Raw genomic sequence first — 55,945 nt, forward strand, 5'->3', positions numbered from 1 at the left:
TGCACACTTTTCCGGGGCATGCTTGAGGCCTCGCGCAGTGAGAACGCCCACCAAGGCGGCCCTGCTACATAAACAGAACAATGAGAGCGATGGCGATAGGAGACAGGCAGAGCGCCGCGATGCTAGCTCGATAAAGCAGGTTGCTCATGGTGATCCGCTTACTTTGGCGGTTGCGGACCCGGAAAGGTCAGCCACGTGTGGATGTGAGAGGCGGCTTCGAACTGGCGGAGCTTGCGCTCCAGCACGTCGCGCTCTCGACCGGGTTGGAGGTTTTCAAATGCCACTTCGACGCGGGTCTTCTCCGCGTCCAGATTCTCATCAAACGTGTGGGGCTCTGAGCGTCGTCTCATGGCGCTCTCCTTCCCTGCTAGAGTGGGCGGGAGCGCAATGAGGCGTTCTCATCACCGATAGTTGCCGGTTATTTGCGGTGATCGTATTCAACATGCTTGAGCATGTCTGGTTCCTGACGCAATTCAATCGCAATCAGAAAACCACGGAAGTTATCCCGCCCCAAATGGAAGGCACAAGAACCCGGCGCGTGAGGGAGCATGCACGCCGGGAAAGGGTCACTAGTTCCTCAACGAGGTGCAACGAATTCCAGACGGCACAACGTTGCTATTTCCTGGGGCTTGTACCCGTAGTCGACTGGTTGCTGTCCTTATTCGGCTGGCCGGGAGGATGGGCAGCAGCACCCGGCTTTTCCTGATCCGCCACAAGTCCGGACTCGCCGGAGTTGCGGGTCTTGATTCCTTTATCGGCCTCCTGCCGCACCTTTTGATCAGGCTGCATTTGCTGGCTCGGCGCCGTGGATTGCTGCGCCTGCACCGGCACGGCGGTTGTGGCTCCGAACGCTACCGCGATGACGAGAATTGAGCTTCGCATGGGATATTCCTTTTTTGTCACCACCGCACAAACGCACGAAGCACGGAAGGTTTCCTGTCGATCCGGTCATGCTAGTCCGGCACGTTGTTCACTCGCGGCAAGATGAGGGGCGGGCAGCGAGCGCAAACAATTGCGCGGGGTTCTCGGGATCAGCGTTCTCCGGGCCACCACACCGAAGGCGGGTTGGCGGCAGATATCTTGTTGGTGCGCATCGCGACGAGATGACTACGTCTGAAGGGAAAGCCGCTGGCGCGAGTGCAATCGTTGCAGCGCATGTAGCGCTCGAGCTTGTGGATCGGCGTCATTTCGGCCGGCATACGATATCCAGCTCCACCGTCTGATGAGTCTCACAGACAGGGCATTTCACTTCGAGGTACCGGTGGTGAGGGCGGTCACGGGATGGAGCAAAGCCAGTCCCGTGCCTGCTCGCGAGAACGGAGCGGGCACACGAGTTTCAGAAATGGCACGGTTTGGGAGTTTCAGAATTCGGTCGAGATTTGGTGCGAGAATGGTTGCCTAAGTGCTTGAGGCTCTATATTGATCCGCCCTCGTTGGGGCCACGTGGCGGAGTGGTGACGCAACGGTCTGCAAAACCGTGTACACCGGTTCAATTCCGGTCGTGGCCTCCACTCATCCCATCAATGACTTGCGCGCGGAACGTGAGAAGCCGTCTCAGGAGGCGGCGTACCAGCCTTCCGGGAACGGAATCAGCGGCCAAGGCGCGGGATTGTCATTGGCAGCGCGGGGCAGCGGCTGGGTACGAGGCGAGGGCTGGGCCAAGAAATCCTCCTCGGAAATGGGCGCGACTGCCGTTCGCACGGCGTCCAATAGAATGTCGAAATCGACTTCGCTCATCGCGCTCTCCACGTTCGAGAGCCACGGTCGCAAAACTGTCTTGGATCAGGATTGAGCGAATTGTTCGAATTTTAGCAAAAGGACACTCGCACCCGCTCTTGGTTAATTAATTACTGCCTCGAAGCTTAGGTTCGGCGCACCGGACCATGTGTGAGAGAAATCACATTCTGCAAAAATCAGCTCGCGCAATTCCCGACCAAGCCGCATCCGGCAGGCGGTACAGCAATTTTATGGAGACGCAAACATGATGGCAAGCATCGTCTGATTGTCCGTGATCGCATGCTGCGCCCGCCGGGCGAGCACTTTTGGGCTACTCCTACCACTGTTTCTCCCGTCAAATCACCGTCGCCAGGCTGCGCGGCAGCATCGACTTGAACAGCGCGAGCGCGCGCCGCGCCTGGTTCGGCGGCACCGTGATGGCGTGACGCACGGCGGCGCCGATCAGCGTCATCGTTAGGTCCGCGAACGTGCCGAGGGCGGCAGCGGGCGCGATCCGCCGGACGGCGTCGGACAACAGGCCTGACAGGATTATCATGTCCTCTGCATCAAGGGTCCGGAGCGCGCGGTCGGCCTGCTTTGCCTGCCAGATGTCGCGCATGAACATCTCGTAGTAGCTGTCGACGATGCGGCAAAGGGCAGGGTGCAGGTCGCTGCTTGCCGGCCTGTATTTCGCGTTCTCGACGTTCATCACGACCTCGCTCGGCCGCATCGAGCAGGCGGCCGGCATCTCCGCGATGAACGCGATCAATGTCGACATCCTGCGCTCGCTGTTCATGCCGTTCTTTCTTGGTACGACGCTGGCTTGTGCGGTCCGCTCCGTGCTCGGTTGCCTGCGATGGCAGGAGCCGGGCGCAATCGTGATGGTCTGCGGCGGCCTCTTTTATGTCGTCGGCTTGTTCGCCGTCCGCTCCGGTCAAAGTTGCGCGTCGGCCGCCATTTGGTTCTTTGCAAGCCGGGAAGGCTTTGTTATACGCTGGCGGCTCGCGAACGGATGTTTCGCCTATTCCTCGGTAGCTCAGCGGTAGAGCATTCGACTGTTAATCGAATGGTCGCTGGTTCGAATCCAGCCCGGGGAGCCAGTTTCGACTCCATCACGACATTCCCGACTGCCCGATCCGAAGCCTGTGCCGGCTGCCGCCAAAACGACTCAATCGCTTCGGAAACTTCACGCCGCCGGTTTTTGTCGAGGGGTGATTGCTCATGTCTCGTGTTCAGACCGATGCGTCGGCCACGGAGCCGACCCTTGTTCCTAGCGATATTCCGACCATGAGCGACGACGAGTGCCTGCGCCGTCTGGCGAAGGCCGTCGAGGCTCACGATTCAGAACATCTCGACGAGGTCGCGTTGCTGATCGGGCGCCTGGCGGTCACCATCGAATAAACGTTACGCTCGGGCGACCGGCATTCTGGCCTCGCGTAAGATGGCAACGTGGCGCAGCCGCGATCGGCATGTTGCGTTTTGGTGGAGCTTGTTCCAAAAGGTGGCCCGTTCCAGTCCTTTGCCGCGGCGACACCGCGCTACTTCAGGGTTCCGCCATGTACGGTTTTTCGACCGCGCGCCAGAATATGGTCGATAATCAGGTGCGTCCGAGTGACGTCACCGATACGCGAATCCTCGATGCGATGCTGGCGGTTCCCCGCGAGGCTTTCGTGCCGGCAGCCAAGCAAGCCTTGGCCTACCTCGACCTCGACCTGGACGTTGCGGAACCTGGCTCGGTCAAGCGATACCTGATCAAGCCGGCGGTGCTTGCCAAGATGCTGCAGGCGGCCGAGATCGGGGCGACCGACCGCGTGCTGGTCGTAGGGTGCGCCACGGGCTACGCCGCGGCTGTGGTCGCACGATTCGCCGCGCAAGTCTTCGCGACGGAAAGCGATTCGGCGCTCGCGGCCAAAGCGGGTGCGACACTGGCGGAACTCGGCGTGCAGAATGCGAGTGTGACAGTTGCAGCAGCGGCCGATGGCGATGCCGCGAATGCGCCGTTCGACGTCATTCTGCTCGATGGCGCCACCGGGATATTGCCGACCGGCCTCTATGCTCAGCTCAAGGAGGGGGGCCGGCTGGTCGGCGTGTTCGCAGTGACCCAGCCGCCGCGCGCCAGTCTGGTGACCCATTCCCACGGGGATTTCGGGCACCGCGAACTGTTCGACGCCGCGGCCCCGGTTCTGCCCGGATTGGAACGCCGTCCTGCCTTCGTCTTCTAGCTATTAACCTTCTGGATACTCCCGCACCTCGGCGGCCTGATAAAATCCCGTTCTGAATCAGAAGTGTGGCCCGTTTGCGCCACGTGAAGAGTTTCCGTCGCGTACCGTTGCGGGGTGGTTCCGTTAAGCCCGCCTGCAGACTAAAGTGAGGTGGGACTCACTTCGTCTGAGGCAACGCCGGCGCGTGTTCCTTATGCCCGGCGAATACAAAGGATGGATTGTTGGGGATGCGAGGGGTGAAGGGAATCGCCGCAGCAGCAGCTGCGGGCCTTCTGTTGGCTGAGCTGGGCCCGATGCCTGCCCTGGCCGATACGATCGAGGCCGCATTGGTGCGAGCCTACCAAAACAATCCCCAGCTCAACGCCCAGCGCGCGTTTGTCCGATCCACCGACGAAAACGTGCCGCAGGCGCTGTCAGGCTACCGTCCGAGGGTCGCGCTGACGGCGAGCGCTGGTTATCAATATATCGACACCGACATTGCGGCCGGCGGGCACGGCACCACCGTGCCACGGGCCGCCGGTCTCACCGTCAACCAGTCATTGTTCAACGCGCAGACCCCGAACCGGGTGCGCGCAGCCGAAAGCCAAGTATCCTCGGCGCGGGAAGGATTGCGAATACTCGACCAGGGCGTGCTGCTGTCGGCCGCCACGATCTACATGGACTATCTGCGGGACGCGGCGATCGTCGAGGTTCAGCGCAGCAACACGCGCGTGCTCGAGCAGACCCTGAAGCAGACCCGTGACCGTTTTAATGTCGGCGAGGTGACGCGCACCGACGTCGCGCAATCCGAGGCGCAGCTCGCGGCCGGCAAGACCCAGCAGCTCACCGCGGAATCCAACCTCAACACCACGCGGTCGAATTTCCGTCGCATCATCGGCAACGAGCCGGAAAATCTTGCGCCCGGCTCGCCGGTCGATCGGTTTCTGCCGGCGACACTCGCCGCCGCCGTGGAACTCAGCCTGATCGAGAATCCGAACGTCACCGCCGCGATGTTTGGTGTCGACGTCAACTTCCTGCAGGTCAAGGTCAACGAAGGCGCGCTGTTCCCGTCGGTCAATCTACAGGCGAGTGTGAACCAGTCCTACGAGCAGACGTTGCAAATATCCCGTTCATTCAACGCGGGAGCAGCCGTTCAGCTGTCGGTGCCGATCTATCAGGCCGGCGCGGACTACTCGCTGATCCGGCAGTCGAAGGAAACGCTCGCGCAGCAGCGTCTCGTTCTGGAACAGACGCGAGACCAGGCCCGCGCCAACGTCGTCACTGCCTGGGGTCAGTTGGTGGCCGGCAAGGCACAGGTGTCGTCCGCACAGGCCCAGGTGACGGCTTCCGAGATCGCGCTGAACGGCGTGCGCGAGGAGGCCAAGGCTGGCCAGCGCACCACGCTCGACGTGCTCAACGCGCAGCAGGCACTCGTCAACGCACGCAACGCGCTGGTGATCGCGCAGCACGACCGCGTCGTCGCTTCCTATTCCGTGCTGAATTCGATCGGCCGGCTGTCGCCGCAAGTGCTCAACCTGCGGACCGCGACCTATGATCCGAGCGTGCATTACCATCAGATCCGCGACAGCTGGATTGGTGTCCGCACACCCGATGGCCGCTAAGCCGCGATGAACTCGGGATCAACCTGTGTATGCTCTGTCCGGAAAGGCGCGACACGCCTTTCCGGATCCTGCTCTAACCGCCACACCCCCGTCGTTCGGCTCGACAATAGCATTTTCGGTTCTGATTGAATCGGAGCCGATGCTCTAGATTCTTGTTTCACGCGGTTTCGTTACGGGACCAGCATCCACTTCCCTCGAAAGCGCTATTGTCTGTGATTCGGAGCCGTTCAGGATCACCGACAAGGCGCGTTTGCTTGCAAGGGATAGTTGCTCTGACATACCGTTACCTCTGGCAACAAAGCGATTCGCGACGAGTCCGATGGCTTGGCGCGGCGCCTTGTATCATGGGGCGACAGGAGCCTGCGCGATGCTTCGCGCGGGCCTGATCTGGGGACAAGTCGGGTGCGAGCGATGAAAATCGCGGCCTGCATTTTCGGAACCAGCAAATCCCGTGATGCTTGGTGTAAAACGGTTTCGATGTGGAGTCGGCGATGACGCAACCTGCGAAGGTCCAAGAGCCCTCGATGGAGGAGATTCTGGCGTCGATCCGTCGCATCATAGCCGACGACGAGGCGAAGCCGGCCGCCGGGGAGAAGCCTCCGGCGATTGCGGAGAAGCCTCCGGCCGCGGCGGCGCCACCACCACCACCGAAGGTCGAGCCGTCACCCGCCAAGTCCGCCGCGAAGGACGCGCCGCCGCCAGCAAAGGCGGCAGCGGCGCCCGCGCCGAAGCCTGCTGCCCCGCCGGCGACCATACCAGCTCCGAGCAACAGCCAGGACGACATTGATTCCCTGCTCGCCAGTCTGGATGAAGCTACGCCCGCGGCCGAAGTCAGGCCTCCGCAGCCCGACGGCGACGTGTTCGAGCTTACCGATGACATGGCCCTGCCGGATCCGGCGCTTGAGCAAGCGGACGCAGCGCCAGCGTCGCCGTTCCAGAGGGTCGAACCGGACGACGACGTCGAGTTTGCGGAATCGACGGCTACCAAGACGTTCAACCGGCAGCCGGCCTATGAGCCCCCGCCGATCGAGCCCGCGCCAGCCCAGCCGATCATTTCCGGGACAACCATGCGGGCGGTGGAGTCCGCGTTCAATTCACTGGCCAGCACGGTCCTCAGCAACAACGCGCGGACGCTGGAGGATTTGGTCAGGGAGATGCTGCGTCCGATGCTGAAAACCTGGCTCGACGACAATCTGCCGGGGTTGGTGGAACGCATCGTGAAGGCCGAGATCGAGCGGGTTTCCCGCGGGCGATAGCCGGCGACGGACCCGGAGCCCTCATTCAGCCACCCAAAGATGCCCGAATCGCCGTCACGGTGCGCCGGTCCGGTTGACTTGGTGCGCCGGGGCGGCTTTCTACCCGTTTCCATGTCCCATGTTGCAGCGCCATGATCGAGAAAAACTACCAGTTCACCGATATCGAGGGCCGGATGTCTCGCATCTGGGAGGAGAGCGGTGCGTTCAAGGCCGGCCGGCCGGAGCGGAAGGACGCCGCGCCGTTCAGCATCGTGATTCCGCCGCCGAATGTGACGGGCTCGCTGCATATGGGCCACGCCCTGAACAACACGCTACAGGACATCCTGTGCCGCTTCGAGCGGATGCGCGGCCGCGACGTGCTGTGGCAGCCCGGCACCGATCACGCAGGCATCGCCACCCAGATGGTGGTCGAGCGGCAGTTGATGGAGCGGCAGGAGCCGAGCCGCCGCGACATGGGCCGCGCCAAATTCCTCGAACGCGTCTGGCAGTGGAAATCCGAGAGCGGCGGCACGATCGTCAACCAGTTGAAGCGCCTCGGCGCGTCCTGCGACTGGTCGCGCGAGCGCTTCACAATGGACGAGGGCCTGTCGCGCGCTGTCGTAAAAGTGTTCGTCGAACTGCATCGCCAGGGGCTGATCTACAAGGACAAGCGGCTGGTCAATTGGGACCCGAAGCTGCTCACTGCGATCTCCGACCTCGAAGTGCAGCAAGTCGAGGTCAAGGGCAGCCTGTGGTACCTGCGCTATCCGATCGAGGGCAAGACGTTCAGCCCCGATGATCCGAAGTCGTTCATCGTGGTCGCGACGACGCGGCCCGAGACCATGCTCGGCGACACCGCGGTCGCCGTGCATCCTGACGATGAGCGCTACGCCGACCTGGTCGGCAAGCATGTCATCCTGCCACTGGTCGGCCGCAAGATTCAGATCGTCGCCGACGACTATTCCGATCCCGAGAAGGGATCCGGCGCGGTCAAGGTGACGCCGGCGCATGACTTCAACGACTTCGAAATCGGCAAGCGTCACGGCCTGGCGCAGATCAACGTGTTCGACCAGGAGGGCTGCTTGAACCTGGTCGGCAACGAGGACTATCTGCGCGGCCTGCCAGAGGGCGCGTCGGAGTTCGCCGAGGAGTTCCATCACGTCGAACGCTTCGCCGCGCGCAAGCGGATCGTGACGCGGCTCGAGGAATTTGGTTTCCTCGAGAGGATCGAGCCGAACACCCACGTGGTGCCGCATGGCGACCGTTCCGGCGTCGTCATCGAGCCCTATCTGACCGACCAGTGGTATGTCGACGCCAAGACGCTCGCGCAACCGGCGATATCGGCCGTGCGCTCTGGCGAAACCACCTTCGTGCCGAAGAACTGGGAAAAGACCTATTACGAATGGATGGAAAACATCCAGCCCTGGTGCATCTCGCGCCAGCTCTGGTGGGGTCACCAGATTCCGGCATGGTACGGCCCTGACGGCAAGGCGTTCGTCGCCGAGACCGAGGAAGAGGCGGTCGGCAATGCGCTCGGCTATTACGTCGAGCAGGAGGTCATCACAGAAGAGCAGGGCCGAGAGATGGCGGAGGATCCCGCCAAGCGCGAGGGCTTCATCACCCGCGACGAGGATGTGCTCGACACCTGGTTCTCATCAGCGCTGTGGCCGTTCTCCACGCTTGGTTGGCCGGATGACGCGCCGGAGGTGGAGCGTTACTACCCGACCAACACGCTGGTCACCGGTTTCGACATCATCTTCTTCTGGGTCGCACGGATGATGATGATGGGGCTTCACGTCATGAAGGAGGCGCCGTTCTCGACAGTCTACATCCACGCCCTCGTTCGTGACGAGAAGGGCGCCAAGATGTCGAAGTCGAAGGGCAATGTCATCGATCCCCTGCACCTGATCGACAAATACGGTGCCGACGCGCTGCGCTTCACGCTATCGGCGATGGCCGCGCAAGGCCGCGACATCAAGCTCGCCGAGAGCCGGGTCGAAGGCTATCGCAGCTTCGCGACCAAGCTGTGGAACGCTTGCCGCTTCGCCGAGATGAACGGTGCCGCGCTGGCTGGCGGTTTCGAGCCCGAGAAGGCAAAGGAAACGCTGAACCGCTGGATCCTGCACGAGACGGCCCTGGCGTCACGCGAGGTCACCGAGGCGATCGAGGCGTACCGTTTCAACGACGCGGCGAATGCGATCTACCGCTTCGTCTGGAATGTCTATTGCGACTGGTACGTCGAACTCACAAAGCCGCTGCTGATGGGTGAGGACGGGCCCGCGAAGACCGAGACGCGCGCCATGATCGCATGGGTGCGAGACGAAATCCTCAAGCTCCTGCATCCGTTCATGCCCTTTGTCACCGAGGAGTTGTGGGCGGTGACCGCGAAGCGAGACCGGTTGCTCGCGCTCACCGACTGGCCGCGGAAGGCCACCCTGACGCCCGAGCAGCTCGCGATGTCGATGGCGACCCCGAATGATGCGCTGATCCCGCCGGTCCTGTTCGTGCCGGATGCAGTCGAGTTCAGCGATCCCGCGGCGGAAGCCGAGATCGGCTGGTTGGTCGACCTCGTCACGGCGGTGCGGTCGGTGAAGGCGGAGATGAACATCCCGCCATCCACACTGACGCCGCTGACAATCGTCGGCGCTTCGGCCGAAACGAAGGACCGCGCTCCACGCTGGAGCGATGTGATCAAGCGGATGGCGCGACTCTCGGAAATCTCCTTCGCCGACGTGCCACCGGAGGGTGCGGTGCAACTCCTCGTGCGCGGCGAAGTGGTCGCGCTGCCTCTGAAGGGAGTGATCGATCTCGCGGCGGAACGCGCTCGGCTGGAGAAAGAAGCGGCCAAGGCCGATGCCGACATCAAACGCGTCGACGCAAAGCTCTCCAACGAAAAATTCGTCGCCAACGCGCCGGAAGAGATCGTCGAGGAAGAGAAGGAAAAGCGCGAGGCGGCGGTCGCCCGCAAGGCCAAGATCGCCGAGGCGCTCGTACGGTTGAAGCAGGCATCATAACGGGCGGTTGCGGCGATGCTGGATCATGTTTCCATCACTGTCTCCGACATCGCCGCCGCCGAACGTTTCTACGACGCGATCATGAAAACGCTCGATGTGGTCAAGGTCGGGCGTCGCGACGATTGGCTTGGCTATGGCGAACGCGCGCGGGCGGCATATCCGGACCGCGTTTATCTCACGATCCGCAAGGGCCCGAAGCCGGAGGAGGCGCTTGGCCGTCACTGGTGCTTCAAGGCGAAGTGGCGCACCCAGGTTGATGCATTCTGGGATGCCGGGATCGCCGCCGGCGGCGCCGATGACGGCGCGCCGGGCCTGCGGGGCCACCACGCCTCCTACTATTCAGCATTCCTGCGAGACCCCGACGGCAACCGGATCGAAGCTGTCTGCCACCACGCTGTTTAATCCGCAAAGCGCTTGCTGAGGAATTTCGACCCCTTCACGCCATAGCGCCAGGGCAGGTCGACGGCCTTGGTGATGCCGATCCGCACGCCGATGGAGATGTCGGGCGCCTCGGTTCGCGCGTAGAGCGCGATCGGCGGGCGGTCGAGCGGCAGCTCGCTGTGTGCCATGCTGATGCCGAGCGCCTCGCAGAGCTTGCCCGGACCGGAACATAACGCGTGCACGTCATCCAGCTCGCGCCGCCGGCGCATCGCTGCGATCCCATGTGTCGGTTCCAAGGCGCGCAGCAGCACAGCGCTGGCCGAGCCCGCCTCCTCGCACACGAAGTTGACGCACCAGTGGATGCCGTAGGAGCGGTACACGTAACTGAATCCCGGGGGGCCAAACATGATCTGGTTGCGCGGGGTCGGTCCGCGAAATGAATGAGCGGCCGGATCGGTGTGATGATAGGCCTCGACCTCGACGATGATGCCGCCGACGCCATCGACCAGAAACGTGGCACCGATCAGGTCGGGCGCGACCTCGTGCACGCTGCGGTCAAAGAATGAGCGTTTCAGCGGCTTGCCGAGTCGCGGCGTCGCAGCGGCAGTCGATCTGGAGTTTTGAGCCATTTTGGGTGAGAATCAGAGCGGAAGTGGCGGGTAGGGTGCCCATATCTTGCACAGTCTGCTAGGGTCACGGGAGCCCGGGTTGCAGGCTTCGCCAACACGGATTAGCTAAGCTCTCTCGCGACCTTCCAGGCGGTCCATGGTCACCATCGTCGACACCATCTCAAACACGCCAGTTCGCCCGCGTCACCCCGAAAAGGTGAACCGGCCGGACGCCGTGTCGCCGCCGAAGCCGGACTGGATCCGCGTCCGTGCTCCGAACACGCGCGGCTATGCCGATACTCGCAAGATCGTGAAGGAAAACGGCCTTGTCACTGTGTGCGAGGAAGCGGGCTGTCCGAATATCGGCGAGTGCTGGGACAAGAAGCACGCGACCTTCATGATCATGGGGGACACCTGTACGCGCGCTTGCGCGTTCTGCAACGTCAAGACCGGCATGCCCGGTGCGCTCGAGGCCAGCGAGCCGGACTATGTCGCCGAAGCGACTTTCAAGCTCGGGCTGACCCATATCGTCGTCACGTCCGTCGACCGCGATGATCTCGCCGACGGAGGAGCCGAGCATTTTGCGCAAACGATCCGCGCCATTCGCGCCCGCTGCCCGACCACCACGATCGAGATCCTGACGCCGGACTTCCTGCGCAAGGATGGTGCGCTGGAGCGGGTGGTTGCGGCCAAGCCCGACGTGTTCAACCACAATCTGGAAACCGTTCCGTCGCGCTATCTAACGGTTCGACCGGGCGCGCGATACTTCCATTCGGTCCGGCTGCTGCAACGGGTCAAGGAGATGGACCCGACCATATTCACCAAGTCCGGCATCATGGTCGGCCTTGGCGAGGAGCGGCACGAGGTGCTGCAGGTGATGGACGATCTGCGCTCGGCCGACGTCGACTTCCTCACCATCGGTCAATATCTGCAGCCGACGCGCAAGCATCATGCCGTGATGCGCTATGTGACACCGGATGAATTTGCGGGCTACGAGCGCGTCGCCTACACCAAGGGTTTTTTGATGGTATCGGCGAGCCCTCTGACCCGCTCGTCGCACCACGCCGGCGAGGATTTTGCCAGATTGCAGGCGGCACGGGCTGCGCTGGCTCGCTAGCTTCGGATCGCACGATGCGACGCATTCTTGTGATGGGATCGTCAGGGTCCGGCAAGTCGACCTTTGCTCGGCGGCTGTCCGACATGACGGGCATTCCGTTCGTCTCGCTCGACGCGCTGTATTGGAAGCCCGGCTGGGTGGCCTCTGACAACTCCGAGTTCGAGCATCGCGTGGCCGAGGCCGCGCGGCAACCAAGGTGGGTCATGGACGGCAACTATACGAGGTCTGGCGCAGGCGAATTGCGGCGCCAGGCCAGTGACACCGTGATCTGGTTCGACCTGCCGCGATCCACCTGCATGTTCGGCATCATGATGCGGATTGCCAAAAGCTACGGCCGGGTCCGGCCCGAGATGGCCGAGGGCTGTCCCGAGAAGATCGACCTTGAATTCTTCCGTTACGTCTGGACCTACCGCCGGCGGCAGCGGCCGAAGCTGCTGGACTTTTTTGAGGGATTGCGCCCGGAGCAGTCGCTCGTCTGCTTTACCGATCGGTTCCAGGCGAATGATTATCTGGAGGACCTCGCGCTCGAGCGAAACCGTGCGAGTATCCACTGATGCCGAGATTTTCCAGCAAACGGCGGGCTCGCCACTCCGCATCGCAAATGTTCGATCTGGTCGCCGACGTCGAGCGCTATCCGGAATTTGTCCCGCTATGCCAGTCGCTGAAGGTCCGCCAGCGCACGCCAAAGGACGACGGCACCGAGGTCGTGGTGGCCGACATGACCGTGTCGTTCAAGCTGGTGCGGGAATCCTTCACAACCAAGGTCACGCTCGACCGGCCCAACCTGAAGATCCTCGTCGAATATCTGCGCGGCCCGTTCAGCAACCTCGAGACCCGCTGGACGTTTGAACCCAGGTCCGAGACCGAATGCGATGTCGGCTTCTTCCTGTCGTATGAGTTCAAGAGCCGCATGCTCGGCCTGCTCATGGGCTCGATGTTCGACGCTGCGTTTTCGCGTTTTGCTGCCGCCTTCGAGAAGCGGGCGGATCTTGTTTACGGGAAGACCGCGTCTTAGGTCTATTTGGCAAAACCCGAGCCTTTTTGCAGATTTGCACGAAGACTTGGCGGTGTGGGCAAACTAAATCTTGAACCTTTGCCGGATTACACAATCAACCATGCGGTGGCTTGGCTTCGCGTCAAAAAGGCAAAACACTCGGACCGAGCATATGTCTTCCGCTTTACCCTCGAACTCGGGCATCGCTCGATGCATTCGTTTTCAGCCAGCCAGGGCCAGTAGCCGACATTGTCGAACTGGGACGGCGGCGACACCGCCCCAGCTCTTATTTCAGTCTTAGTTCTTACCGGGGTTTCCGACCGAGATTTTGTCCATCACATCACTGACCGTAAAGCTCGCGGCCTTGGCGCGCGGCGCAAACTCTTTGAAGCTTTCGATGTATCTCGCGACGATGGCCTGTGCCGGTACCTGAATGAAGACGTGCCGCGCCATCCAATCTCCGTAGTACATGCTGGTAGGACCACGCTCGAAGGGATCGGCACGCAGGTCGTACAACATTGGCGCGCGGAGTTTGGTGAATTGACCTTGCCAGACACCAACTGGGTTTTTTGGGCTGACCTCGGTGTGCTGTTCCATGAAGGCGATCTTCCACCGACTGACGCGCAGCGCCATAAGGTCGCCGTCGTCGCTCCAGTAGAGGAACTCCTTGCGAGGTGACTCTTTCACCTCGCCCTTGAGAAACGGCAAGAGATTGAAGCCGTCGAAGTGAACCTTGAACGTCTTGCCGTTCAGTGTGGTGCCCTTCTTCGTCCGCTCGACGAGATCAGCGTCGCCGCTCGCCGCCGCAAAGGTCGGGATGAAGTCCTCGTGCGCGCAGATGTCGTTTACAACAGTGCCGGGCTGGATGACGCCCGGCCAACGGATCAAGCAAGGCACGCGGAAACCGCCTTCCCAGTTGGTCGCCTTCTCGCCCTTGAACGGCGTCGTACCACCATCAGGCCAGGTGAAAACCTCCGCGCCGTTGTCGGTGGTGTAAACCACGATGGTATTGTTGGCGACGCCAAGATCATCGACCAGCTTTAGCAATTCACCGACGTGGCCGTCATGCTCTGCCATGCCATCGGGATAGAGGCCGAGGCCCGTTTTGCCCTCAGACTCCTTTTTTAGATGTGTGAATATGTGCATTCGGGTCGAGTTGAAGTAGCAGAACCATGGCTTGTTGGCGCGATGCTGGCGGTTGATGAAATCCTTCGCAGAGGCAAGGAATTCCGTGTCGATCGTCTCCATCCGCTTGGTGGTCAACGGGCCAGTGTTTTCGATTTTGCCATCGGCGTAGGAGTGCAACACGCCGCGCGGGCCGAAGCGTTTGCGAAACTCTGGATCTTTGGGATAATCGGCGTTTTCCGGCTCCTCTTCGGCATTGAGGTGATAGAGATTGCCAAAGAACTCGTCGAAGCCATGCGCTGTCGGCAGGTGTTCGTCGCGATCGCCGAGATGGTTCTTGCCGAACTGACCGGTGGCATAGCCGTAGGTTTTCAGTACATCGGCAACACTGGGGTCGAGCGGACCGAGGCCAAGCTCGGCGCCCGGCAAGCCGACCTTCGTCAGCCCGGTACGGATCGGCGTCTGGCCTGTGATGAAGGCGGCGCGGCCCGCGGTGCAGCTCTGTTGACCGTACCAGTCGGTGAAGACCGCACCTTCCCTGCCGATACGGTCGATGTTGGGCGTGCGATAACCCATGACCCCCATGTTGTAGGCGCTGACATTGAACCAGCCGATATCGTCGCCCATGATGAAGAGGATGTTCGGCTTGCTGCCCATACCTTCAGCCGGCGATGCTGATGGTGCCGCCTTCTGTGCCTGCGCCAGAGCCGATGACGTCAGCGTAGCGGCAGCCACTAACGAGGATGTGCCAAGCAGCACGTTCCTTCGGTTCACATTCCCACTTTCGTTTTGATCCTCTTTTATACTCACTGCACCCTCCTTTGCGGTCGAATGGAGACACGCCAAGACAGCTTATTGAGCGATGTGCAGCAGACCAATGGTCAACGTGCGTGACCTATTGTCAGAGGGACTGGAGACCTCGACCCCAGGGTTAAGTGTGTCGCCTCGGCCTCGCGCGCGCACATGGCCGCAAGCAAAACTCTCACGCCCGCGGCGGTCGCCTCCGCTTGACCGCGCTCCGCCGCGACGAGCGCGCGACGCGCAGGCGCAGGCGGCTTGTGGCCGCCTCAGGGCGCGGCTTGACGGCGGCCTGCGGGCCGCGCGCCAGTTCTATTAACATGCGCAGGGCCTCGACCACCGAGCGCTGGCGCACCGCAGTGCGGCCGATCGCGCCAAAGCGCTGTTCTCGATGGACGATGCGGCCGTCGCGCGCGGCGACGGCGAAATGGACGAGTCCGACAGGTTTGCCGGGCGTCGCACCACCAGGGCCGGCAATGCCCGTAATGGAGACCGCGAGGTCGACGCCGGCTTTTTCCAGCGCGCCGATCGCCATCGCGGTCGCGGTTTCCTTGCTCACCGCGCCGAAAGTCTCCAGCGTGGCGGCCTTGACGCCGAGCATCACCCTCTTGGCTTCGTTTGAATAAGTGACAAAGCCGCGGTCGATCACGTCGGACGAGCCGGGGATGTCGGTCAATGCACCTGCGACCAAGCCGCCGGTGCAGGATTCTGCGGTCGCGATGGTCAGCTTGCGCATCCGGCACAAATCGAGCAGCGAGCGGGAGAGGGCACGAGCGTCGCTGCCGCCCATGGCTATGCGCTCCAGCCCTTGTCGTTCCAGCCTTCATCCTCCCACGGCAGGCGGATGGTTGCGCTTGCGGTTGCCGCGATGCCTTCCTCGCGGCCGGTGAAGCCGAGCCGTTCGCTGGTGGTCGCCTTCACCGCCACGCGGGAGATGTGAATCCCGGAGATCTCGGCGATCCTCGCCCGCATTGTGTCGCGCAGCGGACCGATCTTCGGCCGTTCGCAGATCAACGTCACCTCGAGATTGGCGATCCGCCCGCCGCGCGCGGTGACGCGCTCGACGGCATATTTCAGGAACTGATCGGAGGAGGCGCCCTTCCACCTGGCGTCGCTTGGCGGAAAGTGCGAGCCGATATCGCCATCGGCGAGTGCGCCGAGGACGGCGTCGACCAGCGCATGCAGGCCGACATCGCCATCGGAATGCGCGAGGAAGCCTTTGGCGTGGGGCACGCGCACGCCGCAGATCATCACGTGATCGCCGTCGCCGAAGGCGTGCACGTCGTAACCGGTGCCGGTCCTGATGTCGCCAAGCTGGCTGGCGAGCCGCGCCTCCTCGCGCACGAAGTCTTCCGAAGTGGTGAGTTTCATGTTCGCAGGATCACCCTCAAATGTCGCAACCGTCAATCCCGCCCACTCCGCAAGCGCCGCATCGTCAGTGAAATCATTTCGACCCTCGCGCACCGCACGCCGGTGCGCTTGCAGTATCACGTCAAAACGAAAGGCTTGTGGCGTCTGCGCGATCCTTAAGCGAGCGCGATCCGGCGTCGCCTCGACGTCAGCGCTGCCGCCGATGACCTTGATCGTGTCCGTGACCGGGACCACGGGAATCGCGGCACCGGTGCGGGCCGTGGCGGCGATGGCGCGCGAGATCACTGCGGACGTGACGAACGGCCGCGCCGCGTCGTGGATCAGCACGATGTCGGGCTTCTCTTTCGCAAGCGCCTCGAGCCCGGCATGCACGGAGGCCTGACGGGTCGCGCCGCCCGGGGTCGGCGGCTGATGGCGCAGGCCGGCGACGGCTTCGCTGAAAAGCGCGGCGTCATCGGGATTGACGACGGGCTGCACGGCAAACACGTCCGGATGTCCGGAGAAAGTCTCCATTGCACGGTAGATCACCGTCCGCCCACCGATCGTTCGGTATTGCTTCGGCCCGCCAGCCCCCGCGCGCAGTCCGCGCCCGGCTGCGACAAGGATGGCTGCGGTACGCTCAGGCTTCGGCATTTTGAACCAGCAACAGTCGAATCGGGGATGAGGTGGACGACGGGGGCCGCCGCGAACAGCCCTTACCATGACCGATGCGCAAAAACAGAGCCATTCCCTCACGCTGTGGGAAAGCAGATTTTGTTGCAGTGCACCTGCGCTGATGTTACAACTGTCCAAACTGTAGGCATGAAGCTTGACTGCACAAGATTTGTGCTCACAATGGAGTGCGTCGGCTTCAATGACGTGGCTGACAGAATGATGAGACGTCCGTGACCGGCGTGCAAAGTATAGCCCGTAACTCTTTGAAGATAGGCGATATTGCTATCGCCAACCGCGTCCTCCTCGCGCCTATGTCCGGCGTTACGGACGCGCCCTTCCGGCGACTCACGGCGAAGCTTGGTGCGGGGCTCGTGGTATCGGAGATGACCGCCAGCGATGATCTCGCCAACGGCAAGCCGATGTCCAAGCTGCGCTGCGAAGCGGCAGGCATTGGACCGCACGTCGTTCAACTCGCCGGCTGCGAGAGCCGCTGGATGGCGGAAGGCGCCCGCGTGGCGGAGGCGGCGGGCGCCGATATCATCGACATCAACATGGGTTGCCCGGCGCGCCACGTGACCGGCGGCCAGTCCGGCTCGGCCCTGATGCGTGATCTCGACCATGCCGTGACGCTGATCGATGCAACGGTCGCGGCGGTGGAGGTCCCGGTGACGCTGAAGATGCGGCTCGGTTGGGATGAGCGTTCGCTCAACGCGCCGGAATTGGCGCGCCGCGCGCAAGCCGCCGGCGTCCAGATGATCACCGTGCATGGCCGCACCCGCTGCCAGTTCTACAAGGGGGAGGCGGACTGGGTCGCGGTCCGTGCCGTAAAGGACGCCGTCACGGTCCCCGTGGTCGTCAACGGCGACATCACCTCGTTCGAGGCGGCGGTCACGGCGCTGCGGATGTCGGGCGCCGACGCGGTCATGATCGGCCGTGGCGCGCAGGGGCAGCCCTGGCTGCCGGGACAGGTCGGCCGCCGCCTGGAGACCGGCGTCGTGGAGGCCGCCCCGTCGCTCGCCGAGCAGCTCGAGCATATCCGCGCGCTCTATGACGAGGTCTGCAGCCATTACGGCGTCCGGGTCGGGCTCAAGCACGCGCGCAAGCATCTTGGCTGGGCGCTCGAGGTTGCCGCCGGCTGCAGCCGCGCGCCGGCCGCGACATTGAAGGGCTGGCGGCAAAGGATACTGACGTCAGACGAACCGTCCGGCGTGCATCGCTCGCTGGAACATGCCTATGACGATTTTGCCTGGAGTGCTGCCGCATGACGTCAGCCGCTGAACACCGCCGGACTGTTCCCACCGACGGCGAGGCGATCCTCAACGCATTGCCTAATCCGGTGCTGCTCGTGGCGCCCGATGGACGGATCGTCGACGCCAATATGGCCGCCGAATCCTTCTTCGAAATCTCGACGCAATTCCTGCGCCGGCAGTCGCTGAAGGAGCTGGTGCCGTTCGGCAGCCCGCTTCTGGCGCTGATCGAGCAGGTTCGGGCCGCCGGTTCGCCGGTCAACGAATACAAGGTCGATCTCGGCACACCGCGCATTGGGGGCGACCGCCAGGTCGATCTCCACGTGGCGCCGCTGCCCGAGCGGCCCGGCCATATCGTGGTGATGCTGCAGGAGCGCACGATCGCCGACAAGATGGACCGCCAGCTCACCCATCGCAGCGCCGCGCGCTCGGTGATTGCGCTCGCCGCGATGCTTGCACATGAGATCAAGAATCCGCTGTCGGGCATCCGCGGCGCCGCGCAACTTCTGGAGCAGCAGGCGTCGTCCGAGGATCGCCTGCTGACGCGGCTGATCTGCGATGAGGCGGATCGCATCGTCACGCTGGTCGATCGCATGGAGGTGTTCGGCGACGACAGGCCCGTGGCGCGCGGTCCGGTCAACATTCATTCGGTGCTCGACCATGTGAAACGCCTCGCCCAATCGGGTTTTGCGCGCAACGTCCGCTTCATCGAGGACTACGATCCGTCCCTGCCGCCAGTGCTGGCCAACCAGGACCAGTTGATCCAGGTTTTCCTCAACCTGGTGAAGAATGCGGCCGAAGCGGTCGCCGATCTTGGCAGCGATGCGGAAATCCAGCTCACCACGGCGTTCCGGCCGGGCGTGCGGCTGTCGGTGCCGGGCAAGAAAACGCGGGTATCGCTGCCGCTCGAATTCTGCGTCAAGGACAACGGCTCCGGGGTGCCGGAGGATCTGTTGCCGAACCTGTTCGATCCGTTCGTCACCACCAAGCAGACCGGCAGCGGACTCGGCCTTGCGCTGGTCGCCAAGATCATCGGCGATCACGGCGGCATCATCGAATGCGAGTCGCAGCCGCGCAAGACCACGTTCCGCGTGCTGATGCCGATATACAGCGCGGCCAAACAACTCGACCAGAGCAACCGCGATGACGTTCCGGGTACGTCATCGACCGCCTCTCAGGATGCACGATGAGGATCAACAATGCCCGCAGGTAGCATACTTGTCGCTGACGATGACACCGCCATCCGGACCGTGCTCAATCAGGCACTCTCGCGCGCCGGCTATGAGGTGCGCCTGACCGGCAACGCCGCCACGCTGTGGCGTTGGGTCAGCCAGGGCGAGGGCGATCTCGTCATCACCGACGTGGTGATGCCGGACGAGAACGCGTTCGACCTGCTGCCGCGGATCAAGAAGATGCGCCCGAACCTGCCGGTCATTGTCATGAGCGCGCAGAACACCTTCATGACGGCAATCCGCGCCTCCGAGCGCGGCGCCTATGAATACCTGCCAAAGCCGTTCGACCTGAAGGAGCTGATCACGATCGTCGGCCGCGCGCTCGCCGAGCCGAAGGAGCGGGTGACCAATCCCGCCGACGACTCCGAATTCGACTCGATCCCGCTGGTTGGCCGCTCGCCTGCCATGCAGGAGATCTACCGCGTGCTGGCGCGCCTGATGCAGACCGACCTGACCGTGATGATCTCAGGCGAGTCCGGCACCGGCAAGGAACTGGTCGCCCGCGCGCTGCACGACTACGGCAAGCGCCGCAACGGCCCGTTCGTCGCCGTCAACATGGCGGCGATCCCGCGCGACCTCATAGAATCCGAGTTGTTCGGCCATGAGCGTGGCGCGTTCACCGGCGCCAACACCCGCGCCTCGGGCCGCTTCGAACAGGCCGAGGGCGGCACGCTGTTCCTCGATGAGATCGGCGACATGCCGATGGAGGCGCAGACCCGACTTCTGCGCGTGCTGCAGCAGGGGGAATACACCACGGTCGGCGGCCGCACACCGATCAAGACCGACGTCCGCATCGTGGCCGCCAGCAATAAGGACCTGCGCATCCTGATCCAGCAGGGCCTGTTCCGCGAGGACCTGTTCTTCCGCCTCAATGTCGTGCCGCTGCGGCTGCCTCCCTTGCGTGAGCGGATCGAGGATCTGCCCGATCTGATCAGGCATTTCTTCGCGCTCGCCGAGAAGGACGGCCTGCCACCGAAGAAGCTCGACGCTCAGGCGCTGGAGCGGCTCAAGCAGCACCGCTGGCCCGGCAATGTGCGCGAGCTGGAGAACCTCGCCCGGCGCCTCGCCGCGCTCTATCCGCAAGACGTCATCACCTCCTCGGTGATCGACGGCGAACTGGCGCCGCCGGCGGTCACGTCCGGCGGCAACGGCGCGGTCGGCGTCGACAATCTGGGCGGCGCGGTCGAGGCCTATCTGTCCTCGCACTTCTCCGGCTTCCCGAACGGCGTGCCGCCGCCGGGCCTCTATCACCGCATCCTCAAGGAGATCGAGGTGCCGCTGCTCACGGCGGCGCTGGCGGCAACCCGCGGCAACCAGATCCGGGCGGCCGATCTGCTCGGGCTGAACCGAAACACCCTGCGCAAGAAGATCCGCGACCTCGATATTCAGGTTTACCGGAGCGGGGCTTAGGGCGGCTGGCGGCGCCGTCCGGCGCCAGGGCGGGTGAGGCGTCACGGGGCTGGGGATAGGCTGCTTCGAGCGCCGCGGAAATGTCGCAATTCGGCAACAATGTGATATGATTGCATCAGTCGCGGAATACCGCCGACGAAAGCTTTCACCTCAGCCATTGCCGGGATGACCAGCGCAGAGACCACGGCCTCAACGTTCGACCCACCGCCTGCCGATCGCAAGGGCTTCACCCTGCGGCGATGGTCGGCGCTGTTCGCTGCCGCGACCGCGCTGCTGTCGGCCTTCCTGACCTTTGTCGTACTGAGCGGGCTGACCCCGATCGAGCCGAACAAGGAGGTCGTCTACTCGCTCCTGCTGATCAATGCCGCGAGCATCCTGCTGCTGGTCGGGATCATCGGCCGCGAGGTCTGGAAGGTGATTCAGGCCCGGCGGCGCGGCCGGGCGGCGGCGAGGTTGCACGTCCAGATCGTCAGCCTGTTCTCCATCATCGCGGTGCTGCCGGCCGTCCTGGTCGCCATCGTCGCCAACGTGACCATTGACCGCGGCCTCGACCGGCTGTTCTCGGGGCCGACGCGGGAGGTGATCCAGAACTCGCTGATCGTGGCGCGCGCCTATACCTATGAGCACGCGCAGCTCATTCGCGGCGACATTCTGGGCATGGCCAACGACATTTCGCATGCGTCGCCGCTGTACGACCAGGACCGCAAGTCGTTCCAGGAATTGCTGACGGCCAACGCCGCGGCTCGCAACCTGCCGGGCGCCATGCTGATCGACAAGGACGGCGGGGTCCTGATTTCGGCGCAAACCGGCATTCGGCGGGATTTCACCAGTCCACCGCCGGACTTTCTCAAAAACGTCGACGAGAACGAGCCGCAGATCGCGGTCTTCCCGGAGGCCAATTACGTTGCCGCCGTGATCCGCCTTCGCGCCTTTACCGACACCTTCCTCTACGTCGCGCGGCTGCTCGACCCGCGCGTGGTCAGCCAGTTGAAGCAGACCGAGGCGAGTGTCGCCGAATACGCCCAGATCGAATCGCGCCGGCTCGGCATCCAGGTCACCTTCGCGCTGATGTTCGCGGTGATCGCGCTGACCATCCTGATGGCCTCCGTGCTGATCGGGTTGAATTTCGCCAACTGGCTGGTCGAGCCGATCCGCAACATCATGAGTGCCGCAAACCAGGTCTCGACCGGCGACCTGCATGTGCAGGTGCCGGTGGCCAAATCCGAGGGCGATCTCGCCCAGCTCGGCCAGACCTTCAACAACATGACGCAGGAGCTGCGCACCCAGCGCGACGAGCTCGTCAACGCAAGCGAGCTGATCGACAGCCGCCGCCGCTTCATCGAGGCCGTGCTGTCGTCGGCGAGCGCCGGCATCATCGGCGTCGACGCGTCCGGCAGCGTCGGCATCCTCAACCGCTCGGCCGAGAAGCTGATCGGGCACGCCGAATCCGAGACGCTCGACCATCCGCTGTCGGATGTGCTGCCCGAGCTCGACGACATGATGAAGACCGCGCGGGAGGGCACGCAGCGCCTGGTGCAGGGCCAGATCACGATCAATCGCGACGGCCATGAACGGAACCTGTCGGTGCGCATCTCCGCCGAACAAACCAGCCAGTCGCGCGACAGTTACATCATCACGCTTGACGACATCACCGAGCTCGTGTCGGCGCAGCGTACCTCCGCCTGGGGCGACGTCGCCCGCCGCATCGCCCACGAGATCAAGAACCCGCTGACGCCGATCCAACTCTCCGCCGAGCGCATCCGCCGCAAATTCGGGAAGAGCATCATCGAGGAGAAGGACAAGTCGATCTTTGATCAGTGCACCGACACCATCGTGCGCCAGGTCGATGACATCAGACGGATGGTCGATGAGTTTTCACGATTTGCGCGGATGCCCAAGCCCGTGATGGAAGGCGAGGACGTCGCCGACGTGGTGAAGCAGGCGGTGTTCCTCATGAAGGTCGCCCATCCCGACCTCGACATCGAGGCCGATATCAGGCAGGACCCACTGCCCGCGCAGTTCGACCGCCGTCTGATCTCTCAGGCGCTGACCAACATCATCAAGAATGCGACCGAAGCGATTGAGCAGGTGCCGCCCGAGGGACTCGGCAGGGGCCGGATCGACGTCGTCGCGCAGCGGGAGAACGACGACATCGTCATCGATGTCGTCGACAACGGGATCGGGCTGCCGAAGGTCGCCCGTGCGCGCCTGCTTGAGCCGTATGTGACGACGCGGCAGAAGGGAACCGGGCTCGGGCTCGCGATCGTCGGCCGCGTCCTTGAAGACCATGGCGGCCGCATCGAGCTCAAGGATGCATCCGACTTCCGCGCGGGCCAGCGCGGCGCGTGGATGCGGCTGCGCTTTGCGGTGTCCGGCCAGGCGGCGAGACCCGAGGGCAAGGAGCAGGCAGCCGTGAAATCGGAATCCGCCGAGCAGAGCATTGAAAAAATTCCGCCGAAGGAGCCGACCGGGTCCCCGGCACAAGCGACCAACGATGAACCAAAATTCAAAGCCGCGACGGGCGACTGACAAGGCAGGTGTAACCCATGGCAAGTGACATTCTGATTGTCGACGACGAAGCAGACATCCGCGACCTCGTCGCTGGAATCCTGGACGACGAGGGCTTTTCCACGCGCACGGCGCGCGACAGCGATTCGGCGCTCGCCGAGATCGCCAACCGCCGCCCCCATCTTGTCTTCCTCGACATCTGGCTGCAGGGCTCCAAGCTCGACGGTCTGCAACTGCTCGAGCAGATCAAGAAGGACAATGCCGACCTGCCCGTGGTCATGATCTCGGGCCATGGCAACATCGAAACCGCCGTCGCCGCGATCAAGCGCGGCGCCTATGACTTCATCGAAAAGCCCTTCAAGTCGGACCGGCTGATCCTGGTCGCGACTCGCGCACTGGAGACATCGCGGCTCAAGCGCGAGGTGAAGGAGCTCAAGCAACTGGCTCCAGCGTCTAGCATTTTGACCGGGCGATCGGCCTGCATGAACCAGCTTCGCCAGACCATCGACCGGGCCGCCAAGGCCAACAGCCGCATCCTCATCGTCGGCCCCTCCGGCGCCGGCAAGGAGCTCGCCGCGCGCACGCTGCACAACGCCTCGGGGCGTGCGGACGGGCCGTTCGTGGTGATCAATGCGGCGGCGATCACGCCGGAACGCATGGAGGTCGAGCTGTTCGGGATCGAGGGATCGAACGGCGAACAGCAGCGCAAGCCGGGTGCCCTCGAAGAGGCCCATGGCGGCACGCTGTTCATCGACGAGATCGCGGACATGCCGCGCGAGACCCAGAACAAGATCCTGCGGGTGCTGGTCGAGCAGACATTCCAGCGCCAGGGGGGCACCACCAAGGTCCATGTCGACGTCCGCATCATCTCGTCCACCGCGCGCAATCTGGAGGAGGAGATCGCCGCGGGCCGATTCCGCGAGGATCTCTACCACCGCCTCTCGGTGGTGCCGATCCGCGTACCGCCGCTGTCGGAGCGACGTGAGGACATTCCCGAGCTGATCGACTACTTCATGGACCAGATTTCGGCCGCGACCGGCTTGCCGAAGCGGCAGATCGGGCAGGACGCGATGGCGGTGCTGCAATCGCATGTCTGGCCGGGCAACGTCCGCCAGCTTCGCAACAATGTCGAGCGGGTGATGATTCTCGCCGGCGGCGGACCTGAGGCCATCATCACCGCCGACATGCTGCCGCAGGATGTCGGTTCGATGGTGCCGGCGATGCCGACCTCCAACAATGGCGAACACATCATGGGCCTGCCGCTGCGCGAGGCGCGGGAAGTCTTCGAGCGCGACTATCTGATCGCCCAGATCAGCCGCTTCTCCGGAAACATCTCGCGCACCGCGGAGTTCGTCGGCATGGAGCGCTCGGCGCTGCATCGAAAGCTGAAGGCGCTTGGGGTCGGTTGATCCCCACGCTGCCGGCAGATGGGGCTCACTCCGCGATCGCCGAAGGGCGGTCGGATCCGGCCGGGACCGGGTGGCAATTTGTCCATTTGGTTGAGAATAATCGTCGCATTCGCCGGGTTTTCTTGGAATTGCCACCATCTGGGTGCGTGAACTGGCTTGCCTAAAAAGCGCACGTGGCCTCTAATCCGACACGCTAGGCCTGTCGGAGGGGGATCTCAGGGCAGGCGCGGGCAGCCGGGGCAAGCTCCGAGAGAGAGCAACAACCGGTTCAATAAAAAGAAACCCAAATGGCGGGACAAAAACAATGGCGGCAGACCGCGCACAAAACCTACAAGACACCTTCCTAAATCACGTTCGTAAAACCAAAACACCACTGACGATATTTCTGGTCAACGGAGTGAAGCTACAGGGCATTGTCACCTGGTTCGACAATTTCTGCTTGCTGCTCCGGCGCGACGGTCATTCGCAGCTTGTCTACAAGCATGCGATCTCGACCATCATGCCGGGCGCTCCGATTCAGTTGTTCGAAGGCGGTGAGGATAGTCCGGCTTGAGAGTGACCTGATTGGAACCCTTCAACCGTGAAGGGGACGCCGACCGTCCGCGGTCGGCGGGGGATAGCAAGAGCGGGCGGGTGATCGTCATCGGCCCGTATCTGCGCGTGCGCCGCGACGGCGGCGATGCGCAAACGGAATCCCTTGTCCGCGATCACGAAGCGCGGATCGAGGAAGCCGCGGGCCTTGCGGGCGCGATCGATCTCATCGTGGTCGAGGCGGTGGTCGCGCCGGTCGGCCAGATTCGCCCCGCCACCTACCTCGGCAAGGGTAAGGTCGAGGAGATCGCCGGTCTTGTTGCCAGCAACGACATTGAGCTCGTGGTGATGGACTGCGCGCTGGCGCCGATCCAGCAGCGCAATCTCGAGAAGGCGTGGCGCACCAAGGTGCTCGACCGGACCGGCCTGATCCTGGAAATCTTCGGCCGCCGCGCCAAGACCAGGGAAGGCGCGCTGCAGGTCGAACTCGCCCACCTGAATTATCAGCGCAGCCGGCTGGTGCGGTCCTGGACCCACCTCGAGCGACAGCGCGGCGGTTTCGGCTTCATGGGCGGTCCGGGCGAGACCCAGATCGAGGCCGACCGGCGCCTGATCAGCGAGCGCATCGCCAGGCTCGAAGGTGAGTTGAAGAAGGTGCAGGCGACGCGGCGGCTGCATCGCGCCGGCCGTCAGCGCGTGCCATACCGGGTGGTGGCGCTGGTCGGTTACACCAACGCCGGCAAGTCGACCCTGTTCAACCGCCTGACCCGCGCCGACGTCCAGGCCGCGGACATGCTGTTTGCCACGCTGGACCCGACCTTGCGCGCGCTCAACCTGCCGCACGGCGGCAAGGCGATGCTGTCAGACACCGTCGGCTTCATCTCCAACCTGCCGACCCAACTCGTGGCCGCGTTCCGCGCCACGCTGGAGGAGGTGCTCGAGGCCGACATCATCCTGCACGTTCGCGACATCTCGCATGAAGACGCGGAAGCGCAGGAGCGCGACGTCGAGGCGGTGCTGCGTCAGCTCGGCATCGATCCGACCGCCGACGGCGGCGAGCGCATCATCGAGGTCTGGAACAAGGTTGACCGCTTCGATCCCGAGGAGCGCGAGAATTTGCGCAACATCGCCGCGCGGAGGCCGCCGGAGCGGCCGTGCTTCCTGGTATCCGCCATATCAGGCGAGGGGATCGATCAGCTCCTGGCCGCGATCGAGGATCGCCTCGCCGCCAAGCGCATGACGCTGAACCTGTCGATCGACGCCTCCGATGGCGCAGGCATTAGCTGGCTGCACCGCAATGCCGAGGTGTTGAACAAGGAGCTGCACGGCGAGCGGTTCGACATGACCGTGCGCGTCGACGCCACCAAGCGCGACATCGTCATGAATCGCTTCGACGCCGTTCCGCACGGTCTGTGAGCCGGCTGCCGGCAGCGATCGTCGAAAATATGACGACGTCGTGACGTGGCCCGCTTGACCGGCCGCATGCGACCATGTGCTGCACTTTCTGTTTGAATTCCGTATCGCCTTGGTCCATTGCGCTGCTGGACGCGAAGGCGAGGCCGATCAATGCAGAATTCCAGCGAAGCCGTAGGGGACGCAACGCTCGCGAATGCGACTGGGGATCTCGCCCAGGAACGGGCGCCCGACATCGTGGAGGCGCTCAACGCGGAAGAGCCCGAGGCGGCGGCGGCGATGCTGCAATCATTGCCGGCCGAGAAGGCGATCGAGGTTCTTGATCTGCCCGGGCTCGCCAATACCTGCGAGCTCATTACAGCGCTGCCGTCAGACACCGCGGTTGCGCTGCTGTCCGGGGTCTCCGACGATCGCGCCGCCGACATCTTCAAGGAGCTTGAGGAGCCGGTCCGAACTGCGTTGCTGGACCGCCTCAATCCGGAGACGCGGGGCGTCATTTCCGGGCTGCTGGCGTATCCGGAGCGCAGCGCCGGCAGCATCATGACGACCGAGTTCGTCAGCGTTCCCTCGACCTGGACGATTGCCGAGGTCTTGCATCACATCCGCATGGTCGAGCGCACCCGGGAGACCGTCTACTCGATCTTCGTGATCGATCCGGTCAGGAAGACGCTGGTTCAAGCAGTGCCGCTCCGCCGCCTGATCTCAGGCGACCCGCACGCCAATGTCCTGACGGCGGCGCCGGCGCGGCGGCCGCTGATGATCTCGCCTGAAGCCGACCGCATGGAGGCGGCACGGCTGATCTCTCGATACGATCTGCTGGCGGTCGCGGTGGTCGATGGTCCGGGCCGAATTCTCGGCATCGTCACGGTGGACGACGTGATCGACGCCATCGTCCAGGAATCGACCGAGGACGTCCAGAAATTCGGCGGCATGGAAGCGCTTGACGAACCCTACTTGCGGATCAGCTTTGTCGAAATGATCAAGAAGCGAGGCGGCTGGCTGTGCGCGCTGTTCCTCTCGGAGATGCTGACCGCGAGCGCGATGCAGACCTTCCAGGACGAGCTCGAGAGAGCGATCGTGCTGACGCTGTTCATCCCGCTGATCATGAGCTCGGGCGGCAATTCCGGGTCGCAGGCGACGTCCCTGTTGATCCGTGCCCTGGCGCTGCAGGAACTCCGCCTGGGCGACTGGTGGCGGGTCGCCTTGCGTGAACTGCCGACAGGATTGGCGCTTGGCGCCATCCTCGGTGTGATCGGCATGGCGCGGATCACGCTCTGGCAGACGCTGGGCATCTTCGATTACGGCCCGCATTGGGGCCTGGTGGCCGCAACCGTCGGCGCCACCCTCGTCGGCATCGTGACGTTTGGATCGCTGGCCGGATCGATGCTGCCGTTCATTCTCAAGCGCATCGGCTTCGATCCGGCAAGCGCGTCCGCGCCCTTTGTGGCGACGCTGGTCGACGTGACGGGCCTCGTCATCTATTTCGGGGTTGCGGCCGTGATTCTCCGCGGCACGCTGCTGTGAGGGACGACGGCGCTCTTCGCCTCGTTCCACAACGCATCCATCTCTTGCAGGGACGCTTCCTCGAGCAAGTGGCCTCGCGCGGCGAGGGTCTTTTCGATATAGGCAAACCGCCGCTCGAACTTTGCATTCGTAGCGCGCAGCGCGGTCTCCGGATCGGCGTCGACGTGGCGTGCGAGGTTGACGAGGGCGAACATCAGGTCGCCGGTCTCTTCCGTCAGTTCCTGCTTGTCGTTGCGGTCGAGTGCGGCCTCGATCTCGTCGGCTTCCTCGCGGATCTTGTTCAGCACCGCGCGCGGGTCGTTCCAGTCGAAGCCGACGGTCGAGGCCTTGCGCTGCAATTCCATCGCGCGCGTCAGGGCGGGCAGGCCGGCCTTGACGCTCGCGAGCAGCGATTTGTGCGCGGTGTCCTCTGGCGCGCGCCGTGCCGCACGCTCTGCCTTCTCCTCGGCCTTGATGCGCTCCCATGCGCTCTTGACGCCGGCGGGCTGGATGTTGCCGTCCTTGTCGGCAAAGATATGCGGGTGCCGGCGGATCATCTTGCTGGTGATCGCCTCGACCACGTCGCCGAACGCAAAGGCGTTCCGCTCCTCCGCCATACGGGCGTGATAGACGACCTGGAGCAGGAGATCGCCGAGTTCGTCCCGGAGGTCGTCGAAATCGCCCCGCGTGATCGCGTCCGCGACCTCATAGGCCTCCTCGATCGTGTAGGGCGCGATGGTCGCGAAATCCTGTTCAAGGTCCCACGGGCAGCCGGTTACCGGCGTGCGCAACGCGGCCATGATCTCAATCAGGCGGGCGATATCGCGGGAAGGGGTCATGGGGCACCAAAATGTTGAAAGGCTCCGGCTTTATGCCAAAACGGCCCTGCCGATCCCAGCAAATCGCGCCGAAATCACGGCGCTGTCCGCCGATTGGCCATGGTGCCGATGAGTGGTAAAGCGGGTTCCATGAACGATCAGAGCAATTCCGGCACCGCGCTGGTGCTGTTTTCCGGCGGCCAGGACTCGACCACTTGCCTGGCCTGGGCATTGTCCCGCTTTGCCCGTGTCGAGACGCTTGGCTTCGCGTATGGCCAGCGCCACGCGATCGAGCTCGAATGCCGCGACCGTCTGGTGTCCGGCCTCAAGGCGCTGCGGCCGGACTGGGGCGCCAAACTCGGCGACAGCCACACGCTTGCAATCCCGACGTTGTCGGAAATTTCCGACACTGCGCTGACGCGTGACGTCGCGATCACGATGGGTGCGGACGGCCTGCCGAACACCTTCGTCCCCGGCCGCAATCTGGTGTTCCTCACCTTCGCGGCGGCGCTCGCCTATCGCCGCGGCATCCGCCACATCATCGGCGGCATGTGCGAGACGGATTACTCGGGCTACCCGGATTGCCGCGACGAGACCATCGAGGCGTTGCAGTCAGCGCTCAGTCTCGGCATGGCCAGGGACTTCGAACTGCACACGCCGCTGATGTGGCTCGACAAGGCCGCGACCTGGCGGCTCGCACATGATCTCGGCGGGGCAGGGTTGGTCGATCTGATCCGCGAGCAGTCCCACACCTGCTATCTCGGCGAGCGCGGCGCGCAGCATGAGTGGGGCTATGGCTGCGGCGAATGTCCCGCGTGCAGTCTGCGCGCCAAGGGCTGGCAGGAGTATGCGGCGCGGCTGTAGTCGCGCCGGTCCTGAATTGCGCGACGAGGCAAGCCTTCGCCCGAGAATCAGCTGGCTTCGGTCGGTGGGGCAAATCAGTCGTTCAATCGGCCCCGTCCCAGACGCAAAATGCACGACCAGCCGTTTACGGCGAGGAAACAAGGCCGAAAACATCCGGGTAGAATACCCTCAAGGGGGCGGTGCCGTATCCGTACATATCGATTTCAGCGGGCCACCGAAAATCGGCGCCTCACCCCATCATAGTTTGGAACTCGCCAGCCAGGGTGCAAGTTGTTCCCCATCACCGGCTTCGGCTCTTGCCCATAGGCGCTGGTGGCTGAGAGACCGTTCGCGCTCCCGCCTGAAAAAGGAAGGAGGAGCGCATGTCCCGTCGGCGCATCCAGCAAACGACCATTACGGGAGAACATCTTGCGGAAGAGGCACGGCGCTTTCGGAAGGAAGCCCGCGGCACCCCGCCAGGCATTGCGCGTGAGCGCCTTATTCGCAGAGCCCGCCAGGCCGAGGCCGCTTCTGATCTGACCAAATGGCTGAACTCGCGCGCACTGCAATCGCCAAAGTGAGTTTATATGGTTATCGACCGACTGTTACACGGCTGCGCTATAGACACGGAAACGATTAGCCGCATCACAGCAGCTTACGAGCGAGCACTGCATACGCTCTGCGTCAAGGACCGCGACGACCCGCTGACGGAAATGATCGCGAAGACGATCATCAAGGTCGCGCAAACCGGCATCAAGGACCCCTTGAAGATTTCGATGCAAGCGATCAAGGAACTGGAAATGCGGTGAGGCCGCTCAATGGCGGTTGCATGTCCGGCGCCGGCCGCGTTTGGGACTCGTTCTGATCGGCGAACGCCTTGCGTTTGGCCTGCGAGCGACGGGTTGACGAATATGCGGCGTAGTTGCCGGCGCGCCGATCACTGATTTGCCCGACGCGGCAAGTCTTCACACGAAAAATATTTCTGTTTTTCAGAAATGGAAATCAGGCTAATAATTGCTCCGTCTCATCCGATTGAGGGGCGCTTCGCGATCGTCACAGGTGTTGGGTTGAGATGCGGTGGACGCCGCGCGTGTGACTGACGAGCACATGCGATGCGGACGGTGAAGTCGTGTGGTCCTGACGCCCCAGTGGCTGGTGTTAAGTCCGCGGGAGGCCAACGCCTCTTGCTGACGACGGTGGCAACAAAGCCCGGTCTCGCCGAGGAGATCACGTATAAGCCGTAAACCATCGCGCAGGGAAAGCCGGGTTGTTTCCGGTTACACCTGTGGTCCTACCCCCGTGCTTTTTGTTGCACGGGGCCCATGGGTGCCAACCGGCACCCGGCTTTCCCCGCGCCCTCTTGATTTGGAGGGCGGAAAGACAAGCAAAGCTTGGACGCAACGCGTCGCGAGAATGCAAACTCGTATCCGAATCGCTGTTTGATATGTGAATCGGACGCCAGCCTCGCATTGCGAGGAGTGCAGCGACGTAGCAATGCATGAATCCACGTACGCGGAGGGATCGCTTCGGTTGACGAATGGAAACCGGGTACGCCAATCCATCACCGTTATGATGGGGAGGCCGCGAAGCCGCCGTCTCGAAGCACGACGGCCGGGCTCTGCGGGCTGACGCATCGGGGCCGCGCGTCCTTCGAGGCTCGCCCAGCGGCGCAAGTGGTCCGCAAGGCTCGCACCTCAGCATGACGGGAGTGATAGTGGCGCAGCGTGTCCAAGGAGGAACGCGACCCGCTACTCAAAATCCCCCGGCGTCAGCTCGATCGGCTTTCCGTGCGGGGTGCGGTCGGCGGCGTGATCCCAGGCGTCGCGGTAGCGCTGCAGATTGTCCAGCGTGGTGACGCCCTTGGCGGCGACCAGCGCCTCCAGGGTGGCGAGCCAATGCTGGTAGTAGGTCTCGCCGGTGTCGGGATCGCCCTTGGCCTGCGCGCGTTTGATCTCGGCGCCCAGCGCCTCTGCCCATTCCTTCCAGGTGAAGACTCCGGCCTCGTGCAGCGCGAGCGCCATCGCGAAGGCGCGCGCTTCCCAGGGCTCGCGGAACACCGGACCGTCCGCGTCGCGGGGAATTCCGGGCGCCGCGATCGCAGCGCGCATCGCTTGCTGCGGACCGATCGCCATCAGGGATGTTCCAGATAGGATTCCCAGGCGTCAACGGACACGCTCAGCGTCGGATCGCCGCCCGCGCCCCACAATTCGGGCCCGTCGAACCTGACGGTGAACAGCCATTGCGGGTTCTCGCCCTTGCCCTGCGAATTGAGGTCGGGAAACACGTGGCAGCCATGGTTCATCTCGACGGTGCCGAGATGGCCGCGGACATATCGGGGCAGACGGGTATGGGTCGTCGGATGAATATCCTTCATCCGCACGGTGTCGCCGACATTGAACAGTGCAGGCGCCGTCGGGCGCCGTTCGGTCGGGCCGCCGCGGCGGATCGCGGGCGTCACCTCATCAGGCGCCACGGGCTTGATGCCGGGCTTGGGCGGGAAGAGCATCTTGCCGGCCTCGATCTCCTCGCGCGTGACGAGACCGCGCTCGATCATCAGCGTCTCGAGGCCGGCGAGCCAGATCTGAAAATAGCTCTTGCTGAGATAATCCTCGGACGGGCGGTTCTCGCGGGCAAAGCGCGACATGTCGATATTCCAGCCGCCGGGACGCGCCATAGCAACTGTCAGCGCAAAGGCGCGCCGTTCCCACTCGGCGTGGAACACCGGCTCGTTCGTTTCGGCGACGACAGGGCCAAAGCCCCTGACGCCTCCCATGTCATGCGCGCCGTCCATCAGGCGACCTCGCCGGGCTGTCTCGGCAAGCCGGTGCCGATCATGCTGTCGCGGGTGACCAGTTCGCCGAGCTGATCCTCGCTCCAGCCCTCGGTGCCCTCGGGGCGCATCGGCAAGACAAGGTAGCGGATCTCCGCGGTCGAATCCCACACTCTGATTTTGGTTGTGTCGGGCAGGGTGACGCCAAAGTCCTTGAGGACGCCGCGCGGGTCGGCAACCGCTCGGGAACGATAGGGCGCGGATTTGTACCAGACCGGCGGCAGCCCGAGCACCGGGTGCGGATAGCAGGAGCACAGTGTGCAGACGACCATGTTGTGCTGCTCCGGTGTGTTCTCGATCACGACCATGTGCTCGCCCTGGCGACCGGAGTAATCGAGCTCGCTGATTGCCGATGTCGCGTCCTTCAACAGCCGCGCGCGATAGTCCGGATCACTCCACGCCTTCGCCACCACGCGGACGCCGTTGCGCGGGCCGATCTTCTTCTCATAGAGTTCAATCAGAAGATCGAGCGAGACAGGGTCGACATATTCCTTCTCGGTCAGAATCGATTCCAGCGCGCGCACACGCAGCTCGGTTTCCGACAATTCCGAATGGTCGTGATCGTGGTGGCGGTCGTGATCATGTCCGGTCATGTCGCCAGGATAGCAACAATCCGGACTATGTCGAGGCCGGGGATCCGGCGCCACGAGACGGATAGCGAAAAGCGAGCAGGCAGGAGGAGCTCTTCATTGCATTGAGGGCCGGCATCATTGCTCGCATCACATTCCCGTTGCGTCAGATTGACGGTGGTTTCGGCCCGACTATGATCCCGCCGCTCCCGCGAGCATGGATCCAATGAGATCATGCTCATCAGACAGGATCGTCAGGAAAAGGAATGACACGCTTGCCGTGCAATGAATGCCGTTTGCTTGGAGTTGCCAGCGCGCTGTTGCTGAGCTTCGCACTCACAACTCAAGTCACCCTGGCTGAGGACCTGACGCCCGCGCGCATCAAGGCGGCGACGTCGGCGGTCGACGGCGCCATGATAAAGGCCAACACGGCGACCTCGCGCGACTGGCCAACCATCGGCCTCGACTATGCCGAGACGCGTTTCTCAAAGCTCAACCAGATCAATTCCGACAATGTGAAGGGGCTCGGGCTTGTTTGGAGCTATAGCCTCGAGTCCGAGCGCGGCGTCGAGGCAACGCCCGTCGTGATCGACGGCATCATGTACCAGACCGGGCCCTGGAGCATCGTGCATGCGATCGATGCCCGCTCGGGCAAGAAGATCTGGACCTTCGATCCCGGCGTCGATCGCGCAAAAGGCTACAAAGGCTGCTGCGACGTCGTCAATCGCGGCGTCGCCGTCTACAAGGGGAAGGTGTTCGTCGCTGCCTTTGACGGCAGGCTGATCGCACTCGATGCCGCGACCGGCCAAAAGGTGTGGGAAAAGGACACGCTGATCGACCACGAGCACTCCTACACCATCACCGGCGCGCCGCGCGCCTTCAACGGCAAGGTCGTGATCGGCCAGGGCGGCGCCGAATATGGCGCACGCGGCTATGTGACCGCCTATGATGCCGAGACCGGCAGTCAGCTCTGGCGCTGGTTCACCGTGCCCGGCGATCCCTCCAGACCGTTCGAAGACGCTTCGATGGAGGCGGCCGCGAAGACCTGGGATCCTGCCGCGAAATACTGGATCAATGGCGGCGGTGGCACGCCGTGGGATACGATCACCTACGATCCCGATCTCAACATGGTCTATATCGGCACCGGCAACGGCGCGCCGTGGAATCGCAAGATCCGCAGCCCGTCCGGCGGCGACAACCTCTATCTCGCCTCGCTGGTCGCGCTGAACGCCGACACAGGCAAATATATCTGGCACTATCAGGAGACGCCCGGCGATCACTGGGACTACACCTCGACCCAGCCGATGATCCTCGCCGACATCAATATCGACGGCAGGCCGCGCAAGGTGATCCTGCACGCACCGAAGAATGGCTTCTTCTTCGTCATCGACCGCACCAACGGCAAGTTCATCTCCGCGAAGAACTTCGTCGATGTGAATTGGGCCACCGGATATGACGTGGACGGCCGGCCGATCGAAGTTCCGGCGGCGCGCGGGGACGATCCTTATGACAGCGTCCCCGGTCCGTATGGCGCGCACAACTGGCAGCCGATGTCTTTCAATCCGCAGACCGGCCTTGTCTATCTGCCGGCGCAGAGCGTGCCCGTGAACCTGACACCGGAGAAAACCTTCGAGCGTAATGCGGCGACGCCCGGCAAATTCGGTAGCTCAACAGGCTGGAACATCGGCTTTGTGCTGAACGGCACCCCGCCGAAGGCGCCGACATTCGGACGCCTCCTTGCCTGGGATCCGGTAAAGCAGAAGGAAGCCTGGCATGTCGATGATCCCTCGCCCTGGAACGGCGGCACACTGACCACCGCCGGCAATCTGGTTTTCCAGGGCACGGCTGACGGACGCTTCGTCGCCTACGACGCAACTTCAGGTAAGACGCTGTGGGAGACGCCGACTGGCACCGGCGTGGTCGCAGCAGCTTCGACCTATTTGGTCGACGGCGTGCAATATGTCTCGGTCGCTGTCGGCTGGGGAGGCGTGCTCGGTATGACCGGCCGCGCCACGCAACTGCGCAGCCCCGGCACCGTCTACACTTTTGCGCTCGGTGGCAAGGCGAAGCTGCCGGAGTTCGTGAAGTACCAGACCGAGAACCTGCTCGAAGGCGTTCCCTACGATCCGAAGCAATATGACGAAGGCACAGCAATTTATGTCGCCGCTTGCGCCAACTGCCACGGTGTGCCTGGCGTGGACAATGGCGGCAACGTGCGCAACCTTGGTTTTGTCCTGAAGGAGGAGATCATCAACCTGAAGGACATCGTCTTCAACGGCCCCTTCAAGGACCGCGGCATGCCCGACTTCACCGGCAAGCTGACGGACGAGGATATCGTGAAGATCCAGGCCTTCATCCAGGGCACTGCGGATGCTGTGCGAGCGAAGAAGTGACGCTGTCAGCAGCGGCTTGGGAGCGAGGCGCTCGCTCCCAAGCTGCATTATCGGTTCTGATGGAATCAGAACCGAAGCTCGGACGGCGGATCATTGCAAGGGTGCCATTTTGACAATCGGCGAGACGAACGCACATCTCTTCGATCCTGTCTGACATTCAGCATTTCGGAGCTTTGAGTAAGGTGGCCCCATAAGCGGTGTTGCTCATCCCGAGCCCCGTAAGAAGGAGTGTCACACCATGTCCACCTCAGCCAAGAATCGTTGGGTCAACGTTGCCGCAGCAGGGGTTGCCGTCCTTGCCCTGTTCGGCCAGCTTTCACCTGCGGCGGCGTCCGGTCAGAACGACCCGGCCGTTCTGACGTCGCACTTGGCCTGGCTCGCACCAACCAGCCAGGCTGCACCTTCAGCGCCGGAGCTACACGCCAAGACGGCGGGACCTCAAAACCAGACCAATGATCCATTCGCATCCCTGTACCTCGGATGACGATGGGCGATATGGAACGCTGAATCGGACAATGCGCTGGTATGGCTTACGGCAGCCTGGGAAGGGAACTGCCGTAAGCCTGGGTCTCAACTTCCTTGTCGGCGCCGGGTCGAAGATTTTGACGACCGCTCCTTGGTCTTTCCAAGAGAGACAACGCGCTAGACAAGAGCCGCTTGCCGACCACGGCCTGCATCAACGCTGACGCAGAGGCCCGAGATCGAAGTTCGGTTGAGAGTCAGCTGCTATGGCCCCAGCAAGGCAGCTGGAGCCGCGTAGTCGTTTCTGAAGAGACCGAGCGACTCCAGTTCGTGCCGATGACGATCCAGTTCCAGGATTGCCAGCAGGAATGTCAGCACGACAGCGATATAAATGAGCGACGGCGACGTTTCGGCGGGCATGTTGCCGTGACGTGGCGACCTCGACCCGCGGGGTGATCGCCACAGTGACATCAAGTGCAGATACGTCTTCGGTCGTATTTGCATGCGTCGTCCTCGACGTCCCATGATCAGCATAGACTTCGCCAATCCTTTGCTCAAGCCGGGAACGTGTCGTTGCGGCATTGAGTAGCAAGATCATTGCCGACTTGCGGTGCAGCATTGAGGCCTGACAACCGCCCCAATCATTGACTTGTATCAACAGCACTCAGGACATGTCCGGTGCGAACAACGCGAGAGCCGTCCGGTGGACCGCCGATGAATTGGGCCTCAAGTCTGAGCATTGTCGCCGCTGTGTGGGCGGCTGCACCGGCTTTGGCGCAAGGTCAGCTCGCAGGTCATGGCGGGCCCGTCCGGTCGATTGCAATTTCCAGTGACGGCAACACGGCCCTGTCGGGCAGCTTCGACACATCAGCAATTCGGTGGTCGCTCAGGACGGAATCCGCGGAACAGATCCTCCGATTTCACTCCGATCAGGTGACCGCGGTCGCCTTCCTGAAGGACGGGCGTATGGCCACCGCGGGAGCCGATGCGCGGATCGCGATCTGGACGCCGGGCCGCCAGCAGCCCGATCGGCTTTTCGAGGGGCATCACGCGCCCATCGTTTCACTCGCGGTCTCGCCTGACGGTGCGAAGCTCGCCAGCGCGTCGTGGGATCATACGGTTGGTGTCTGGTCGCTCGCCGACGGCGCGGCGCGGATGCTCGAAGGGCATACGCAGAACATCAACGGCGTCGTCTTCGCGGCGGACGGAAAGTCGTTGATTAGCGTCGGCTATGATCATGAGTTGAGGATCTGGCCGATGGCGGGCGGAGCGCCGGATGTGGTCTTGCTTCCGTCTCCGCTTGTCGCCGCGACAGTCGCTCCTGACGGGGAAATCATAACGGCTGGGGCAGACGGGGCGATACGGTTCCTGACATCGGACGGCAAGGAGACCGGGGAGGTGTCTGTCGCGCCGATGCCGATTGTCGCGTTGGCGATCTCCACCGATGGCACGTTGATCGCTGCAGCCGCAATTGGCGGAAGTGTTTCCATCATCGATCGCAGGGCGCGCAGCATCGCGTCGACGCTAGCCGCTCAAGGCGCGCCGGTTTGGTCGGTGGCATTCCTGCCCGACAATGCAACGTTGCTCACGGGGGGCGCGGATGGCCGGATCCGGCGCTGGAACGCGCGAACCGGCGATCCCATCGGCTCGTCACCGCTGGCAACGCAAGGCGATCCGCTCGCCGCCTACGCGGGAGATCGCGGTGCCGAGGTGTTCAGGGCGTGCGTTGCCTGCCACACTCTGTCCGGAAAGGAGCCGCAGCGCGCCGGTCCCACGCTCGACGGCTTGTACGGTCGCCGGATCGCGTCACTGCCGGGATATCGCTTTTCCGACGCGCTGACGAAGATGGATATCGTCTGGACTCCCGAATCGGTGGAGAAGCTCTTCGAACTCGGTCCGAACGCCTATACACCTGGAACGAAAATGCCCGAGCAGCGGATCGGGTCCCCGGAGGATCGCCGGGCGCTCACCGATTTCCTCGGGCGCGCGACTGCGGGACGACGGTGACGGCAGGTTACATCTCCCCACGCGGCTAGAAGCCAGGCCATTTCTCTACGGGAAGGTCCATTATGTTCGGGTACGCCTTGATCAATTTGACAACGTCCACGTTCGGATGCTCTTTCAGCGCCTCGGTGACGCAATTGTTGACGTATTTCCGGCGCGCGAGCCATTTGATCTTCCTGCCCTTCGCCTGCGCCTTGCAGGCAACGATCGCCTGTTTCAGGGCAGCCTTGTCGGCTTTCGACAGGGGCGCGGCTTCGACGGGCGCGTGCATCATCGCCGCCCCAACCGCAACTGCAACGAAAATGAATGTAAGCTGAGCTTTGATCAGATGAGACATGGCAATCCCCCAAGTGTGCTTTGGTGAAATTGGCTCCTGTTGGTCGGGCTAATCCTTGCTTTCCCGCTCGCGCAGATAATCGTCGGTCGTGCGAGGTGCCGCACGCTGCGACACGCCGGCGAGCGGATCGAACTGCTGCTCGCTCATGGTAATTACGCGACAATCCGCGCACATCCTCACCACGTCCAGCCGGCTGTCACCTGCGGGGTACATCCAGTGCCGGCCCTCGAGCTTCGCCGCGATTTTCTCGATCGTACTCTTCACGCCGAAAGGCTTGTGGCAGCGGATGCAAAGCGCCGGTTCTTCCTGCTTGATGATCTGCGCTGGGGCCCTGGCGGCACGGAAATCGATCTGGGGTTTAAGAGTGATGACCTTTTCCGGACATGTGCCCTGGCACAATCCGCACTGCACGCAGGCATCCTCGACGAATTTGAGCACGGGACGTTCGGGATCATCGCGTAGCGCACCGGTCGGGCAGGCCGACACGCAGGCCAGACATAATGTGCATCCCTCCACATTGACGCTGATTGCGCCAAGGGGCGCACCCTCCGGCAGCGCGATGATGTCGACCGGCGACGGGGCCAGACGGTGCAGCTCATGAAGAGCGAGGCGAAGCAATTCGCGCCGTTTGCCGACGGTCCGGAAGGTCGCGGGCTGGGCCACGGTCGGCGCAGGCTCGATCGACCAGAGCGTCCCGGCGAGCACGTCCGGATCGTCGGTTTCGATGGTGTCCACCCTGCGTCCTTCAAATCCAAGCCCGGAGATGATCGGATCGGCCATCGCGATCGTCTTGAACAGGCCGGTAACGTCGTGCCGCGGCTTTCCGCGGAGAAGGAAGCGTATCCCTGCCGCGCCATAGGCAAGGGCAGCGATGATCGCCTCCAGGCCGACCTGCGTCACCTCGTTCACCGCCAGCGGCAGCACGCTCGCCGGAAGCCCGTTGCCATGGCGAGCGAGCACATCGATTAACGCGCTGCCGTGTTGGCCGTCATGGAACAGGACGACGGCATGGCCGCCGCCGGCTTCGCAATAAGCCAGGAGCATGGCGCGCAATTTGTGCAGCAGCGCGTCGGCCGGCGGCAGTGCATAGGTGGCTGCGCCGGTCGGACAGGCCGTGGCGCATTGCCCGCATCCAGCACAGACTTCGGAATTGATGGTGACGTGATCGCCGTCCGGCGTGATCGCCCCGGTGGGGCAAAGATCGAGGCAGCGATGGCAACCCGTCAGCTTCGACCGGGAATGCACGCAGAGCTCTGGGGCGAAATTGACATATCGCGGCTTGTCGAAACTGCCGACGAGATCGCGCGCCTTGAGGACCGCGCGAAGCATCGCCGGCGGATCGCCCGGGTCGGCGCGGAGATAGCCGTCGCGCAGGTCATGCGCGGGAAAAAGCGGCGTACCGCCGGAAAGATCCAGGATGATGTCGCAGCGCGACGTCAGGCCGTTGCGCGGAGACTCGAAAAGGAGCGCGTCACGCGAGGACGGACGCGGCGCCGCATAGTCATCGATCACGAGCTCGAAGGCCCCCAGATGTCCCCAGGCATTGCGGATCGTGCCCGTGACGATCGGGAACGATGTCGTCGCCGGCGGCACAATCTGCCCCGGTCTCGTGATCATGACGGTGACATCGAGGTGATCGGCGAGCAGCCGACCTGCCTCAATCGCGACGTCGTCGCGGCCATAGATCAAAATCACACCCTCGCTCGACAGGCTGACAAGCGGGTAGGCCGGCATAGACTCCGACGCCGCGGCCAACAGCGCTGCCATTTTCGGTCCGGCCTGCGATCCCTCCATTGACCAGCCGGCAGTTTCCCGGATGTTGACGAACTCGGTCTTGGCCGTGCGTCCTTCCATCTCATCGGCAAACAGCGGCGCTTGCTGGGTGCAGCCGACGATCAGCGGCCCGGCAACTGTTGCCGCCTTGCGAAATCGATCCAGCTCGGCCCCGCAAAGCTGCTGGAACTCGGCGATTTCGCTGTTGCGGCATCCTCGTTTGATGGCGGCCGTATCGAGGCGCATCGTGTCTTCGCACGAGCAGATCAGGATTGTTTTCGGCGAGTCCACCATGAGCAGCCATTGGCCTCCGGACAGCAGCGGGAGCGACGGCGAGCGGACTCGCGTCCTCTCATCCGCTCGGATAAGCTATTCTTACAAGGGAAGAAAAGGAAGCTGGAGGTCCGTCTGTCACCACCTGCCCGTACGCGCTCATCGACTTCCGAGCCGTTCCATCTGCCTCCCCCGTTCACGCTGGTGAGGCTGCGCGAGAGCGGTGACGCCTTTGTCCACGCCATTGCGATCGCAGAAGAGAGCGGGGCAGGCACGCTGACTTATGTTGGGCGGTTCGACCTGGCCGAGTTTGCCGTGGTGCTTGAGCCTGGCGAGGCTTTACGCACCGCGCGCCGCGCCTTCTACGCCGCGATGGTGGCCTTGACTGACGCCTTGCGCACCTACGCTCCGCCGAACAAGGAGATTACGATCGACTGGCCCGATGCGGTCCGCGTCGACGGCGGGCTTGTCGGCGGCGGGCGGCTTGGCTGGCCGTCATCCACGAAGGAGGATGTGCCGCCGCGTTGGCTGGTGTTTGGCGCCATGATCCGCACGGTCGCGATGGCTGATACCGAAGCGGGAGTGCATCCGCTCGCTTCGGCGCTTGATCAAGAGGGATTCGGCGAGGCCGGCGCGGTTCAGATCACGGAGAGCTTTGCGCGACATCTGATGCTCGTGACCGAAACCTGGCAAGTCGACGGCTTTGACGCCGTCGCACGCGAATTTCTGACTCGGCTGGCGCGCGAGCGACAGACCTATCGCACGATCGCCGACAATGGTGATCTTCTGCTGCGCCGGATCGGACGAGACGGGACCGACCGGCGCGATTTCAAGAAGGGCTTGCAATCGCCGTCATGGTTCGATCCGAAGCGCGGAGGACCGTACCTGTGAAACTGCTGCGGACCATCGCGCTTGACCCGTCAGACACGTTCGTGTTCGACGTGCCCGCGGAGCCGGGCGATTGGGCGGTGTCGGGCGCGTTCCGTTTCTGCGATCGAGACCCGGTGAAACTGGGCGGCAAGGACCGCGCCGCCTTCCGCAGCGGCTTTCTCGGCGTACAGTCCTGGGGCTGGTCGACCTTGGCGCAGATCGTTCCCGCGACCGAGGACGATCGCCGGACGCTGGTGGAACTCCTCGCGCGGCAACTGGTGGATCGGTTGGGCGCGCCGGATCCGGAGATCGCGCGTGCCGCGGCGGAGGAGGAGGTCGCTTTTGCGCAGTCGCTCTGTGCCCATCCCGTCAGCACCCTGATTGCCGTCCATCGCTCGGAGAAGGACGGCGAAGTCCACGAGTCGTTCCGTAGATTGCAACTGCGGGAAGGGCAGCGTCACGGCAAAGCGTTCTCGTTCATGGAGGTGGACGATGATTCCGAAGCCGACAACGAGCTCAATCTTGCGGATATGAGCAGGGAGCTGCGGCGATGAGGGACTTCTGGATCGCCTGCGGCCACCATCTGTTGGATCGCCATGCGAACGGCGGGCTCGTCGCGACGGACCAATACCTGAAGGCATATTTCGCGCGCCCCGAGCTGATGCCGCCAGACGACGCCTGCGTGGTCGAGCGTCGCTTGCATCGGCAATTGCTGGCCGATCCGCGCCTGCCCGTCGCGGCGAGCGAGGTGGCCGCAATCGGCGACGCCGATGCGCGGGAGAATTGGCAATTCGTGCTGGCATTTCGCGACCTCTTGCTGCGTCATCCGACGCTGGAGGCGGCGTATCTCGCCACGGTTCGTTCGAATTCGATCAATCTCCCGCCGTTGTTCATCAACCAGCTCGTGCATGTGATTCTCCGCAATGCGCTCGACGGCTGCGAGGATCCGTTTCAGCTGCGCGCTGCCGAGCTGTTCTTCCGCCCGCAGCGGATACTGCCGCACGAACACGCTCTGCTTCTGGGGGACGAGGAGATCATCGGCGGGAGTAGCCCGACCCCGGTGTTGTCGCTGATGTCCATGCTGGGCGCCACGACTGATGTTCAAATCGACGTTCTCAGTGAGGAGAACGCCGACAGCTATTGGCAGCGCAGTGATCGGTTCGATATGGGGCTCGACCTGACTGGTGGCGGGCGGGCGCAGGCTGCGCTGGCAAACGCGATGGGGCGCTGGATTTCGCACCTCCTCGGAATCGATGTCGTGATCGAGCCGCTCACCGAACTGCACAACGCAGAGCTCACCTGGTATGTGGGCCTGGATTCCGAGGCGACCCGCATCGGTGACCAGCTCTGGCAGGGCGAATGCCTCGACGACCGCACCGCCGGGCGCGTCCTGGCGCTGTTTCGGCTCAGCTTTAGAGATCCCAACCTGAACGTTGACGCCGCGGGGCGCACGCCGGCCTATCTGATCCTTGCCATGAATTCCGATCAGGCCATCCGCATGAAGCCGCAGAACCTGCTGACCGGACTGCCGATCAAGCATTTGGAGGCTGTGCCGTGAGCCCTGTCGCCGAGCCGCTGGTCCGGATCTCCATCGGCGTCGTGGTCGAGCGACGCAAGGCGGAGTCCTCGTGGATCGATGTCGTCTGGCGTGGCATCGGGGTCTTGCCGGACGAGCCGGAGATGAAGCCGTGGACGGTGATCCGCGAGCAGGACGGGGCGACGCTGTTTTACGCCGGCAGCGCGACGGTCGATCTCTACCGTTCGGAGACCGAGCGCTACCGCGATAACCTCGGCTCCGGTGCACCAAGCATCTGGATCGTGTTGAGCCCCACCGAGGGGACGTGGCCCTACCTCATTTCTGCGGTCACCGCGGATCCCGCGGAAGGAGAGGCATTCACCGGAGCCAGCGATAATCTGGTTGAAGCCGTGGCGATGCCCGAGATGGTGCGCCAGACGATTGAAGATTTCATCGCCGAGCACCACGTCGAGACAAAGTTCTTCAAACGCGAGCGGAGCCGCGCTGATCCCGAGGCGCTGGCGCAGCGGCGCCATGAAGGTGGACACGAATGAGTGAACAGGACTTTCTCGCGCGCTGGTCGCGGCGCAAGCAGGCCGCGAAAGGCGGCCACGCAGAAGCGAGACCAGATGAGCCGATCGAAGCGAATGAGACAGCGCCGTCTGACGGCACTGCGACAGAACAACATCCTTCCGAGGTGGATCTCTCGAACCTGCCGCCGCTCGAATCCATTGATGCCGCGACCGACGTCACGGCGTTCCTGCGTAGGGGCATTCCGCAGGAGTTGAGCCGCGCGGCGCTTCGTCGGGCCTGGAGCGCCGATCCTGCCATCCGCGATTTCGTCGGACTGGCGGAGAATGCCTGGGACTTCAACGATCCGAACGCCATTCCTGGCTTCGGGCCGCTGGACTATTCGGCCGAGCAGGTCGACGCACTCGTCCGCCGTGTCCTCGGCGATGTCGTGCAGGCCGTCGAGAATGCTGCCAACCCGTCCTCGGCGACTGGCGAAGATGCCGCGCGATCGACCCCTGTCCAGGCCGATCCGGTGCAAGCATTTGACCCGGTGCAGGCCGTTGCTGACATTCAAACGCCGGACGAAGTTGCGTCCGCGGAACTGCCGTCGTGCTCTGCTGCACCGCAACCGCCGGTCGCTAGCGAGGAGATTCCCGTTCGGCGCCGCACACATGGCGGCGCACTGCCTCGCTAGGCTGCGACCAAATGCTATAGCCTTATGCTATAGCATCAATTGACCGGTCCCCGGCGCGCGCCTAGTCTCTGTTAAGCAAACGTAATCAAGCGCTTGGCTTGGCCCTTGGATGGGAGGGTGGCGTGCGCGAAGCGGGTCTTGAACGCGCGATCGAAGCGGCGGGCGGCATTGCTCAGCTTGCCCGAAAGATCGGTATTGCCCAACCCTCGGTGTCAAATTGGAACCGGGTGCCCGCCCAGCGTGTGATTGCTGTCGAGGCCGCGACGGGAGTGCCGCGGAAGGTCCTTCGTCCCGATCTCTATAGCGAGCTTGCCGTCTCGGACGGCATCCTTGACCCCATCGACGCCGGGCGCGCACAGGAATATGCGCTGCTCGCGACCCTGCTCTCGTCCGCGCCATCGCATGCCCTGCTTGAGCAGATCACGCAACTGAACGGCGATGCGACGCCGCTCGGATGCGCCCACGCAGCTCTGGCGGAAGCCGCTGCGACCGCGGTCCCGACCGATGTTGAGCGCGAATATTTCGATCTGTTCGTTGGCCTCGGGCGCGGAGAGTTATTGCCTTACGCGTCCTACTATCTGACCGGCTTCCTCAATGAACGTCCATTGTCGCGGCTCCGCAACGATCTGGCCGCGCTCGGCATCGAGCGGACAGAGCACAATTTGGAGCCCGAGGATCACGCGGCGACACTCTGCGAGATCATGGCGGGCCTGGTGGCGGGACGTTATCCGGCATCGCCGGAGACGCAGCGCGTCTTCTTCGAGAAGCATGTCGCCCGCTGGATGGGCCGCCTGTTCGCCGACCTCGAGAAAGCGGAGAACGCCGGATTCTACCGCCCGGTCGGAACGCTTGGACGCGTTTTTTTGGAAATTGAAGCAGAGGCTTTCAAGTTCGCCAACTGACCGGCGCCACCGGTCCAGGAGAGATGCGATGAAGGATGAGAAGAAAACGACGGTGGGTCGGCGCGACTTCCTTCGTAAGGTCGGCATCGGCACGGTCGGTGCGGGCGCGACACTTGCAACACCTTTGATCACGCCAGCGCAGGCCGACAGCGAAACCGAGACTGAGAAGCGCAAGGCGCGCTACAGGGTAACCGATGACGTGAAAGCATTTTATCGCGTCAATCGTTATCCGACTTGAAGGAGGCGGCCGTGTTGATCAGGAGAACACAACAGCGTTCCGACTCCGCTTCACGCGGATCAATCGCGACAGGCTTGTCCGGGCAGAACGGCGGCGTTGATCGCCGCACGTTCCTGCGTCGCTCCGGCCTTGCCGGCGGCGCGCTTGCCGCACTTGGTACGCTACCGCTTGGAGGCGTCCGCAAGGCCGAGGCCGCCGCTGCGGGCCCGCTCACGGCGGGCGCGACGCCCCGCAAGAGCATCTGCACGCATTGCTCGGTCGGATGCACGGTGACGGCCGAGGTGCTGAACGGCGTATGGATCGGACAGGAGCCGAGCTGGGATTCCCCGATCAACCGCGGTTCGCATTGCGCCAAGGGCGCTTCCGTGCGCGAGCTCGTGCACAGCGAGCGGCGGCTGCGCTATCCGATGAAGTTCGTGAACGGGCAATGGACTCGCGTCTCCTGGGAGACCGCGATCAACGAGATCGGCGACAAGCTGTTGGAGATTCGCGAGAAGTCGGGCCCCGATTCGGTCTATTGGCTCGGGTCGGCCAAGATGACCAATGAAGGCGCGTATCTGTTCCGCAAGCTCGGCGCGTTCTGGGGCACCAACAACACCGACCACCAGGCGCGCATCTGCCATTCGACGACCGTTACCGGCGTGGCCAACACCTGGGGCTACGGCGCGATGACCAACAGCTACAACGATATCCGCAATGCCAAGACCCAAATGATCATGGGCGGCAATCCGGCCGAGGCGCACCCGGTCTCGCTGCAGCATCTGCTCGAGGGCAAGGAGCTGCAAAAGGCCAACTTCATCGTCATCGACCCGCGCCTGACGCGAACCGCGGCGCACGCGACTGATTATGTCCGCATGCGGCCGGGCACCGACATCCCGGTGCTCTACGGCATCATGTGGCACATCCTCCAGAACGGCTGGGAAGACAAGGAGTTCATCAGGCAGCGCGTCTACGGCTTCGACGACCTTCGCAAGGAGGTCGATAAATGGAATCCGGAAGAGGTCGAGCGCGTCAGCGGCGTTCCGGGCGAGCAGCTCAAGCGCGTCGCCAAGATGTTTGCCACGGAAAAGCCGTCGACCCTGATCTGGGCCATGGGCCAGACCCAGAAGACAGTCGGCACCGCCAATGTGCGGGCGAGTTGCATTCTGCTTCTGATGACCGGAAATGTCGGCGGTCCAGGCATGGGCGCCAACATTTTCCGCGGCCATGACAATGTGCAAGGCGCGACCGATGTCGGGCTCGATATCGTGACGCTGCCGTTCTACTACGGCCTCGCGGAGGGTGCCTGGAAGCACTGGTCGCGGGTTTGGGAGGTGGACTACGAGTTCCTGAAGTCGCGCTTCGACTCCAAGCAGATCATGGAAGCCCCGGGCATTCCGCTCACGCGCTGGTTCGAGGCGGTCACATTGCCGAAAGATCAGGTGGCGCAGAAAGACAATGTGCGGGCGGTGTTCGTGCAGGGGCACGCCTCCAACAGTATCACTCGCATTCCCGAATCCCTGAATGGCCTGAAGGCGCTCGACCTGCTCGTCATCGCCGACCCGCATCCGACCACCTGGGCCTCGCTCGCCGTGGAGGCCGGGCGCAAGGACGGTCTGTACATTCTCCCCGTGGCCACCCAGTTCGAGTGCAAAGGGTCCCGCGTCGCCTCGAACCGCTCGCTGCAGTGGGGCGAACAGATCGTCAAGCCGATCTTTGAATCCAAGGATGACCTCGAGATCATCTATCTGATGGCGAACAAGTTCGGCTTCGCCGACAAGATGTTCAAGAACATCAAGGTCGAGAACAATCTACCCGAAGCGGAGGACACCCTGCGCGAGATGAATCGCGGCAGTTGGTCGACCGGATATTGCGGGCAATCGCCCGAGCGTCTCAAGGCGCACATGAAGAACCAGGCGAAGTTCGACATGCTGACGATGCGGGCGCCGAAGAGCGATCCGGAAGTCGGCGGCGACTATTACGGGCTGCCCTGGCCCTGCTGGGGCTCGCCCGAGGTGCGGCACCCCGGCACGCCGTTGCTCTACAACACGAATCTCGCCGTAATGGATGGCGGTGGCACGTTCCGGCCACGCTTCGGCATCGAGCGCGAGGAGAAACTTCCGGACGGCACGACTCGCAAGGTCAGCTTGCTCGCCGACGGATCCTATTCCAAGGATTCGGACATCAAGGACGGTTATCCGGAGTTCACACTGGCGAGCCTGAAGAAACTCGGCTGGGACAAGGATTTGACCGAAGCGGAGATGGCTGCGATCAACAAGATCAATCCGGCCACTCCCGACGCTGTGTCGTGGTCGCTCGACCTTTCGGGCGGCATCCAGCGCGTCGCACTGATGCATGGCTGCGTGCCTTACGGCAACGGCAAGGCGCGCATGAACGCCTTCGGCTTGCCGGATCCCATTCCGGTTCATCGCGAGCCGATCTACACACCGCGCGTCGATCTGGTCGCCAAGTATCCGACCTTGCCCGATGCAAAGCAGTTCCGCGTGCCCAATATCGGGTTCTCCGTGCAGAAGGCCGCGATAGAGAAGGGGATCGCCAGGCAATTTCCGCTGGTTCTCTCGTCCGGCCGCTTGGTCGAGTATGAGGGTGGCGGTGAAGAGACGCGGACCAACCCGTGGCTCGCTGAACTCCAGCAGGACATGTTCATCGAGATCAATCCCGCCGACGCAGCCGATCGCGGCATCAAGGACGGCGGCTGGGTCTGGGTCACGGGTGCGGAGAACAATTCCCGAGCCAGGATGAAGGCGCTCGTCACCGAACGCGTCGGCAAGGGCGTCGCCTGGATGCCCTTCCACTTCGGCGGCTGGCTCGGCGGCAAGGATCTTCGTGGCAACTACCCGAAGGGCACAGATCCGATCGTGCTCGGCGAAAGCGCGAACACGATCACGACCTACGGATATGATCCTGCGACGAACATGCAGGAGACCAAGGTTACTCTCTGCCAGATCGCGGCGGCATAAGGAGCAACGACCATGGCCCGGATGAAATTTCTCTGTGACGCCGACCGTTGCATCGAGTGCAATGCCTGCGTGACCGCCTGCAAGAACGAGCACGAGGTGCCGTGGGGCATCAACCGGCGCCGCGTCGTGACCATCAACGACGGTAAGCCGGGCGAGCGGTCGATCTCCATGGCGTGCATGCACTGCACCGACGCGCCCTGCGCGGCGGTCTGCCCGGTGAACTGCTTCTACACAACCCTCGACGGCGTCGTGCTTCACTCCAAAGACCTGTGCATCGGCTGCGGCTATTGCTTCTACGCCTGTCCGTTCGGCGCTCCGCAATATCCGAAGGTCGGCAACTTCGGCTCGCGCGGCAAGATGGACAAATGCACGTTCTGCGCGGGCGGTCCGGAGGCTGACGGCAGCAAGGAGGAGTACGAGAAATATGGTGCGAACCGTCTTGCCGAGGGTAAGCTGCCGCTTTGCGCCGAGATGTGCTCGACCAAGTCGCTACTTGCCGGCGACGGCGAAATTATCGCCCAGATCTACAGGGAACGCGTGATGAAGCGCGGCTACGGCTCGGGCGCCTGGGGCTGGAAGACCGCCTATCGCGAGACGATCGAGTCCTGACGACGACATGGCGCGGCCGCCTCGATATCGGGAGGAGTTTATGGCGTCTCTTGCGAAATACGTCCGTCTCGCGCTCGGCGCGTGGACCTTGTTGTTGTTTGTCAGCGCGGCAATGCCGACGGCCGCCCAGCAGGTCAACCCGACCGCGAGCTCGGTGAAAGAGCAGCAGCTTCTGCAGGAACTCAACCGGATCCAGGGACGCGTCAGCATTCCCGATCAGCGGTCCGGCGTGTTGGAGCAGCCGGCAGGGCGCGAGTGGCGGGAATTCCGCAACGTCACCCTGCGCTGGGTCGGCGGAATCGCCATCCTCGGCATGCTCATCGCGCTCGTCGCCTTCTATCTCATCCACGGCATGGTCCGCATCCAGAGCGGCAGATCGGGGCGGACGATCGTGCGCTTTAGCGCGTTCGAGCGCTTCGTGCACTGGATGACGGCAACCTGCTTTATCGTCCTGGCCATTTCCGGGCTGAACATCACTTTCGGTCGCCCGCTGCTGTTGCCGTTGATCGGCCACGAAGCATTTTCCGAATGGTCGCAATGGGCAAAGTACGCGCACAATTATCTGAGCTTCCCGTTCACCATCGGAGTCGTGTTGATCTCCTTGATGTGGCTCCGGGGTAACATCCCGAATAGGGCCGATGTCGAGTGGATCAAGCGCGGTGGCGGCATCGTGGGGCATGATCATCCACCGGCCAGTCGCTTCAACGCCGGCCAGAAAGCGATCTACTGGATCGTCGTCATTGGCGGCGCTGCCGTTGCGATCACCGGATATGCGCTGATGTTCCCATTCTACTTGTCCGGCATCGAAGGAATGCAGATCGCCCAGATCGTTCACTCGATTGTGGCGGTGCTGTTCGTCGCGGTGATGCTGGCCCACATCTACATCGGCACGATTGGAATGCAGGGCGCCTTCGAGGCGATGGGCAGCGGCACCGTGGACGTCAACTGGGCGAAGGAGCACCACAGCCTCTGGCTCGCGGAGGAAGAAGCGCGCGCCGCCAATGCCGGACGCTCCAATCCGACCGCAACCGCGGCGGAGTAAGGCCAACGCAGTGCGCCGCGGTCCGCTAGAGTCGGACGGCCGTCGTAGCAAAGGCTTCCGAGACCGGCTCTTGCACCTGGCTAAGAGCCGCCGCGCCGACTCCCGCCATGATGATGGCGGCCACGCAGGCGAGCATGAAGGGTCTCATTGCGGTTCTCCTGAAGACGTCGAGTGCCGGAAGAGCTTACACAAAGTGGATCAGCCCGGACAGCGGCGTTTCCCGCGAAGAATTGCGTCGGTCTAGAGAAACGCGGTAGCGCAGTCATTATCGGTCAGGCGCGCTCGTTGGCGACAAAGCCTTCGCCCCAAGGCTCGATGACTCGTTCGATAGTCTTAAGTCGCGGCCTCGCTCAATCCGAAGGTCCCACCCGTGAGCGCCACAACGCATCGAAAGTGTTAAGGTGAGTCGGCGGCAACTCTTGCGCGCCCAGATTGCCCGGTTTCTCTGTGAGGGCGGTTACAAGTTCTCTATTGGGCGACTGTGTCGACCCCTTCGCAGGCCACTCCAACGATGATTTCGAAAGCATGGGCTTGCCCTCGTACCAGCATCTTCGTCCGTCGATGAGGCGCCAAGACCAATACGCGCGCGTATTTGAGGGCATCGCGGCGCTGCACTGTTGTTTCGTATGTGCGGCTGGTGTTCCAATCAATAAAAACGCAGCCGTGCAAGAGGCTAAAATGATGACTGAAAATTGCTTGGTCATCTGAGCACTCAGAGACGACTTGGTTGCTGTAATCGGCTTACCGCTACTGCCAAATCGGGCCGATCAAGAACCTCCACCAATCTGGCGAGAATGCGCTCGTTGTCGTGGGGGCGGGGCTCAAGGTATTCGTTCAGTATGCCCAAGGCCTCGCTGACGGCCTGAAGTGCCAATTGTTGATCGGTCATCGCTTCTTACCCATTCGAGTTGATCGGGTGTCGCGCGCCTAAAGGAAAACTTAGCGATCAAGTCTTCTTTTAGACTTATCCCATCAAATTTTGTTTCAATCTGGGCACCGGTTGGGTTTGAGCTGGATTTGCGAGGTTTTGGCGTCGGAACGCCGTGCTTAGACCGCGAATGCGCCCGATATCGTCGGAAGGTCCGAATGCGGCCAAAAGCGGCCCTCATCGCCAGGTCGCATTTTCGACGATTGTTAAGTGAGTTGAGCCGATGGGACTGGAGGATTCCGCGATTCCCAGCGCGCATGGAAATCAAACAGGAGCGCGACTTCGCCCGGGCCTATGGGTGGGTAGGGGGCTTCGGTGGCGCGGCAGCTTCTCGAATCTTCACGCCGTGTCCGCTTCCCCGGTATAGAAGTGCTCAAGCGCCAATGCCGGGAAATGCCCATGAAACCAAAAACCATCCGCGGGCCGGGATTGTTCATCAGTCAGTTCATCGGGGCTGAACCGCCATTTGACACATTGTCTGGCCTCGCGGAATGGGCGCAAGGGCTCGGCTTCAAGGCGCTGCAAATCCCCGTTTCGGACCCGCGCCTGAAGGATCTGGCGGATTTGCCAGACCGTGAGGCGATATCGAAAATTGAAGCGGTGATGTCGAAGACTGGCCTGGACGTTAGCGAAATCGCCGCGCAGCGTTCAGGACAACTCCTAGCTGTTCACCCGGCCTATGACGAGACGATGGATGTTCTGGCCTCGCCCGATGTGCGTGGCCGTCCTGCCGCACGGCGGGAGTTGGCCGTCCAGGATTTGCGGTGGGCGATCGCGCGCGCGGCGGTCCTGGGCACCGGGAAGGTGGTGACGTTCTCAGGTGGGCTGGCGTGGCCCTACCTCTACCCCTATCCGCCGCGTCCCGCCGGGCTCGTCGAACGCGCATTCGACGAACTCGCGCGGCGCTGGCGCCCGCTGCTCGACGAAGCCGACCGTGCCAATGTCGACCTTTGCTTCGAACTTCACCCCGGACAGGACCTCCACGACGGCATCACCTTCGAGCGCTTCCTTGGCTGTGTCGATCATCATCCCCGCGTGAAGATCAACTACGATCCGAGCCACTTCCTGCTTCAGCAGATGGACTATCTTGGCTTCATCGATCGTTATCACCAGCGGATCGGGGCCTTCCATGTCAAGGACGCCGAGTTCAGGCCAGGCGCAGCAAGTGGCGTGTATGGCGGCTATCAGGATTGGCTTGATCGACCCGGACGCTTCCGCAGCGTTGGTGACGGCCAGATCGACTTCGGCGGTATCTTCGACCGGCTGACAAGATACAGCTATGACGGCTGGGCTGTTCTGGAATGGGAGTGCTGTCTGAAGAATTCGAACGACGGGGCGCGGGAAGGGGCCCGGTTCATTGACGAGCACATCATTCGTGTGTCCGAACGCTCGTTCGACGCTGCGCTCGGTGCATCCATGTCCGCGGACAGGATCGATCTCGCGCTGGGACTTGCGAGGCGCCCATGACCAACCCCGTGCTGGCGGCACTGGGGCGGCCGTTTCGTCTTGGCATTATCGGGGGCGCGCCGCCGTCCATGATCGGTCCCGTGCATCGTTTGGCCGCGATCATGGATCAGCGATTCGAGTTGGTGGCGGGCGTACTTTCCTCGCGTCCGGAGCGGTCGCGGGCAGAAGCTGTCGCAGCCGGCCTGCCCGAGGCGCGCTGCTACGGCAGCATCGAAGAGCTCATTGCCAAGGAGTGTGCGCGCGATGACGGCGTCGAGGCGCTCGCGATCATCACACCGAACGACAGTCACGCGCCGTATCTGAACCTTGCGCTCGCGGCGGCGCTTGACGTGATGATCGAGAAGCCGCTTTGCAATGACCTTCGCGAAGCCGAGACATTACGCGAAGCAGCGGCTTCCAGTGGTTGCGCTGTCGTCGTGACGCACACCTATTCCGGTTATCCGATGGTGCGCGAGATGCGGGCGCGGTACCTTGCCGGGGACATCGGCACAGTCCGGCTGGTTCAGATCGAGTATCTCGCCGGTGGGCTTGCCACCGCGGTCGAGCTCGGGCCTGACGGCGACCAGCGCTGGCGGTTGAAGCCGGAGCGCAGCGGGCCGTCCCTGGTGCTCGGCGATATCGGCACGCACGCGCACCATCTCGTCTCGTTTGTCACCGGGCAGCCGTTCGAGTCGGTCTCCGCCGATGTCGGCACGATCGTCCCGGGCCGCAAGGTGCATGACGTGGCGCAGGTGCGCTTTCGCCTTGCCGGCGGTGCGCGCGGACATCTCGAGGTCAGCAATGCAGCGGCCGGCATGTCCAACCACATTCGACTGCGCGTCTATGGCGAGAACGGGCACATGGAGTGGCTGCATCGCAAGCACAATGAGCTCGCGATCGCCTCGCTCAGCGGCGAAGTTCGCATCATTGCGAGTGGCCAGCCGATGCTGACGCCCGATGCGCAGCATTCGTCACGGCTAATGCGTCCGGGTCACCCGGAGGGATTGCAGGAGGCCGTGGCTAATCTCTACTGCGGTCTGGCCGACATGATGCTCGTGCGCCGAGGTCATCCGACATCGGGTGCGCCGAGGCTGGTGCCGACAATTGACGACGGCGTGGCCGGCCTTGCCTTTGTGATGGCATGTCTGGAAAGCTCGGCGCGGGACGGAGCGTTGGTTCGGCTGGATAGATGAATTCGGAGCGCGGTGGGCGATGGCGACAATACTGGTGACGGGGTGCGATACAGGACTTGGCGCCGAGTTCGCCCGGCAATATGCGAAGGACGGGCATCGCGTCATTGCGACCTGCCTCGATCCGGCCGCGGACAAGGAAACTTCGGCCACTACAGGCAATATCGAGGTGGAGAAGCTCGACGTCACCGATCATGCCGCGATTGAGGCCCTGTCACGGCGGCTCAAGCACGATGAAATCGACATTCTCCTGAACAACGCGGGTATCGGTCGGCCACACCCGCCATTCGGCGAAACCGATTACGTGCTCTGGCAGCGCATTCTCCAGACCAATTTGATCGGGCCGATGAAGATGGCGGAATGCTTCGTCGAGCAGGTTGGCCGAAGCGAATTGAAGATGATGGCTTTCGTGTCGAGCCGAATGGGTTCGATCGCGTTGAACAACTCCGGCGGATCATATGCCTACCGCTCGAGCAAGGCCGGCTTGAACATGATTGTAAAGACCTTGGCCGTGGATCTCGCACCTCGCCACATCTGTGTCCTTGCGCTGCATCCCGGCTGGGCGGCCACGGAACCGGGGGGCCGCGTGGCGGTGGCGGAAAGTGTCGCCGGTATGCGCGGCGTCATGCAACGCGCCGGCCGGCACCACACCGGCAGCTTTGTCACCTATCATGACCAACCGCTGCCCTGGTGATGCCTGACGCTACCGCCTCACTTGCCGGTTTCGGCGGCGGAAAGCTGAAGCGGACGCTTTAAGCTGATGTCTTCCGATTGGAAGTAAAGCCGAACTGGAATGCGGGAACGGCCGACGCCGGCCTTCTCCGCGCTGAGTTGAATGTTGTGCGACGGATTGCTGGCGAATTCGAACGACCCGTCGGCCTTGGTCTGCGTGGAAGCCTGCTCGACAAATGTCGTGAAATTGAACACCCACAGCTTGACCTCTGCGCCTTCGACCGGCGCGCCCTTGGCGTCAACCACGCGTCCCGCGACCGTGCCGTGATTGTGGGTGAAGACCCAGGCGTTCCAGACGATCGCGATGATCCCGATACCGCCCGGCACGAGGACGAAGCGGTTGAACAGCCATCGCTTCCACCGCGGTCTGGCAAGGTCTTCCTCGAGGCTCATCCCTTGGTCGCTCCGGTGGTCAACCCCTGAACGAATTCCTTCTGCGCGAGCAGGAACAGCAGGATGCCGGGGGCCAGCACCATGATGCAGAACGCGTAGAGCGCACCCGTGGTGTCCTCCTGGTAGGATATGAAGCGCGCCAATCCGAGCGGCAATGTCTGCATGTCCTGCGATCGCGTCGCGATGAGCGGCCACATGAAATTGTTCCAGGACCAGATAAAGGAGAGGATTACGTTGGTCGCCACCGCCGCCTTGGCGAGCGGCATCATTACCTTCCAGATGATCAGCCACTCCGACAATCCGTCAACGCGCGCGGCGTCGAGCAGCGATCGCGGCACCGCGTCGAAGCTCGCCTTGAACACGAAGATGCAGATAATCGTCGAGAACATTGGTAGCGCGAGCCCGAGATAGGAGTCGAGCAGGCCGAGTTTTCCGGTGATCAGATAGGCCGGAATGATCGTCGCCTGGAACGGGATCATCATGCAGGACAGGAAAAGCATCAGCACGATCTGCTTGCCGGCGAATGCCTGGGTCAACGAATACCCGGCCATTGCATTCAGAACGACGTTCGCAATGATCGTCAGGACGGAGACGACCACGCTGTTGAGGAAGTATCGCGCAAACGGAATCGCGTACCAGACGTCGACGTAATAGAAGAGATGCGGATCACGCGGGATGATGCTCGGCGGATAGGAAAAGATGTTCTCTCCGGATACCGATGTCTTGAGCACCCAGTAGAACGGCACCAGCATGACGAAGCAGGCCGCGATCAGTACCAGGTGAATGGGCCAGTGGCGCCGCTGCCTGGCCATCAGTCGTACTCCACAGCGCCGACATTGCCGCCCGAGAGGCGGTTGGCGCCCCAGGTCACGGCCAGCAGCAGCAGAAAGAAGACGACCGTGATCGCCGCCGCATAGTCGAAGCGGGTCTGATTGAAGGCGAGCTTGTAGATGTAGGTCACGAGGATTTCGGTAGCGTGGCCGGGGCCACCATTGGTCATGACATAGATGAGGTCGAAGCTCGTGACCGAATTGAGCATGCCGATCACGAAGCAGAGGAAGAGCGAGGGTCGGAGCAATGGCAGCGTGATGCGCAGGAAGCGGCGGAACGAGTTCGCGCCGTCGATTTCTGCCGCTTCATAAAGATTTCCGGGAATGGTTTGGAGCCCGGTCAGGATGATGATCATGTAGAACCCGAGCATCTGCCAGATATTGGCGGCAATCACGCAGGGCAGTGCCCAGGTGAAGGAGTTGAGAAATGGGATGGGCTGGTCCGTCAGATGCAGGGATCGTGCGACGTAGTTGATCAGGCCGACGCGCTCATCGAACATCCATCGCCAGATGATCGCGACTGCGACCGTCATGAGTGGATAGGACAGGAAGATCAGGGTACGGTAGACATCGCGCCCGCGGATGTTGGAATTCACCAGCAGCGCGAGCCCGAGCGCGATGGCGATGCCGAGCGGGGCGGAGGCGATGATTCCCAGCGTGTTCCACAGCGCCTGCCAGAATACGTCATCAT

55 protein-coding genes, 2 tRNA genes and 1 pseudogene (1 of these 58 only partly in view) are annotated in these 55,945 nt (G+C 62.9%); 38 read left to right on the forward strand and 20 right to left on the reverse strand.

Going from position 1 to position 55,945, the window contains the following annotated elements:
* Positions 1–158 precede the first annotated feature (158 nt).
* The 3 genes and pseudogenes from JQ553_RS07930 to JQ553_RS07940 form a co-directional block, all read right to left on the reverse strand.
* Positions 159–350 carry a hypothetical protein gene (locus tag JQ553_RS07930; RefSeq protein ID WP_212499736.1) on the reverse strand — a complete coding sequence of 64 codons (192 nt, stop codon included), beginning with the start codon at positions 348–350 and terminating at the stop codon, positions 159–161.
* Positions 351–615: 265 nt separating this feature from the next.
* The gene (locus tag JQ553_RS07935) at positions 616–882 is read right to left on the reverse strand and encodes a hypothetical protein (RefSeq protein WP_212499336.1); all 267 of its coding nucleotides are present in this window, start codon (positions 880–882) and stop codon (positions 616–618) included.
* Positions 883–1,031: 149 nt separating this feature from the next.
* A pseudogene (locus tag JQ553_RS07940) lies at positions 1,032–1,258 on the reverse strand (hypothetical protein); the annotation flags it as partial.
* 179 nt (positions 1,259–1,437) lie between these two features.
* On the opposite strand from JQ553_RS07940, the gene JQ553_RS07945 reads away from it, so the two are divergent.
* Positions 1,438–1,511: transfer RNA gene (locus JQ553_RS07945), tRNA-Cys, on the forward strand.
* A 43-nt stretch (positions 1,512–1,554) separates the two neighbouring features.
* On the opposite strand, the gene JQ553_RS07950 is transcribed toward JQ553_RS07945, so the two are convergent.
* Positions 1,555–1,737 (reverse strand): hypothetical protein, encoded by a 183-nt coding sequence (locus JQ553_RS07950; protein WP_212499337.1) that lies wholly within the window; start codon positions 1,735–1,737, stop codon positions 1,555–1,557.
* 334 nt (positions 1,738–2,071) lie between these two features.
* Complete coding sequence (locus JQ553_RS34340) at positions 2,072–2,335, reverse strand: hypothetical protein (RefSeq protein ID WP_249144026.1); 264 nt, start codon at positions 2,333–2,335, stop codon at positions 2,072–2,074.
* Between the two features lie 25 nt (positions 2,336–2,360).
* On the opposite strand from JQ553_RS34340, the gene JQ553_RS34345 reads away from it, so the two are divergent.
* From JQ553_RS34345 to JQ553_RS07990, 8 genes are all read left to right on the forward strand, one after another.
* A complete protein-coding gene (locus JQ553_RS34345) occupies positions 2,361–2,762 on the forward strand; it encodes a hypothetical protein (protein WP_249144027.1) in 402 nt (133 codons plus the stop codon).
* Positions 2,742–2,816: transfer RNA gene (locus tag JQ553_RS07960), tRNA-Asn, on the forward strand. Before JQ553_RS34345 ends, JQ553_RS07960 begins: the two co-directional genes overlap by 21 nt.
* Positions 2,817–2,937: 121 nt before the next feature.
* A complete protein-coding gene (locus tag JQ553_RS07965; RefSeq protein ID WP_212499339.1) occupies positions 2,938–3,117 on the forward strand; it encodes a hypothetical protein in 180 nt (59 codons plus the stop codon).
* Between the two features lie 155 nt (positions 3,118–3,272).
* Positions 3,273–3,938, forward strand: coding sequence for a protein-L-isoaspartate O-methyltransferase (locus JQ553_RS07970; protein WP_212499340.1), 666 nt, complete (start codon positions 3,273–3,275; stop codon positions 3,936–3,938).
* 227 nt (positions 3,939–4,165) lie between these two features.
* Positions 4,166–5,539, forward strand: coding sequence for a TolC family outer membrane protein (locus JQ553_RS07975; protein WP_212499341.1), 1,374 nt, complete (start codon positions 4,166–4,168; stop codon positions 5,537–5,539).
* A 491-nt stretch (positions 5,540–6,030) separates the two neighbouring features.
* Entirely contained in the window at positions 6,031–6,795 is a 765-nt protein-coding gene (locus tag JQ553_RS07980; RefSeq protein WP_212499342.1) for a PopZ family protein, read from the forward strand.
* Positions 6,796–6,926: 131 nt separating this feature from the next.
* The gene (locus tag JQ553_RS07985) at positions 6,927–9,788 is read left to right on the forward strand and encodes a valine--tRNA ligase (RefSeq protein WP_212499343.1); all 2,862 of its coding nucleotides are present in this window, start codon (positions 6,927–6,929) and stop codon (positions 9,786–9,788) included.
* Positions 9,789–9,803: 15 nt separating this feature from the next.
* Positions 9,804–10,190 (forward strand): VOC family protein, encoded by a 387-nt coding sequence (locus JQ553_RS07990; RefSeq protein WP_212499344.1) that lies wholly within the window; start codon positions 9,804–9,806, stop codon positions 10,188–10,190.
* On the opposite strand, the gene JQ553_RS07995 is transcribed toward JQ553_RS07990, so the two are convergent.
* A complete protein-coding gene (locus JQ553_RS07995; protein ID WP_212499345.1) occupies positions 10,187–10,798 on the reverse strand; it encodes a DNA-3-methyladenine glycosylase in 612 nt (203 codons plus the stop codon). The genes JQ553_RS07990 and JQ553_RS07995 overlap by 4 nt on opposite strands.
* 136 nt (positions 10,799–10,934) lie before the next feature.
* On the opposite strand from JQ553_RS07995, the gene lipA reads away from it, so the two are divergent.
* From lipA to JQ553_RS08010, 3 genes are all read left to right on the forward strand, one after another.
* Complete coding sequence (lipA, locus tag JQ553_RS08000; RefSeq protein WP_212499346.1) at positions 10,935–11,894, forward strand: lipoyl synthase; 960 nt, start codon at positions 10,935–10,937, stop codon at positions 11,892–11,894.
* Between the two features lie 83 nt (positions 11,895–11,977).
* Positions 11,978–12,448: a DNA topology modulation protein gene (locus JQ553_RS08005; RefSeq protein ID WP_249144028.1), complete on the forward strand. Its 471-nt coding sequence runs from the start codon at positions 11,978–11,980 to the stop codon at positions 12,446–12,448.
* Complete coding sequence (locus JQ553_RS08010) at positions 12,448–12,909, forward strand: type II toxin-antitoxin system RatA family toxin (RefSeq protein WP_212499348.1); 462 nt, start codon at positions 12,448–12,450, stop codon at positions 12,907–12,909. Before JQ553_RS08005 ends, JQ553_RS08010 begins: the two co-directional genes overlap by 1 nt.
* Positions 12,910–13,185: 276 nt before the next feature.
* Here JQ553_RS08010 and JQ553_RS08015 read toward each other — a convergent pair whose 3' ends face one another.
* The 3 genes from JQ553_RS08015 to JQ553_RS08025 form a co-directional block, all read right to left on the reverse strand.
* The gene (locus JQ553_RS08015) at positions 13,186–14,787 is read right to left on the reverse strand and encodes an arylsulfatase (protein ID WP_312015099.1); all 1,602 of its coding nucleotides are present in this window, start codon (positions 14,785–14,787) and stop codon (positions 13,186–13,188) included.
* A gap of 208 nt (positions 14,788–14,995) precedes the next feature.
* Entirely contained in the window at positions 14,996–15,601 is a 606-nt protein-coding gene (locus tag JQ553_RS08020; protein WP_212499350.1) for a CinA family protein, read from the reverse strand.
* 2 nt (positions 15,602–15,603) lie between these two features.
* Positions 15,604–16,815 (reverse strand): bifunctional 2-C-methyl-D-erythritol 4-phosphate cytidylyltransferase/2-C-methyl-D-erythritol 2,4-cyclodiphosphate synthase, encoded by a 1,212-nt coding sequence (locus tag JQ553_RS08025; protein WP_212499351.1) that lies wholly within the window; start codon positions 16,813–16,815, stop codon positions 15,604–15,606.
* Positions 16,816–17,099: 284 nt separating this feature from the next.
* Here JQ553_RS08025 and dusB point away from each other — a divergent pair, with 284 nt between their 5' ends.
* The 8 genes from dusB to mgtE all read left to right on the forward strand — a co-directional run bounded on the left by dusB (position 17,100) and on the right by mgtE (position 28,110).
* Entirely contained in the window at positions 17,100–18,101 is a 1,002-nt protein-coding gene (gene dusB, locus JQ553_RS08030) for a tRNA dihydrouridine synthase DusB (protein ID WP_212499696.1), read from the forward strand.
* Entirely contained in the window at positions 18,098–19,273 is a 1,176-nt protein-coding gene (locus JQ553_RS08035; RefSeq protein WP_212499352.1) for a nitrogen regulation protein NR(II), read from the forward strand. The genes dusB and JQ553_RS08035 overlap by 4 nt, the downstream gene beginning before the upstream one ends.
* A gap of 9 nt (positions 19,274–19,282) precedes the next feature.
* On the forward strand, positions 19,283–20,725 hold the full coding sequence (gene ntrC, locus JQ553_RS08040) for a nitrogen regulation protein NR(I) (protein ID WP_212499353.1): 1,443 nt from the start codon (positions 19,283–19,285) through the stop codon (positions 20,723–20,725).
* 165 nt (positions 20,726–20,890) lie between these two features.
* On the forward strand, positions 20,891–23,254 hold the full coding sequence (locus JQ553_RS08045) for a PAS domain-containing sensor histidine kinase (RefSeq protein ID WP_212499354.1): 2,364 nt from the start codon (positions 20,891–20,893) through the stop codon (positions 23,252–23,254).
* Positions 23,255–23,271: 17 nt separating this feature from the next.
* The gene (locus JQ553_RS08050) at positions 23,272–24,642 is read left to right on the forward strand and encodes a sigma-54 dependent transcriptional regulator (protein ID WP_212499355.1); all 1,371 of its coding nucleotides are present in this window, start codon (positions 23,272–23,274) and stop codon (positions 24,640–24,642) included.
* A gap of 304 nt (positions 24,643–24,946) precedes the next feature.
* On the forward strand, positions 24,947–25,195 hold the full coding sequence (gene hfq / locus JQ553_RS08055) for an RNA chaperone Hfq (RefSeq protein WP_002711839.1): 249 nt from the start codon (positions 24,947–24,949) through the stop codon (positions 25,193–25,195).
* An 11-nt stretch (positions 25,196–25,206) separates the two neighbouring features.
* Positions 25,207–26,589 carry a GTPase HflX gene (gene hflX, locus JQ553_RS08060; protein ID WP_212499356.1) on the forward strand — a complete coding sequence of 461 codons (1,383 nt, stop codon included), beginning with the start codon at positions 25,207–25,209 and terminating at the stop codon, positions 26,587–26,589.
* Positions 26,590–26,739: 150 nt separating this feature from the next.
* Positions 26,740–28,110 carry a magnesium transporter gene (mgtE, locus tag JQ553_RS08065; RefSeq protein WP_212499357.1) on the forward strand — a complete coding sequence of 457 codons (1,371 nt, stop codon included), beginning with the start codon at positions 26,740–26,742 and terminating at the stop codon, positions 28,108–28,110.
* Here mgtE and mazG read toward each other — a convergent pair.
* Positions 28,065–28,928, reverse strand: coding sequence for a nucleoside triphosphate pyrophosphohydrolase (gene mazG / locus JQ553_RS08070; RefSeq protein WP_212499358.1), 864 nt, complete (start codon positions 28,926–28,928; stop codon positions 28,065–28,067). The genes mgtE and mazG overlap by 46 nt on opposite strands.
* A gap of 129 nt (positions 28,929–29,057) precedes the next feature.
* On the opposite strand from mazG, the gene queC reads away from it, so the two are divergent.
* On the forward strand, positions 29,058–29,771 hold the full coding sequence (gene queC / locus JQ553_RS08075) for a 7-cyano-7-deazaguanine synthase QueC (RefSeq protein WP_212499359.1): 714 nt from the start codon (positions 29,058–29,060) through the stop codon (positions 29,769–29,771).
* A 566-nt stretch (positions 29,772–30,337) separates the two neighbouring features.
* Positions 30,338–30,559: a hypothetical protein gene (locus JQ553_RS08080; protein WP_212499360.1), complete on the forward strand. Its 222-nt coding sequence runs from the start codon at positions 30,338–30,340 to the stop codon at positions 30,557–30,559.
* Between the two features lie 939 nt (positions 30,560–31,498).
* On the opposite strand, the gene JQ553_RS08085 is transcribed toward JQ553_RS08080, so the two are convergent.
* The 3 genes from JQ553_RS08085 to nthA are packed head-to-tail and all read right to left on the reverse strand — an operon-like array spanning position 31,499 to position 33,173.
* Complete coding sequence (locus JQ553_RS08085) at positions 31,499–31,882, reverse strand: nitrile hydratase accessory protein (RefSeq protein ID WP_212499361.1); 384 nt, start codon at positions 31,880–31,882, stop codon at positions 31,499–31,501.
* On the reverse strand, positions 31,882–32,541 hold the full coding sequence (gene nthB / locus JQ553_RS08090) for a nitrile hydratase subunit beta (RefSeq protein WP_212499362.1): 660 nt from the start codon (positions 32,539–32,541) through the stop codon (positions 31,882–31,884). The genes JQ553_RS08085 and nthB overlap by 1 nt, the downstream gene beginning before the upstream one ends.
* On the reverse strand, positions 32,541–33,173 hold the full coding sequence (gene nthA, locus JQ553_RS08095; protein ID WP_212499363.1) for a nitrile hydratase subunit alpha: 633 nt from the start codon (positions 33,171–33,173) through the stop codon (positions 32,541–32,543). The genes nthB and nthA overlap by 1 nt, the downstream gene beginning before the upstream one ends.
* 242 nt (positions 33,174–33,415) lie before the next feature.
* Here nthA and JQ553_RS08100 point away from each other — a divergent pair, with 242 nt between their 5' ends.
* From JQ553_RS08100 to JQ553_RS08110, 3 genes are all read left to right on the forward strand, one after another.
* The gene (locus JQ553_RS08100) at positions 33,416–35,542 is read left to right on the forward strand and encodes a PQQ-dependent dehydrogenase, methanol/ethanol family (RefSeq protein WP_212499364.1); all 2,127 of its coding nucleotides are present in this window, start codon (positions 33,416–33,418) and stop codon (positions 35,540–35,542) included.
* 238 nt (positions 35,543–35,780) lie between these two features.
* Positions 35,781–36,026 carry a hypothetical protein gene (locus JQ553_RS08105; protein ID WP_212499365.1) on the forward strand — a complete coding sequence of 82 codons (246 nt, stop codon included), beginning with the start codon at positions 35,781–35,783 and terminating at the stop codon, positions 36,024–36,026.
* A gap of 692 nt (positions 36,027–36,718) precedes the next feature.
* A complete protein-coding gene (locus tag JQ553_RS08110; protein WP_212499366.1) occupies positions 36,719–38,011 on the forward strand; it encodes a c-type cytochrome in 1,293 nt (430 codons plus the stop codon).
* Between the two features lie 25 nt (positions 38,012–38,036).
* Here JQ553_RS08110 and JQ553_RS08115 read toward each other — a convergent pair whose 3' ends face one another.
* Positions 38,037–38,345, reverse strand: a complete 309-nt coding sequence (locus JQ553_RS08115; protein WP_249144029.1) for a hypothetical protein — start codon at positions 38,343–38,345, stop codon at positions 38,037–38,039.
* Positions 38,346–38,393: 48 nt separating this feature from the next.
* Positions 38,394–40,364, reverse strand: coding sequence for a 4Fe-4S binding protein (locus tag JQ553_RS08120; protein WP_212499367.1), 1,971 nt, complete (start codon positions 40,362–40,364; stop codon positions 38,394–38,396).
* Between the two features lie 231 nt (positions 40,365–40,595).
* Here JQ553_RS08120 and JQ553_RS08125 point away from each other — a divergent pair, with 231 nt between their 5' ends.
* The 10 genes from JQ553_RS08125 to JQ553_RS08170 all read left to right on the forward strand — a co-directional run bounded on the left by JQ553_RS08125 (position 40,596) and on the right by JQ553_RS08170 (position 49,735).
* Positions 40,596–41,282 carry a biotin/lipoate--protein ligase family protein gene (locus JQ553_RS08125; RefSeq protein ID WP_409363038.1) on the forward strand — a complete coding sequence of 229 codons (687 nt, stop codon included), beginning with the start codon at positions 40,596–40,598 and terminating at the stop codon, positions 41,280–41,282.
* Entirely contained in the window at positions 41,279–41,815 is a 537-nt protein-coding gene (locus JQ553_RS08130) for a DUF6505 family protein (protein WP_212499368.1), read from the forward strand. Before JQ553_RS08125 ends, JQ553_RS08130 begins: the two co-directional genes overlap by 4 nt.
* A complete protein-coding gene (locus JQ553_RS08135; protein ID WP_212499369.1) occupies positions 41,812–42,819 on the forward strand; it encodes a DUF6352 family protein in 1,008 nt (335 codons plus the stop codon). Before JQ553_RS08130 ends, JQ553_RS08135 begins: the two co-directional genes overlap by 4 nt.
* Positions 42,816–43,331, forward strand: a complete 516-nt coding sequence (locus JQ553_RS08140; protein WP_212499370.1) for a DUF3305 domain-containing protein — start codon at positions 42,816–42,818, stop codon at positions 43,329–43,331. Before JQ553_RS08135 ends, JQ553_RS08140 begins: the two co-directional genes overlap by 4 nt.
* On the forward strand, positions 43,328–43,984 hold the full coding sequence (locus JQ553_RS08145) for a DUF3306 domain-containing protein (protein ID WP_212499371.1): 657 nt from the start codon (positions 43,328–43,330) through the stop codon (positions 43,982–43,984). Before JQ553_RS08140 ends, JQ553_RS08145 begins: the two co-directional genes overlap by 4 nt.
* A 122-nt stretch (positions 43,985–44,106) precedes the next feature.
* Positions 44,107–44,886 carry a molecular chaperone TorD family protein gene (locus JQ553_RS08150; RefSeq protein WP_212499372.1) on the forward strand — a complete coding sequence of 260 codons (780 nt, stop codon included), beginning with the start codon at positions 44,107–44,109 and terminating at the stop codon, positions 44,884–44,886.
* 28 nt (positions 44,887–44,914) lie between these two features.
* Positions 44,915–45,124 (forward strand): twin-arginine translocation signal domain-containing protein, encoded by a 210-nt coding sequence (locus tag JQ553_RS08155; RefSeq protein ID WP_212499373.1) that lies wholly within the window; start codon positions 44,915–44,917, stop codon positions 45,122–45,124.
* An 11-nt stretch (positions 45,125–45,135) separates the two neighbouring features.
* A complete protein-coding gene (locus JQ553_RS08160; protein ID WP_212499374.1) occupies positions 45,136–48,084 on the forward strand; it encodes a formate dehydrogenase subunit alpha in 2,949 nt (982 codons plus the stop codon).
* Positions 48,085–48,096: 12 nt separating this feature from the next.
* Positions 48,097–48,693, forward strand: coding sequence for a formate dehydrogenase FDH3 subunit beta (gene fdh3B, locus JQ553_RS08165; RefSeq protein ID WP_212499375.1), 597 nt, complete (start codon positions 48,097–48,099; stop codon positions 48,691–48,693).
* Between the two features lie 40 nt (positions 48,694–48,733).
* Positions 48,734–49,735: a formate dehydrogenase subunit gamma gene (locus JQ553_RS08170; protein ID WP_212499376.1), complete on the forward strand. Its 1,002-nt coding sequence runs from the start codon at positions 48,734–48,736 to the stop codon at positions 49,733–49,735.
* A gap of 25 nt (positions 49,736–49,760) precedes the next feature.
* Here JQ553_RS08170 and JQ553_RS34880 read toward each other — a convergent pair whose 3' ends face one another.
* Together JQ553_RS34880 and JQ553_RS08175 are read right to left on the reverse strand one after the other, a co-directional pair.
* On the reverse strand, positions 49,761–49,883 hold the full coding sequence (locus JQ553_RS34880; protein ID WP_283817230.1) for a hypothetical protein: 123 nt from the start codon (positions 49,881–49,883) through the stop codon (positions 49,761–49,763).
* Between the two features lie 564 nt (positions 49,884–50,447).
* The gene (locus tag JQ553_RS08175) at positions 50,448–50,624 is read right to left on the reverse strand and encodes a hypothetical protein (protein WP_212499377.1); all 177 of its coding nucleotides are present in this window, start codon (positions 50,622–50,624) and stop codon (positions 50,448–50,450) included.
* A 438-nt stretch (positions 50,625–51,062) separates the two neighbouring features.
* On the opposite strand from JQ553_RS08175, the gene JQ553_RS08180 reads away from it, so the two are divergent.
* Genes JQ553_RS08180 through JQ553_RS08190 form a run of 3 tightly spaced genes read left to right on the forward strand, consistent with a single transcriptional unit; the run spans position 51,063 to position 53,993 of the window.
* Complete coding sequence (locus JQ553_RS08180; protein ID WP_212499699.1) at positions 51,063–52,130, forward strand: sugar phosphate isomerase/epimerase; 1,068 nt, start codon at positions 51,063–51,065, stop codon at positions 52,128–52,130.
* Positions 52,127–53,302, forward strand: coding sequence for a Gfo/Idh/MocA family protein (locus tag JQ553_RS08185; RefSeq protein ID WP_212499378.1), 1,176 nt, complete (start codon positions 52,127–52,129; stop codon positions 53,300–53,302). The genes JQ553_RS08180 and JQ553_RS08185 overlap by 4 nt, the downstream gene beginning before the upstream one ends.
* Positions 53,303–53,321: 19 nt before the next feature.
* A complete protein-coding gene (locus tag JQ553_RS08190) occupies positions 53,322–53,993 on the forward strand; it encodes an SDR family oxidoreductase (protein WP_212499379.1) in 672 nt (223 codons plus the stop codon).
* Positions 53,994–54,010: 17 nt separating this feature from the next.
* Here the strand turns inward: JQ553_RS08190 and JQ553_RS08195 are convergent, their stop codons facing one another.
* The 3 genes in view from JQ553_RS08195 to JQ553_RS08205 are tightly spaced (each overlapping or abutting the next) and all read right to left on the reverse strand, a layout consistent with a single transcriptional unit that may run on beyond the window.
* Positions 54,011–54,424, reverse strand: a complete 414-nt coding sequence (locus JQ553_RS08195) for a carboxypeptidase-like regulatory domain-containing protein (RefSeq protein ID WP_212499380.1) — start codon at positions 54,422–54,424, stop codon at positions 54,011–54,013.
* Positions 54,421–55,236, reverse strand: a complete 816-nt coding sequence (locus JQ553_RS08200) for a carbohydrate ABC transporter permease (RefSeq protein WP_212499381.1) — start codon at positions 55,234–55,236, stop codon at positions 54,421–54,423. Before JQ553_RS08200 ends, JQ553_RS08195 begins: the two co-directional genes overlap by 4 nt.
* Positions 55,236–55,945: the 3' portion of a carbohydrate ABC transporter permease gene (locus tag JQ553_RS08205; RefSeq protein WP_212499382.1), read on the reverse strand. 214 nt of this gene lie beyond the right edge of the window; 710 of the gene's 924 nt are visible here — the last part of the coding sequence; the start codon falls outside the window, past its right edge; its stop codon occupies positions 55,236–55,238. The genes JQ553_RS08200 and JQ553_RS08205 overlap by 1 nt, the downstream gene beginning before the upstream one ends.

The sequence above is a fragment of the Bradyrhizobium lablabi genome (assembly GCF_018131005.1).
In the GTDB taxonomy this organism is placed as follows: Bacteria; Pseudomonadota; Alphaproteobacteria; order Rhizobiales; family Xanthobacteraceae; genus Bradyrhizobium; species Bradyrhizobium lablabi_D.

Excerpts from the sequence above, each read along its gene's own strand:
- JQ553_RS07930 (WP_212499736.1), bottom strand. The coding sequence starts at position 350 with ATGAGACGACGCTCAGAGCCCCACACGTTTGATGAGAATCTGGACGCG.
- JQ553_RS07935 (WP_212499336.1), bottom strand. The coding sequence starts at position 882 with ATGCGAAGCTCAATTCTCGTCATCGCGGTAGCGTTCGGAGCCACAACC.
- JQ553_RS07950 (WP_212499337.1), bottom strand. The coding sequence starts at position 1,737 with ATGAGCGAAGTCGATTTCGACATTCTATTGGACGCCGTGCGAACGGCA.
- JQ553_RS34340 (WP_249144026.1), bottom strand. The coding sequence starts at position 2,335 with ATGCGCGACATCTGGCAGGCAAAGCAGGCCGACCGCGCGCTCCGGACC.
- JQ553_RS34345 (WP_249144027.1), top strand. The coding sequence starts at position 2,361 with ATGCGGCAAAGGGCAGGGTGCAGGTCGCTGCTTGCCGGCCTGTATTTC.
- JQ553_RS07965 (WP_212499339.1), top strand. The coding sequence starts at position 2,938 with ATGTCTCGTGTTCAGACCGATGCGTCGGCCACGGAGCCGACCCTTGTT.
- JQ553_RS07970 (WP_212499340.1), top strand. The coding sequence starts at position 3,273 with ATGTACGGTTTTTCGACCGCGCGCCAGAATATGGTCGATAATCAGGTG.
- JQ553_RS07975 (WP_212499341.1), top strand. The coding sequence starts at position 4,166 with ATGCGAGGGGTGAAGGGAATCGCCGCAGCAGCAGCTGCGGGCCTTCTG.
- JQ553_RS07980 (WP_212499342.1), top strand. The coding sequence starts at position 6,031 with ATGACGCAACCTGCGAAGGTCCAAGAGCCCTCGATGGAGGAGATTCTG.
- JQ553_RS07985 (WP_212499343.1), top strand. The coding sequence starts at position 6,927 with ATGATCGAGAAAAACTACCAGTTCACCGATATCGAGGGCCGGATGTCT.
- JQ553_RS07990 (WP_212499344.1), top strand. The coding sequence starts at position 9,804 with ATGCTGGATCATGTTTCCATCACTGTCTCCGACATCGCCGCCGCCGAA.
- JQ553_RS07995 (WP_212499345.1), bottom strand. The coding sequence starts at position 10,798 with ATGGCTCAAAACTCCAGATCGACTGCCGCTGCGACGCCGCGACTCGGC.
- lipA (WP_212499346.1), top strand. The coding sequence starts at position 10,935 with ATGGTCACCATCGTCGACACCATCTCAAACACGCCAGTTCGCCCGCGT.
- JQ553_RS08005 (WP_249144028.1), top strand. The coding sequence starts at position 11,978 with ATGACGGGCATTCCGTTCGTCTCGCTCGACGCGCTGTATTGGAAGCCC.
- JQ553_RS08010 (WP_212499348.1), top strand. The coding sequence starts at position 12,448 with ATGCCGAGATTTTCCAGCAAACGGCGGGCTCGCCACTCCGCATCGCAA.
- JQ553_RS08020 (WP_212499350.1), bottom strand. The coding sequence starts at position 15,601 with ATGGGCGGCAGCGACGCTCGTGCCCTCTCCCGCTCGCTGCTCGATTTG.
- JQ553_RS08025 (WP_212499351.1), bottom strand. The coding sequence starts at position 16,815 with ATGCCGAAGCCTGAGCGTACCGCAGCCATCCTTGTCGCAGCCGGGCGC.
- JQ553_RS08035 (WP_212499352.1), top strand. The coding sequence starts at position 18,098 with ATGACGTCAGCCGCTGAACACCGCCGGACTGTTCCCACCGACGGCGAG.
- ntrC (WP_212499353.1), top strand. The coding sequence starts at position 19,283 with ATGCCCGCAGGTAGCATACTTGTCGCTGACGATGACACCGCCATCCGG.
- JQ553_RS08045 (WP_212499354.1), top strand. The coding sequence starts at position 20,891 with ATGACCAGCGCAGAGACCACGGCCTCAACGTTCGACCCACCGCCTGCC.
- JQ553_RS08050 (WP_212499355.1), top strand. The coding sequence starts at position 23,272 with ATGGCAAGTGACATTCTGATTGTCGACGACGAAGCAGACATCCGCGAC.
- hfq (WP_002711839.1), top strand. The coding sequence starts at position 24,947 with ATGGCGGCAGACCGCGCACAAAACCTACAAGACACCTTCCTAAATCAC.
- mgtE (WP_212499357.1), top strand. The coding sequence starts at position 26,740 with ATGCAGAATTCCAGCGAAGCCGTAGGGGACGCAACGCTCGCGAATGCG.
- mazG (WP_212499358.1), bottom strand. The coding sequence starts at position 28,928 with ATGACCCCTTCCCGCGATATCGCCCGCCTGATTGAGATCATGGCCGCG.
- queC (WP_212499359.1), top strand. The coding sequence starts at position 29,058 with ATGAACGATCAGAGCAATTCCGGCACCGCGCTGGTGCTGTTTTCCGGC.
- JQ553_RS08080 (WP_212499360.1), top strand. The coding sequence starts at position 30,338 with ATGGTTATCGACCGACTGTTACACGGCTGCGCTATAGACACGGAAACG.
- JQ553_RS08085 (WP_212499361.1), bottom strand. The coding sequence starts at position 31,882 with ATGGCGATCGGTCCGCAGCAAGCGATGCGCGCTGCGATCGCGGCGCCC.
- nthB (WP_212499362.1), bottom strand. The coding sequence starts at position 32,541 with ATGGACGGCGCGCATGACATGGGAGGCGTCAGGGGCTTTGGCCCTGTC.
- nthA (WP_212499363.1), bottom strand. The coding sequence starts at position 33,173 with ATGACCGGACATGATCACGACCGCCACCACGATCACGACCATTCGGAA.
- JQ553_RS08100 (WP_212499364.1), top strand. The coding sequence starts at position 33,416 with ATGACACGCTTGCCGTGCAATGAATGCCGTTTGCTTGGAGTTGCCAGC.
- JQ553_RS08105 (WP_212499365.1), top strand. The coding sequence starts at position 35,781 with ATGTCCACCTCAGCCAAGAATCGTTGGGTCAACGTTGCCGCAGCAGGG.
- JQ553_RS08110 (WP_212499366.1), top strand. The coding sequence starts at position 36,719 with ATGAATTGGGCCTCAAGTCTGAGCATTGTCGCCGCTGTGTGGGCGGCT.
- JQ553_RS08115 (WP_249144029.1), bottom strand. The coding sequence starts at position 38,345 with ATGTCTCATCTGATCAAAGCTCAGCTTACATTCATTTTCGTTGCAGTT.
- JQ553_RS08120 (WP_212499367.1), bottom strand. The coding sequence starts at position 40,364 with ATGCGCCTCGATACGGCCGCCATCAAACGAGGATGCCGCAACAGCGAA.
- JQ553_RS08135 (WP_212499369.1), top strand. The coding sequence starts at position 41,812 with ATGAGGGACTTCTGGATCGCCTGCGGCCACCATCTGTTGGATCGCCAT.
- JQ553_RS08145 (WP_212499371.1), top strand. The coding sequence starts at position 43,328 with ATGAGTGAACAGGACTTTCTCGCGCGCTGGTCGCGGCGCAAGCAGGCC.
- JQ553_RS08155 (WP_212499373.1), top strand. The coding sequence starts at position 44,915 with ATGAAGGATGAGAAGAAAACGACGGTGGGTCGGCGCGACTTCCTTCGT.
- fdh3B (WP_212499375.1), top strand. The coding sequence starts at position 48,097 with ATGGCCCGGATGAAATTTCTCTGTGACGCCGACCGTTGCATCGAGTGC.
- JQ553_RS08170 (WP_212499376.1), top strand. The coding sequence starts at position 48,734 with ATGGCGTCTCTTGCGAAATACGTCCGTCTCGCGCTCGGCGCGTGGACC.
- JQ553_RS34880 (WP_283817230.1), bottom strand. The coding sequence starts at position 49,883 with ATGAGACCCTTCATGCTCGCCTGCGTGGCCGCCATCATCATGGCGGGA.
- JQ553_RS08175 (WP_212499377.1), bottom strand. The coding sequence starts at position 50,624 with ATGACCGATCAACAATTGGCACTTCAGGCCGTCAGCGAGGCCTTGGGC.
- JQ553_RS08180 (WP_212499699.1), top strand. The coding sequence starts at position 51,063 with ATGAAACCAAAAACCATCCGCGGGCCGGGATTGTTCATCAGTCAGTTC.
- JQ553_RS08185 (WP_212499378.1), top strand. The coding sequence starts at position 52,127 with ATGACCAACCCCGTGCTGGCGGCACTGGGGCGGCCGTTTCGTCTTGGC.
- JQ553_RS08190 (WP_212499379.1), top strand. The coding sequence starts at position 53,322 with ATGGCGACAATACTGGTGACGGGGTGCGATACAGGACTTGGCGCCGAG.
- JQ553_RS08195 (WP_212499380.1), bottom strand. The coding sequence starts at position 54,424 with ATGAGCCTCGAGGAAGACCTTGCCAGACCGCGGTGGAAGCGATGGCTG.
- JQ553_RS08200 (WP_212499381.1), bottom strand. The coding sequence starts at position 55,236 with ATGGCCAGGCAGCGGCGCCACTGGCCCATTCACCTGGTACTGATCGCG.